At 70.1% G+C, this 50,650-nt stretch carries 61 protein-coding genes; 20 read left to right on the plus strand and 41 right to left on the minus strand.

All coding sequences use genetic code 11. From position 1 onward, the window contains the following. Positions 1-240 precede the first annotated feature (240 nt). The 27 genes from HNQ79_RS29710 to HNQ79_RS29840 form a co-directional block, all read right to left on the minus strand. Positions 241-1,203 carry a hypothetical protein gene (locus tag HNQ79_RS29710; RefSeq protein ID WP_185036085.1) on the minus strand — a complete coding sequence of 321 codons (963 nt, stop codon included), beginning with the start codon at positions 1,201-1,203 and terminating at the stop codon, positions 241-243. Positions 1,204-1,284: 81 nt separating this feature from the next. Further along, complete coding sequence (locus HNQ79_RS29715) at positions 1,285-2,193, minus strand: hypothetical protein (protein ID WP_185036086.1); 909 nt, start codon at positions 2,191-2,193, stop codon at positions 1,285-1,287. 244 nt (positions 2,194-2,437) lie between these two features. Beyond that, entirely contained in the window at positions 2,438-3,196 is a 759-nt protein-coding gene (locus tag HNQ79_RS29720; RefSeq protein WP_185036087.1) for a hypothetical protein, read from the minus strand. A 261-nt stretch (positions 3,197-3,457) separates the two neighbouring features. Then, complete coding sequence (locus HNQ79_RS29725) at positions 3,458-3,895, minus strand: DUF2742 domain-containing protein (RefSeq protein WP_229923716.1); 438 nt, start codon at positions 3,893-3,895, stop codon at positions 3,458-3,460. A gap of 77 nt (positions 3,896-3,972) precedes the next feature. After that, on the minus strand, positions 3,973-4,398 hold the full coding sequence (locus HNQ79_RS29730) for a hypothetical protein (RefSeq protein ID WP_229923717.1): 426 nt from the start codon (positions 4,396-4,398) through the stop codon (positions 3,973-3,975). Between the two features lie 550 nt (positions 4,399-4,948). Further along, positions 4,949-5,386: a hypothetical protein gene (locus HNQ79_RS29735; protein ID WP_229923718.1), complete on the minus strand. Its 438-nt coding sequence runs from the start codon at positions 5,384-5,386 to the stop codon at positions 4,949-4,951. 14 nt (positions 5,387-5,400) lie between these two features. Further along, the gene (locus tag HNQ79_RS29740) at positions 5,401-6,117 is read right to left on the minus strand and encodes a hypothetical protein (RefSeq protein WP_185036089.1); all 717 of its coding nucleotides are present in this window, start codon (positions 6,115-6,117) and stop codon (positions 5,401-5,403) included. After that, on the minus strand, positions 6,114-6,704 hold the full coding sequence (locus HNQ79_RS29745) for a hypothetical protein (RefSeq protein WP_185036090.1): 591 nt from the start codon (positions 6,702-6,704) through the stop codon (positions 6,114-6,116). The genes HNQ79_RS29740 and HNQ79_RS29745 overlap by 4 nt, the downstream gene beginning before the upstream one ends. Positions 6,705-6,850: 146 nt before the next feature. Continuing rightward, positions 6,851-7,015, minus strand: a complete 165-nt coding sequence (locus HNQ79_RS29750; RefSeq protein ID WP_185036091.1) for a pRL2-8 — start codon at positions 7,013-7,015, stop codon at positions 6,851-6,853. A gap of 66 nt (positions 7,016-7,081) precedes the next feature. Next, complete coding sequence (locus tag HNQ79_RS29755; protein ID WP_185036092.1) at positions 7,082-7,867, minus strand: GGDEF domain-containing protein; 786 nt, start codon at positions 7,865-7,867, stop codon at positions 7,082-7,084. A gap of 89 nt (positions 7,868-7,956) precedes the next feature. Beyond that, positions 7,957-8,328 (minus strand): hypothetical protein, encoded by a 372-nt coding sequence (locus tag HNQ79_RS29760; protein WP_185036093.1) that lies wholly within the window; start codon positions 8,326-8,328, stop codon positions 7,957-7,959. An 89-nt stretch (positions 8,329-8,417) separates the two neighbouring features. Then, on the minus strand, positions 8,418-9,017 hold the full coding sequence (locus tag HNQ79_RS29765; protein ID WP_185036094.1) for a hypothetical protein: 600 nt from the start codon (positions 9,015-9,017) through the stop codon (positions 8,418-8,420). An 82-nt stretch (positions 9,018-9,099) separates the two neighbouring features. Beyond that, positions 9,100-9,261 (minus strand): hypothetical protein, encoded by a 162-nt coding sequence (locus tag HNQ79_RS29770; RefSeq protein ID WP_185036095.1) that lies wholly within the window; start codon positions 9,259-9,261, stop codon positions 9,100-9,102. A gap of 128 nt (positions 9,262-9,389) precedes the next feature. Beyond that, complete coding sequence (locus HNQ79_RS29775) at positions 9,390-9,968, minus strand: DUF6919 family putative SAM-binding protein (protein WP_185036096.1); 579 nt, start codon at positions 9,966-9,968, stop codon at positions 9,390-9,392. Positions 9,969-9,991: 23 nt separating this feature from the next. After that, positions 9,992-10,720, minus strand: a complete 729-nt coding sequence (locus tag HNQ79_RS29780; RefSeq protein ID WP_229923719.1) for an NUDIX domain-containing protein — start codon at positions 10,718-10,720, stop codon at positions 9,992-9,994. Positions 10,721-10,793: 73 nt separating this feature from the next. After that, positions 10,794-11,300: a hypothetical protein gene (locus HNQ79_RS29785; RefSeq protein WP_221508295.1), complete on the minus strand. Its 507-nt coding sequence runs from the start codon at positions 11,298-11,300 to the stop codon at positions 10,794-10,796. Between the two features lie 16 nt (positions 11,301-11,316). After that, positions 11,317-11,700, minus strand: coding sequence for a RapZ C-terminal domain-containing protein (locus tag HNQ79_RS29790; RefSeq protein ID WP_185036097.1), 384 nt, complete (start codon positions 11,698-11,700; stop codon positions 11,317-11,319). Between the two features lie 82 nt (positions 11,701-11,782). Beyond that, positions 11,783-11,956: a hypothetical protein gene (locus HNQ79_RS29795; protein WP_185036098.1), complete on the minus strand. Its 174-nt coding sequence runs from the start codon at positions 11,954-11,956 to the stop codon at positions 11,783-11,785. A 102-nt stretch (positions 11,957-12,058) separates the two neighbouring features. Beyond that, complete coding sequence (locus HNQ79_RS29800; RefSeq protein WP_185036099.1) at positions 12,059-12,664, minus strand: hypothetical protein; 606 nt, start codon at positions 12,662-12,664, stop codon at positions 12,059-12,061. Between the two features lie 171 nt (positions 12,665-12,835). Further along, positions 12,836-13,474 (minus strand): hypothetical protein, encoded by a 639-nt coding sequence (locus HNQ79_RS29805; protein WP_185036100.1) that lies wholly within the window; start codon positions 13,472-13,474, stop codon positions 12,836-12,838. Positions 13,475-13,488: 14 nt separating this feature from the next. Further along, positions 13,489-14,007, minus strand: a complete 519-nt coding sequence (locus HNQ79_RS29810) for a hypothetical protein (protein WP_185036101.1) — start codon at positions 14,005-14,007, stop codon at positions 13,489-13,491. Between the two features lie 217 nt (positions 14,008-14,224). Next, a complete protein-coding gene (locus HNQ79_RS29815) occupies positions 14,225-16,504 on the minus strand; it encodes an FtsK/SpoIIIE domain-containing protein (RefSeq protein ID WP_185036102.1) in 2,280 nt (759 codons plus the stop codon). 95 nt (positions 16,505-16,599) lie between these two features. Further along, positions 16,600-16,845, minus strand: coding sequence for a hypothetical protein (locus HNQ79_RS29820; protein WP_185036103.1), 246 nt, complete (start codon positions 16,843-16,845; stop codon positions 16,600-16,602). After that, the gene (locus tag HNQ79_RS29825) at positions 16,842-18,431 is read right to left on the minus strand and encodes a DUF2637 domain-containing protein (RefSeq protein WP_185036104.1); all 1,590 of its coding nucleotides are present in this window, start codon (positions 18,429-18,431) and stop codon (positions 16,842-16,844) included. Before HNQ79_RS29825 ends, HNQ79_RS29820 begins: the two co-directional genes overlap by 4 nt. Continuing rightward, positions 18,428-18,598 carry a hypothetical protein gene (locus HNQ79_RS29830; RefSeq protein ID WP_185036105.1) on the minus strand — a complete coding sequence of 57 codons (171 nt, stop codon included), beginning with the start codon at positions 18,596-18,598 and terminating at the stop codon, positions 18,428-18,430. The genes HNQ79_RS29825 and HNQ79_RS29830 overlap by 4 nt, the downstream gene beginning before the upstream one ends. After that, a complete protein-coding gene (locus tag HNQ79_RS29835; protein WP_221508296.1) occupies positions 18,595-18,855 on the minus strand; it encodes a hypothetical protein in 261 nt (86 codons plus the stop codon). Before HNQ79_RS29835 ends, HNQ79_RS29830 begins: the two co-directional genes overlap by 4 nt. After that, positions 18,852-19,166, minus strand: coding sequence for a hypothetical protein (locus HNQ79_RS29840; protein ID WP_185036107.1), 315 nt, complete (start codon positions 19,164-19,166; stop codon positions 18,852-18,854). The genes HNQ79_RS29835 and HNQ79_RS29840 overlap by 4 nt, the downstream gene beginning before the upstream one ends. A 304-nt stretch (positions 19,167-19,470) precedes the next feature. Here HNQ79_RS29840 and HNQ79_RS29845 point away from each other — a divergent pair, with 304 nt between their 5' ends. The 6 genes from HNQ79_RS29845 to HNQ79_RS29870 all read left to right on the plus strand — a co-directional run bounded on the left by HNQ79_RS29845 (position 19,471) and on the right by HNQ79_RS29870 (position 25,739). Further along, positions 19,471-19,773 carry a hypothetical protein gene (locus tag HNQ79_RS29845; RefSeq protein WP_185036108.1) on the plus strand — a complete coding sequence of 101 codons (303 nt, stop codon included), beginning with the start codon at positions 19,471-19,473 and terminating at the stop codon, positions 19,771-19,773. Positions 19,774-20,167: 394 nt separating this feature from the next. Continuing rightward, the gene (locus HNQ79_RS29850) at positions 20,168-21,835 is read left to right on the plus strand and encodes a hypothetical protein (protein WP_185036109.1); all 1,668 of its coding nucleotides are present in this window, start codon (positions 20,168-20,170) and stop codon (positions 21,833-21,835) included. Positions 21,836-22,928: 1,093 nt separating this feature from the next. Further along, positions 22,929-23,435 carry a transcriptional regulator gene (locus HNQ79_RS29855; protein ID WP_185036110.1) on the plus strand — a complete coding sequence of 169 codons (507 nt, stop codon included), beginning with the start codon at positions 22,929-22,931 and terminating at the stop codon, positions 23,433-23,435. Then, positions 23,435-23,833, plus strand: coding sequence for a hypothetical protein (locus tag HNQ79_RS29860; RefSeq protein ID WP_185036111.1), 399 nt, complete (start codon positions 23,435-23,437; stop codon positions 23,831-23,833). The genes HNQ79_RS29855 and HNQ79_RS29860 overlap by 1 nt, the downstream gene beginning before the upstream one ends. 183 nt (positions 23,834-24,016) lie before the next feature. Continuing rightward, on the plus strand, positions 24,017-24,253 hold the full coding sequence (locus tag HNQ79_RS29865; RefSeq protein WP_185036145.1) for a hypothetical protein: 237 nt from the start codon (positions 24,017-24,019) through the stop codon (positions 24,251-24,253). A 916-nt stretch (positions 24,254-25,169) separates the two neighbouring features. Next, a complete protein-coding gene (locus HNQ79_RS29870; RefSeq protein ID WP_185036112.1) occupies positions 25,170-25,739 on the plus strand; it encodes a hypothetical protein in 570 nt (189 codons plus the stop codon). A gap of 204 nt (positions 25,740-25,943) precedes the next feature. On the opposite strand, the gene HNQ79_RS29875 is transcribed toward HNQ79_RS29870, so the two are convergent. Beyond that, positions 25,944-26,804, minus strand: coding sequence for a hypothetical protein (locus HNQ79_RS29875; RefSeq protein WP_185036113.1), 861 nt, complete (start codon positions 26,802-26,804; stop codon positions 25,944-25,946). A 383-nt stretch (positions 26,805-27,187) separates the two neighbouring features. On the opposite strand from HNQ79_RS29875, the gene HNQ79_RS29880 reads away from it, so the two are divergent. Continuing rightward, positions 27,188-27,670, plus strand: coding sequence for a hypothetical protein (locus HNQ79_RS29880; protein WP_185036114.1), 483 nt, complete (start codon positions 27,188-27,190; stop codon positions 27,668-27,670). Positions 27,671-27,792: 122 nt separating this feature from the next. Here HNQ79_RS29880 and HNQ79_RS29885 read toward each other — a convergent pair whose 3' ends face one another. Then, positions 27,793-28,320, minus strand: coding sequence for a DUF6233 domain-containing protein (locus HNQ79_RS29885; protein ID WP_185036115.1), 528 nt, complete (start codon positions 28,318-28,320; stop codon positions 27,793-27,795). Positions 28,321-28,843: 523 nt separating this feature from the next. On the opposite strand from HNQ79_RS29885, the gene HNQ79_RS29890 reads away from it, so the two are divergent. From HNQ79_RS29890 to HNQ79_RS29900, 3 genes are read left to right on the plus strand one after another with little or no spacing between them, the layout of a single operon-like run. Further along, positions 28,844-30,226, plus strand: a complete 1,383-nt coding sequence (locus HNQ79_RS29890; RefSeq protein WP_185036116.1) for a DUF8842 C-terminal domain-containing protein — start codon at positions 28,844-28,846, stop codon at positions 30,224-30,226. Further along, positions 30,223-31,587 carry a hypothetical protein gene (locus HNQ79_RS29895; protein WP_185036117.1) on the plus strand — a complete coding sequence of 455 codons (1,365 nt, stop codon included), beginning with the start codon at positions 30,223-30,225 and terminating at the stop codon, positions 31,585-31,587. The genes HNQ79_RS29890 and HNQ79_RS29895 overlap by 4 nt, the downstream gene beginning before the upstream one ends. Continuing rightward, entirely contained in the window at positions 31,584-32,207 is a 624-nt protein-coding gene (locus HNQ79_RS29900; RefSeq protein ID WP_229923720.1) for a hypothetical protein, read from the plus strand. The genes HNQ79_RS29895 and HNQ79_RS29900 overlap by 4 nt, the downstream gene beginning before the upstream one ends. 513 nt (positions 32,208-32,720) lie before the next feature. On the opposite strand, the gene HNQ79_RS29905 is transcribed toward HNQ79_RS29900, so the two are convergent. Next, a complete protein-coding gene (locus tag HNQ79_RS29905; RefSeq protein WP_185036118.1) occupies positions 32,721-33,011 on the minus strand; it encodes a hypothetical protein in 291 nt (96 codons plus the stop codon). A 125-nt stretch (positions 33,012-33,136) separates the two neighbouring features. Further along, the gene (locus HNQ79_RS29910) at positions 33,137-34,387 is read right to left on the minus strand and encodes a hypothetical protein (protein ID WP_185036119.1); all 1,251 of its coding nucleotides are present in this window, start codon (positions 34,385-34,387) and stop codon (positions 33,137-33,139) included. A gap of 135 nt (positions 34,388-34,522) precedes the next feature. Between HNQ79_RS29910 and HNQ79_RS29915 the strand changes: the two genes are divergently transcribed. From HNQ79_RS29915 to HNQ79_RS29930, 4 genes are all read left to right on the plus strand, one after another. Next, positions 34,523-34,825 (plus strand): hypothetical protein, encoded by a 303-nt coding sequence (locus HNQ79_RS29915; RefSeq protein WP_185036120.1) that lies wholly within the window; start codon positions 34,523-34,525, stop codon positions 34,823-34,825. 87 nt (positions 34,826-34,912) lie between these two features. Continuing rightward, positions 34,913-35,338, plus strand: coding sequence for a hypothetical protein (locus HNQ79_RS29920; protein ID WP_229923721.1), 426 nt, complete (start codon positions 34,913-34,915; stop codon positions 35,336-35,338). A 105-nt stretch (positions 35,339-35,443) separates the two neighbouring features. Beyond that, a complete protein-coding gene (locus tag HNQ79_RS29925; protein ID WP_185036122.1) occupies positions 35,444-35,773 on the plus strand; it encodes a hypothetical protein in 330 nt (109 codons plus the stop codon). Then, positions 35,773-36,384 (plus strand): hypothetical protein, encoded by a 612-nt coding sequence (locus tag HNQ79_RS29930; RefSeq protein ID WP_229923722.1) that lies wholly within the window; start codon positions 35,773-35,775, stop codon positions 36,382-36,384. The genes HNQ79_RS29925 and HNQ79_RS29930 overlap by 1 nt, the downstream gene beginning before the upstream one ends. 41 nt (positions 36,385-36,425) lie before the next feature. Here HNQ79_RS29930 and HNQ79_RS29935 read toward each other — a convergent pair whose 3' ends face one another. From HNQ79_RS29935 to HNQ79_RS29950, 4 genes are all read right to left on the minus strand, one after another. Further along, on the minus strand, positions 36,426-36,911 hold the full coding sequence (locus HNQ79_RS29935; RefSeq protein ID WP_229923723.1) for a hypothetical protein: 486 nt from the start codon (positions 36,909-36,911) through the stop codon (positions 36,426-36,428). A 169-nt stretch (positions 36,912-37,080) separates the two neighbouring features. Next, positions 37,081-37,407 carry a hypothetical protein gene (locus HNQ79_RS29940; RefSeq protein ID WP_185036124.1) on the minus strand — a complete coding sequence of 109 codons (327 nt, stop codon included), beginning with the start codon at positions 37,405-37,407 and terminating at the stop codon, positions 37,081-37,083. Positions 37,408-37,473: 66 nt separating this feature from the next. Further along, a complete protein-coding gene (locus tag HNQ79_RS29945) occupies positions 37,474-38,571 on the minus strand; it encodes a tyrosine-type recombinase/integrase (protein ID WP_185036125.1) in 1,098 nt (365 codons plus the stop codon). Then, entirely contained in the window at positions 38,571-38,894 is a 324-nt protein-coding gene (locus HNQ79_RS29950; RefSeq protein WP_185036126.1) for a hypothetical protein, read from the minus strand. The genes HNQ79_RS29945 and HNQ79_RS29950 overlap by 1 nt, the downstream gene beginning before the upstream one ends. 182 nt (positions 38,895-39,076) lie before the next feature. On the opposite strand from HNQ79_RS29950, the gene HNQ79_RS29955 reads away from it, so the two are divergent. Next, positions 39,077-40,408, plus strand: a complete 1,332-nt coding sequence (locus HNQ79_RS29955; protein WP_185036127.1) for an MFS transporter — start codon at positions 39,077-39,079, stop codon at positions 40,406-40,408. On the opposite strand, the gene HNQ79_RS29960 is transcribed toward HNQ79_RS29955, so the two are convergent. The 5 genes from HNQ79_RS29960 to HNQ79_RS29980 form a co-directional block, all read right to left on the minus strand. Next, positions 40,327-41,730: a TfuA-like protein gene (locus tag HNQ79_RS29960; protein ID WP_185036128.1), complete on the minus strand. Its 1,404-nt coding sequence runs from the start codon at positions 41,728-41,730 to the stop codon at positions 40,327-40,329. The two genes, HNQ79_RS29955 and HNQ79_RS29960, sit on opposite strands and share 82 nt — an antisense overlap. After that, a complete protein-coding gene (locus HNQ79_RS29965) occupies positions 41,727-42,899 on the minus strand; it encodes a YcaO-like family protein (RefSeq protein WP_185036129.1) in 1,173 nt (390 codons plus the stop codon). The genes HNQ79_RS29960 and HNQ79_RS29965 overlap by 4 nt, the downstream gene beginning before the upstream one ends. A 102-nt stretch (positions 42,900-43,001) precedes the next feature. Continuing rightward, on the minus strand, positions 43,002-43,166 hold the full coding sequence (locus HNQ79_RS29970) for a hypothetical protein (RefSeq protein ID WP_185036130.1): 165 nt from the start codon (positions 43,164-43,166) through the stop codon (positions 43,002-43,004). Positions 43,167-43,199: 33 nt separating this feature from the next. Beyond that, complete coding sequence (locus HNQ79_RS29975) at positions 43,200-43,814, minus strand: hypothetical protein (protein ID WP_229923724.1); 615 nt, start codon at positions 43,812-43,814, stop codon at positions 43,200-43,202. A gap of 5 nt (positions 43,815-43,819) precedes the next feature. Then, positions 43,820-44,458, minus strand: a complete 639-nt coding sequence (locus tag HNQ79_RS29980) for a hypothetical protein (RefSeq protein ID WP_185036132.1) — start codon at positions 44,456-44,458, stop codon at positions 43,820-43,822. 230 nt (positions 44,459-44,688) lie between these two features. On the opposite strand from HNQ79_RS29980, the gene HNQ79_RS29985 reads away from it, so the two are divergent. From HNQ79_RS29985 to HNQ79_RS30000, 4 genes are all read left to right on the plus strand, one after another. Beyond that, complete coding sequence (locus tag HNQ79_RS29985) at positions 44,689-45,939, plus strand: NsdA family TPR-like regulatory protein (RefSeq protein ID WP_229923725.1); 1,251 nt, start codon at positions 44,689-44,691, stop codon at positions 45,937-45,939. A 305-nt stretch (positions 45,940-46,244) separates the two neighbouring features. Next, entirely contained in the window at positions 46,245-47,411 is a 1,167-nt protein-coding gene (locus HNQ79_RS29990; protein ID WP_185036133.1) for a hypothetical protein, read from the plus strand. A 53-nt stretch (positions 47,412-47,464) separates the two neighbouring features. Further along, positions 47,465-47,638, plus strand: a complete 174-nt coding sequence (locus tag HNQ79_RS29995) for a hypothetical protein (protein ID WP_185036134.1) — start codon at positions 47,465-47,467, stop codon at positions 47,636-47,638. Positions 47,639-47,952: 314 nt separating this feature from the next. Beyond that, complete coding sequence (locus HNQ79_RS30000) at positions 47,953-48,459, plus strand: hypothetical protein (RefSeq protein WP_185036135.1); 507 nt, start codon at positions 47,953-47,955, stop codon at positions 48,457-48,459. A gap of 129 nt (positions 48,460-48,588) precedes the next feature. Here HNQ79_RS30000 and HNQ79_RS30005 read toward each other — a convergent pair whose 3' ends face one another. Further along, positions 48,589-50,115: a fused MFS/spermidine synthase gene (locus tag HNQ79_RS30005; protein WP_229923726.1), complete on the minus strand. Its 1,527-nt coding sequence runs from the start codon at positions 50,113-50,115 to the stop codon at positions 48,589-48,591. Between the two features lie 138 nt (positions 50,116-50,253). Here HNQ79_RS30005 and HNQ79_RS30010 point away from each other — a divergent pair, with 138 nt between their 5' ends. Continuing rightward, positions 50,254-50,586, plus strand: coding sequence for a hypothetical protein (locus HNQ79_RS30010; RefSeq protein ID WP_185036137.1), 333 nt, complete (start codon positions 50,254-50,256; stop codon positions 50,584-50,586). Positions 50,587-50,650 lie beyond the last annotated feature (64 nt).

Consider the following 50,650-nt stretch of genomic DNA (forward strand, 5'->3'; position numbering starts at 1 on the left):
CGCGCCCCTGGCGCTGGCGGGGGTCCGCGGGGCAGAGCCCCCGGCTACCGGGCCAAAGGCCCGGTGCACCCACCACGAAGCCGCGCACCAGCCAGGCCCCCGACATCGCGGCCGGCGCCCACACAGGGCACACACTGCCTGCGTGCGCAGCTCACCGCGCCTCGTCGGCTTGTCGGCACCGCTCCGCGTCCGGACAGGGCGGAGGGGCGGAAGCTGGTTGCTTCCGCCCCTCCATGTGACTCAGTACCAAATGGCCCGGCTCCAGCCGACGAACCAGTACTGGGTGCGGCCCTTCCGAAGGTTGACGGCAAGTCCGCCGCGACGACGGCGAGCTCCCCGGTAGCGGCCGTGTACCTCGTCGGCGGGGACGGCAAGGGCGGCTGCGGCGGTGAGATGGACCCGGAACAGGTGGTCGGCGGCGGTCGTGCGTGTGCTGTTCCACCGGTCACCGGGGGTGAGCGCCAGATGGGCGCGGTCCAGGATGGTGCGCGCGGCGGCCAGAGTGACGGCGCGTACAGCGGCCAGAGTGGCGGCCCTGTTCAGGGTGGCGCGGGCGAGCTGGTTGGAAGCGAGGCACGCGGCAGAGGTGCAGCCCCGGCATTCGAGGTCGGCTCGTACGGCGGACTCGTCGGGTGCGGGGGGCAGCGCTGCCAGGATGCTGCGCGAGTGGTCGAGCAGGGCCGCGACGCCTTCGGGGCCGCCCGCAGCGTGGTTGACCGGTTCGACGGAGCTTTCGTGCAGCGCGTCAAGGAGCGCGTTGCGCGCGGCCGCCGTCTTCTGGTCCAGGTTGGCGGCCGCGACGGCGCGGAGTTCAGCGCGCGGGCAGACTTCGGCGGAGGTGCAGGAGCACCGTGCAGGATCGGCGGGCTCTGGCTGGGGCTCCGGGGCCGGAAAGATGATTGCGGACTCCCTTGCCGGTCGGCCCGGGTAGTGGATCGTGGGAGTGCAAGTGACTTGGTGTCCGGCGTCGCGAATTACGTTTGCGCACTCCTCAAGCGCGCTTTTCCTGCGGCGGATGTGTCCGCACGTCAGGTGTTCATGGGCGTTCCGCGGCTCGCACCAGTAGGTGAGGACCAGGGCGGCGGTGTCGGCGGTCGGCCGGAGGGTGAAACCGTCGCGGCCGGTGGCGACGGGGTGGTGTCCGGCGGCGGCCAGCAGGGTGGTGATGCTCGCGACGGAGGGGGTTGCCACGGCTGTGTTCATGGTCCTCTTTCGGGTCGGTGTCGGGTTTCGAGGGGCCGGGGGCGGCGCGGCCATGCGCCGCCCCCGGCCGGAGCGGTGGTGCTATTCGACGGGGGTGAGTCCGGCGGGCTGCCAGAGCACGGGATAGCGGTCGCCGAAGTCGACGGCCACCCTGCGTGTGCGCTCGACGATGAACGTCTCCGTCTCGATCACGCGGCCGGTTTCGGGTTCCGTGTTCTCGTCGGGGATCTCGCCCTTGCGCCGTACGGTGTCGCCCACCGACCACCACATCTCACCTTCGTCGGCGACTGCGGTGGTGCCCGGCAGATCGGTCACGGAGATACCGAGGTCGGCCGCCGTGCAGCTGGCGCACCCGAGCCGGGTTCCGGCCTGGTAGAGCGCTCCGTCCTGCTCGCACCCCATGCATTCACCAGCAGGGGCGACGTAGCGCGGCTCCCGCTCGCGCACCAGGGCGCCGAGCTTCACGTGTGCGGGGTCCATCAGCAGGACGTACGGGGGCCGGTCGCCGGGTTCGGTGCCGGACACGAGGACACATCCGTTGTGCAGGGTCGTGACCCGGGTCAGGGTTACGGGCTGGTCGGCGAAGGCGTCGGGGTAGCGCTCCCCCTCGTCTCCGTGGATGTGCGGGGCGCGGTGCACGGGGCGGACCTGGCGGTATCCCTCGCGCTCGATCTCGGTCCAGTCGACGAACCGCCACCCGGCCGGGGCCTGCGTGCGGTAGTGGCGACGGTCCGTAAAGATGCGGTCGAAGATGCGGTCGAGCTGTGCGTGGATGTCGACCGATCTCACCAGCCGTTCGGCGGCCTCGTGCTTGGTGGCGTGGTGGCTCCCGGCCCCTCCGCTCCCGGTTCCCTCGGACCACCAGGGGAGGGTGCCTCGGCCCAGGTTCCTTACGTGTCCGGCCGGTTCCGCCGCGCCGTCGACGTAGACCGGCGTGCACCCCCTGTCGTCCGGCTTGCCGTAGCGGTATCGGGTCGTGGTGTCGGTCATGCTGCCCTCGTTCTTCGGTTTCGAGTGATGATGCCGGTGAGGTGCCAACCCTCTCCAACGAGTTCAATACTACCAGTTTTGCACCTGACCGGGAAGTGTGAAAGTGCCTCTGAGCAGGCTTTCCCTGGACTTACACGGCCTCCAGGGCCGAGCCACTTTGGGCCCGGCCCAGCGTGCGGCGCTGCACCCATACCGAACGCCGCGCCCCGCCGGATGGGAAGCGGAGGCGCGGCGTGCGGGCGGATCAGGCGCGGCGGCTCTCCTGCTCGCGCTCGTACCTGGCATGCCGGGCGAGCGTTTCGGGGTCGTCGAACTCGACGAAGACGAAGAACGCTTGCGCGAAACAGTCCGTCATGAGGTTGGAGCCGTGATCGGCGTTGTATGCCTCCCCGATCGACTTCAGTTCTGCCTCAAGATCCTTCAGGGCCTGCGTGCGGTGCCACCGGGTGAATGTCCCGCCTCGGTAGTCGTCCACCTCTTCGGCGATCCATCCCCACTCCTGCGGGATGTTGTCGACACCGATGCGGATGGAGCCGTAGCCCGCGCCGATGCGGACTCGGAACTTGATCTGTGCGGGCGCCTCCCCGATGGGGTCGAACCGGTAGGTCTCCACCGCCTGAGACACCAGCCCCGATTCTTCCTGCACGAGGGGGGTTGTGCCGACCTTGCGCGCCATCTTGATGTCCGCGCGGATACCTGCGGCCCGTTCCTTCATCGACTGCCCAGAGCGGTACTTGGCACCCGTGCGGAAGGTGTTGCCGTAGTCGTCGTAGCCGCGCTCGTAGATTGCGGCCCACATCCGCGCGCGCTCCTCGCGCTCGTCCCCGGCCGCGCCCTTCAGCTTCTCCAGCAGGCGGCCGAGCATGTGACGGGCGGCGTCCTTCTCGCCTTCGTGGCGGCACACGCCCGACTCCTGGCAGGTCGGCGCGGTGCACTCCTTGTCGATCACTGCCCGCAGGGCGTCAATGCGGGTACGGGTCTTCGATGCCTTGGACTTGGCCATAGGGGCGCACTCCTTCTCTCGGTCTCGGGTTTCGAGGGGGTTCGCTGTCCGGGGTGCCACCCCCTTCCAACAAGCTCAATACTACCAGAATTGGACCGGATCGCCTAGTGGAAAGGGGCCTCTGATCAGGCTTTTCAGGGGATCAGCGGGGCGGCTCGCACATCCCCTCCGGGCCGGGCCGCCGCCCTCCTTGCCAGCCGCTTTTCCGTCCCTCACCACGACTCCGCCGCACCCTCTGAACGTTGCGCGGCCGCGAACTGGTCAGGCGGCCGCTGCGTACGCAGTGGGATAGAGGTACCGGCCGGGCTGGCCGGGGATCGCGACGGGCGGCCACCCGGGGGTGGCTCGTAGCTGGTGGGGTGGCCGGTGAGTCCGTACGGCCTCCAGCTCGGCAAGGGTGCGCATCCGTGCAAGGCGGCCGGCCAGGCGACGGGCTTCGTCGTTCGCTCCGGCGATCACCTCGGCATACCAGGCTGCGGGGTCGTCGTCGGCGAGCTGCTCCAGGCGCTCCTCCTCTGCGGCCTGACGGCGGCCGTGTTCGGCGGCCTCGACAACTGCGGCGAACCGGCGGGGGTCGTCGGGTGGAAGCTGGCTCCAGGCCAGCGATCCGTACGTCGGGACGGTCCAGTCCTGCGCACCGTCGGCGAGCATGGTGACCTGGTGCTCAGCCCACAGTTCTGTGGCATCGGCGGTGTTCACGGGTTTCTCCTCCGGCGTCGGGTTTCGAGGGGGAGCCGGGGCGGCGGTGCCATCCGCCGCCCCGGCGGGGTGAGTGGTTACGCGATCTCGTGCTTGTAGACCTCCTCCGCACCGTCGAACAGCTCGTCCTCGCACAGTCCGTACGCGTCCGCGAGACACCGCAGGTTGCCGACGTAGCAGGCGAGGGCCGCGGCGCGGTCGGTGGTTTTCTCAGGGAAGGGGCGGCCCGACAGGCGGACGATGTGCAGCTGCTCCAGGTCCTGGGGGCTGAGTGCGTAGGTGCGCCCGAGGTGGAACGCGTCGGCGAGCGCATCGCGGACAGCGATGGCCACCAGTTCCCGCGCGCTCGTGACGCCTTCGCGGGCGCGGGCCGCGCGGGAGAGGGCATCCAGGGGACGCAGAGCCGCGCGGGCGGCCTTCGCGGACGGGACGGGCCCGCGGGTGGCTTCGGGGTGGTCGAGCATCGCGGCAATGGCGGTTCGGGCACGGCGAGCAGGGGTCAAGGGGTCCTCCAAGGGGGTTTCGAGTAGTGGCGCCGTTCGGGGTGCCAACCCCGACCAACATGTAAAACACTACCACCTTTGAACCTGATCCGGAAGCCTGAAAAGGGCATCTGACCTGGCATTTCCTTGAGGCCGGCAACACGACGAACTAGCCGCCGGCCCGTGAGCGAGTCGGGGCCAGGGGGCAAGCGAAAGACCCCGGCTGCGCCGGGGCCCGGTGTCCAGAAAGGTTCAGCTCCAACCGGCAGGCTCCCGCTGCCTGGCGGCCGGGGGGAGCAGAAGGTCGCGGCATGGCCGTGAGCCACCATGTGGGAACACCCCCGCAGCGGCGGGGGAAGGAGCATTCGACCGGCCGGAACAGCGAGTTCATCAATCGGTCCATCCCCGCGTGAGCGGGGGGCAACGGGGCCACCATATCGACCCGTTCCACCGTGCACAGCTGGTCCTGGAAGGCAGCCGAACGCCCGTGGCCACGCACAGCGCTGCGGCCCGCACCGTCGTGTGTGCGGGCCGCAGCGAGCGGGTCAACCAGGGAGGTGCTCCAGCAGGATCACGTCACCCTTCCGCCTCCGGCCGGCACGGGCCTGGTGCTGCGCTCGTCGAGCCAGCGGGCGTCCAGGACGCGCTTCGCCGTTGCCGTGCCGAAGCTGTGGAGGTAGGCATTCAGGTGGACGGGGCGGCCCTTGGCGTAGCTGAGCGCGAGGTGCAGCAGCTTGTCGGTGGACCCGCTCAGGGGCATCGACGTGTCGTCGCGCAGGGCGTCCCAGTCGACTTCCGCGATTAGGACGCGGCCGGCGTCCGGGTCGTCCTCCCACATCAGGGCGGTGTGGCGGGCGAAGTCGGCCCGGCCGGGCAGGCCGGTGAAGGTGAGCAGGTGGGTGGCGGCGCGCTTCAGCTCGCTCCGGCTGAGCTGGGCGGTGGCTTCGAGGGCAGCGGTCATCTCTTCCTCGGTGAGCGATGCCGGGCTCGGGGTGACGTCGTGTTGCATGGGTGGTCCTCTTCTCAGTCGTTGGCGAAGCGGTGCAGGGCGTACTCGTGGCGGTCGCCCCCGGCGACCGCGGACGAGACCCGGGTCATGTAGCGCTGGTAGGCGTCCTCCTGGGGCGGGCTGAGGACGATCGGGTCGGTGGCGCGCTCGTCCGGGCCTACGGCGGCGAGAGCGTTCAGCAGCAGCTCGACGTCGGGCTGCCGTTCCAGCTGGAGCACGGCCAGGGCGCGGGCGAAGTCGCCGACGAGCCGCTTGGCGTCGGGTTCACGGCCGGGCTCGGCCCAGTCACCGGCGAGCGACTCCAGGAATTCGCCGAGCTGGCTACCGCCCTTGCCCTCCAGGGCCCGGCGCAGGTGCCCCAGGAGCGCGACCAGCGCGGCGACGTCGTTCTGGTCGATGTTGACCGGATACAGCGGGGTGTGCTCGTACCGGCCGTCGGGGGCGTAGAGGGTGTACTGCCCGGCGGGCCGGGTCTCGGCAGGGACGTAGCGGCCGCTGTTGCGGGCGCCCTCGCGCAGCGGCTCGGGCAGGGCCTGGATGATCCGGCCCCATGCGTCGTGGGCGGCGACGGTGTCCAGGTCTGCGGGCACCTCCCACACGTCCTCGTCCCCGGCGCGGGCGTCGCGCGTGTTGAGGGACAGCTGCAACAGCAGCGGTTCCTCCATGCCCATGAGCAGGCCCAGCCAGTCCTCGTCATCGGGCAGCAGGAGGCGGTGCGAGGAGTCGGTCATGCGCTGGCTCCCTTCGGGAGCGGTGCGGCGAACGGGTCGGTGGCCTCGCCCCGCAGGATCTTGTGGACGAGGCCGGCGACCTCGCGCGCCCCCTCCTCGGTGGTCGGGGCGGCGATCGGGAGCGGCCGGCTGGCGGTCTCGTCGACGGCGATGTCCCAGCCCGCGCGGGTGAGGCCGAGGGAAAGCCCGCTCTGTCCCCTGCTCCCCCACGCCGGGCCGCCGGGCAGCGGAGCGACGGCGATGCGCTGGCCCGGCTGTACGGTCACCTGCATGGCGCTGAGCGCACTGGTCAGGGCGTCCCTGGCGGCGTGCAGTGCGATGCTGGTGAGCGTGACGCCAGAGCAGTACCGGGCGACCAGTACGTCCAGGACGCCCAGCGGCAGGCTCGTAGCGGCGGCCCAGTCCTCGCGCTCGATGTGGTGTTCCTGGCCTGCGGCGTAGAGCTTGCCGAGCAGTTCGGCGGCTTCCTCCAGGACGCTGGGGACGTACAGGACGCTGGGGCCGTAGCCGGCGCGGGCGCCCGGTTCTTGCTGGGTCCATCGGCGGATGTCGATCTTCGCGGCATCCAGAGCAGTGGTATCGCTCATCGGCAGCTTTCTCTCCTAGGTTGTACGGAGGGGGTCCGGGGCCGATATCCGCGGCCCCGGACCCCTACTGTGTCGCGCTGCTCGGACGCTCCGGGCGGGAACAGACGATGACAGCCCGCAGGGTGACGGGGTGTGCGGGACCTGGATCAGGTCACGATCATGTCGCCGTGCCCGTTGAGCATGTGGTCCACGCACGCCGGGCAGTCCTCGCGCGGCCCCAGGCTCCTGTGCTGCTCGTCGCTGTCATAGGCGTGCAGCCAGCACTGTCGGCATTCGTTTTTCGGCGGATTCAGGGCTATGTGACTCGGCATCAGGTCTCTCCTTGTTCGGCGGTGGGGCGTGCAGGTGACTTGTGCGTCAAGTCGCAGGTACGGAGTTCAGATGCGGATTTGCGAGAGTGCCTCGGCGGCTCCGGACAAGCCGTTGCGGAGCGATGGGCCCACGGTCGTGGCTGCGAGGTAGAGGGCGCCGATGTTGCAGATGGCCGCGTGCCGGAACTCCCGCCCGCTGGGGGTTCGCAGGGAGGTGATCCGGGCGAGGCGGCGGCCGCGGCGGCCGCGGCCCTTGGCCCGGTACATCTCGGCGTCGGCCCGCTTGAGCGCGGCGGACAGGTCGGGGGCGGCGAGGTTGGCGGTGCGGGCGGTGCCGATGGACGCGCCGACACTCAGGTTCAGGTCGCGGTAGGCGACGGGGGCGGTGAGCAGGGTGTGCAGCCGTGCGACGCGCGCGGCCAGGCCGGGGGCGTCATGAAGAGCCACGGCAAACTCGTCGCCGCCGAGCCGGCCAGCCGCCGCCCCCTCGACGGCGGCCCACTCCGCCAGCCGGACGCCGACGGCGGCAAGCACCGCATCGCCCGCCGCATGGCCGAAGCGGTCGTTGACCGGCTTGAACCCGTCGAGGTCACAGAGCAGGACCGCCGCGGGGCCCGCCGCCAGAACGTCCTGGGCCCGCGCGGTCCATGCGGACCGGGTCGGCAAGCCGGTGACCGGGCACGTGCGGGCCTGGGCGAGCTGGCCCTGGAGGTCGGCGACCTGGGCCAGGAGTTCCTCGGCTGCGGGCACGACCTCGGCGAGGGCACACCTCAGCTGCTGAGGGCTGGCATCGGAACGGCGGAGATCGGAACGGACACGATTGAGCAGGGCGTCGGTCTGCGTGGCGGGCATGGCGGGAAGAGTTCCTTACGTTGTCGGTGTGGGTTTCGAGCGGTACCGGGGCGGCGGTGCCAACCGCCGCCCCGGCCGGGCGGAATGAGTCAGCGCAGGGCCGCGCGGATCGCGTCGGACTGCTGGGGGCTGCGGGCGTGCGGCAGGGCGGACGTGCCGACCAGGTGGGTCGCGGGGCGGCCCCGGAAGCTGTCCCCCTCGGCAGCACAGTCGGCAAGCAGCCGCTCGCGCAGGTCCTCCGGGATCGCGGCGTACGCGTTCACGCGCTCCAGCACGGTGTCGACGTCGCTGATGGCGTACGGCGCGCCTCCCTCGCGGACCAGGTCGTTGTTCTCGGCGTCCTCGCCGTCGGACTCGTCCCAGACGTTGGCGAAGAAAGAGGCGAGCGGGGCGTCCCATCCGACGCGGACGGTACGGCCGGCGGGAGCTCCGCCGAGCGGGGTGAGGGTGTAGCTGGACAAGGTGTCTCCGGTCTGTGAGGTAGCGGTCCGGTCGGTCCGGCTCCGCCCGCACTGCCCGGACCCGTCGGGGCCGGGCAGCACGGGCTAAGTCAGCTGTGCCGGGAAGCACGGTCACACTCGGAGGAACGGCTGCCGGGTCCGTACTGACGGACGTTCAGCAGGTCCTCGCGGATCGCGACCGGGGTCCACACCCGGCCCCGGCGGCACTCGGCGCGGCGCGGGCAGTCGCTCGCCGCCTCGAACGTGCCCTCGCTGTACCGGATCGCGAGCACGGAGCCCCGAAAGGCGATCTCCCCGTACAGGTGCGTCTGGTCGATCTCGGTGGTCACCTGGGCCAGGTGGTGGGCGATGTCGCGGCCGAAGCGCAGCGCCGCCGCCTCCCACGCCCGGAACCAGGGGCTGAGGGTGTACCGCTTGCCGAGCAGGTTCAGGATCGGATCGGCCGGGGGGAGCCACTGGTTCGCGTGGGTGTCGAAGGTGCCGCAGTGGTGACAGATGCGGCGGACCGGCCGCCCCGTGCAGCCGGTCGCGAACTGCTCGCCGCAGCACGGGCAGTGGTGGTTGCGGCGTTCTTCCTGGCTGCCCGCGGGGGCGGCGCAGCCCTTGCACACGAGGTTGCTGGCCTGGGTGTTGTGCGGCCTCTGGGGCGGCGGCGGGGCGGTGCTCTGGTGGGTGGGACAGGTCGTCATCTCTACGGCTCCGTACGGGGGAAGGGCCCGGGGCGGCCGCCGGTCTCGGCGGTCCGCCCCGGGGCGGGGCGGGCAGGGTGGGTCAGCCGCGCGAGCCGCGCGGCATACCGGCCGCCGCGTTGCCGTTGGTCCGCGCCTGGCCGCTCGCGGTGCGGGCGGCCGCCGCCGTCTGCGGGCTGTTGTGCTTCTTGAAGGCTGCGGCGGCCTCGGCCTGGAGCTGCTTGACGGTTTCGGACGTGGGCATGAAGTGCCTCCGGGGGGTGTGGGTTTCGAGTGCTGCCGGTCGGGGTGCCAACCCCTCCCAACAAGAAGAACATTACCAGGTTTGAACCGGACGCGCAAGAGGTTCGGTCCGCCTCGGCCCGGAGAAGGTCAGCGGCCCAGGTGGGTGAGCTGCCCCGTCAGCCGGGGCCACAGCAGGGAGTCCCGGCCCCACTGGGGGTCAACGAGGGTGACCTGGTGGGCGTCGACGACGGCGCGCAGAGCGTCACGGTGGCACCCCTGGTAGCTCCGGCGGATGTCGCGCCGGCGGATTCGGCTGCCGAACGCGGTATGCGCCTGTCCGCCCCATGTGGTGACCACGATGTACGGGACGGGACCGGAGCGGCGGACCTGGTGGACGGAGTGCAGGAGTTCCGCATCCCGGGCGGTGCGCAGGAGTCGCTGGGCCCCGGCCGCGTCGGTGAGGCAGTCGACAGCGGCACGCTGGCACCACTGCCTCCCGTCGAACGCCGGGCCCTGGAGTCCGGGCTGAGAGCCGAGGGTCACGATCCCCGCCCGGTTCAAGGCGGCGAGCACGGGCACCAGAAGGCCGGTCTCCTCGTCGGGCCCTCCTCGGTAGGCGTCACCGGGGAGGGCTGCCAGGCCCCCCTCCAGCCACTGGGCGGTGAGTTCACCGAGGTCGTCCAGGGTCCGGGCGGCGGACCAGGCACGGGCGGCGGAGCGGGGCATGGTGCAGTCCTCTCTTCGGTGGGTCAGTGCTGGTCGAGGTGGTCCAGGGCTCGGCGGAGCAGCGGACGGTGTGCGGCGTAGAGGGTGCGTCCGGCGGCGGTGATCGCTGCGTCGAGGTGGGTGAGGGAGGTGAACGGCCACCAGTTCGCATCGATGGCGTCATCTGCGGCGAGAGCGGTGACCTGCTCGGGGAGCTGATACAGAGCGCTGGTGCTGGCGACCCAGGCGTGGTCACTGTTGCGCCAGTCGTCGACGATCTCGCGGCTCAGGATGACGGGCTGGTGGCCCGCCAGGTCGATCCCGGTCTCCTCCTGGAGCTCGCGGACAAGGGCCTTCGGCGCGGTTTCGCCGTCGTCGACCATGCCGCCCGGGATGGCCTCCACCTCGATGTCCTCTCGGGTGATCAGCAGGAGGTGCCGGTGCCGGCCGTGGCCTGCGACCACGATGGGGTCGGCGGCGGCGTTCTCGGCCCAGCGGCCGAGGTTGCGGCCGGTGCGGCCGGTGCGGCCGTGGGGGTGGAGCGGCCACCCCCGCTCGTCCAGGGCGTAGGGAACGAGCGCGTTGTCCTGCCGCTGGCGCCAGTTGGCTACGTCGGTCGGGCTGGCGGCGCCTTCGGCCCAGTCGGGCACTTCGCGGGCCAGGGAGTCCGGCCGCAGCGCGGGCGGCGTGATGTCCACCGGCGCGTACTCCGACCAGTTCACAGACCAGGCGCGCAGCGCGTCGGGGACGGTCTCGGTCTTAGGGAATGCCACGGGAATTCCTTTCCGGCCGCTGGAGGGCCGGGGTGGGAGGGCGGCCGCCGTACGGCGGCCGCCGAAGGATCGGTCAGTGGGCGGGGAGCTCAGGGACGTCGACGCTGACCGGCGCCGGGGCGTCCGGGTCGAACATCGGGGTGCCGCCCATGTGGATCACGGCACGCTGCTGGCCGAGCAGGGCGTTGCAGCGGTTGAGGAGCTGGCGGGCGTCGCGGGCCGTCTGGAGGTTGCCCCGGTACATCTCGATGTCGCGGATCGAGTACTCCAGCCACATGAAGTCAGCCTTCTGGATCGGGATGCGGACCAGGTCGGGGTCGGGCTGCATGACGGAGGCGGCGCCGGCGCTCTGGTAGAGGCGACCGATCAGCTCGGTGGTGTAGCTGCTGTGTCCGATGTCGGGGCGGGCGCGGCGGGTGCACTCGTCGGCGTGCAGCAGGATGCGCTCGAACGCCTCCATCTCGGCGAGGGTGAGGCCGACGTACTCGACGCGCGGGCGCTCGGGTTGCTGCGGGAAGGTGCCGTAGACGGTGCCGTGCGGGGTGTGGGTCACGGGGGGCTTGTTCCGGCGGAACAACATGCGGATGTCTCCTTGGTCAGTGGGCGGAGGCGGGAAGCAGCGGCTTGTCGACGTCGCGGTGCACGATGGCCGTCTCGCGGCCGGTGAGCCGGACGATCTCCTGGGTGCGGCGGGCAAGGCCGACTGAGCGGTGCCTGCCTCCGATACAGCCGTAGGCGATGGTGATGTCGCCGCCGCGGGCGGTGTCGTGGAGGTTGACCGCGAGGTAGGCGGCGACCTGGGCGAGGGGCTCGACGCCGCGCGTCGCCAGGACGTGCTCGTACACGGCCTCATCCAGGCCGGTGAGGTGCTTCAGCTCGGGGTTGTGGAACGGGTTGTAGAACAGCTCGCGAAGGTCGTAGGTGGCCACAGCGTCGGGGGCTGGGGCGTGGCCGTAGCCGAAGGAGATGATGCGGATCACGGGGTGCCTCTCGCGGTGCGGTCGGGGTTCGAGCGGGCCGGGGGCGGCGGTGCCAACCGCCGCCCCCGGGGCGGGTGTTCAGTCAGTCCAGGGGTCGGACCGTGACGTCCAGGTCGCGCGGGTCGGCGGCGGCCGCCGCCTTGAACTCGCGCAGCTCCTTGTCGCTGTGGATGGCCTTCTCATCGCTCGGAGCGCCAGTGATGGCGTTGACCTTCTGGCCAGAGCGGGAAGTGGCGGTGACGACGTACTTCGCCATGGGGCGGTGACTCCTTGATCGGTGGACACGGAGGCGGGCGGGACTGCCCGGCTCCCCTTGGCCCCGGCACCACAAGGTGTGCGCCGGGACCGCGGGCAGCCGTCAGTGCCAGGTGCACGCCGTGTCCGCGTCCATCTCGTCGGCCGCCGCCGTCAGCGCCTGCTCCAGCCGCTCCTGCCCGTCGGCATCCTGGACGTCCCCGGCCTCCTGCGCCGCTTCCTTCTCGTACATCGCGTAGGCCCCGAGGGCCCGCAGGATGCCGATGACCGGGGCGATGCCGCCGTGGCGGCTGAGCTCACCGACCGCGCGCACCAGGCTTCCGCTGCCCGCCAGCTTCTTCTCCGTCTCGCGCAGGTCCTCGGCAACCTCCTGCCAGGTGGGGCCGGGGGCGATCCACTCGGCGACGCCCTCTAGGAGGAGCGTGAGGAACTGGCCTGCGCCGTAGGCCGCCAGGGCGGGCACCAGGTCGTAGAGGTCCAGCTCGGTGCCCCGTCGTACGAAGGCGGCGACCGCGAGAAGGGGGAGGGCCCAGCGCCCGGCCGCCCCGACCACGTCGGCCACCCGGCGCACGACGGTGGCGGCACGGGCCTGGGGGCCAGAGACGCCGCGCATCGGCATCACGCAGACCATGCAGGTCAGACGGAGCGGGTTGTTATAGGTGCCGCACTGCTGGCACTGACGGTTCTTCAGGATGGGTCGGATACGCACGGGTGCCTCCGAAGCAGGGTTTCGAGTGGTGGCGTCGGCCGAGGTGCCAACCTCTCCCAACACCGACAACATTACCAGAATTGAAGCGGCCGGGCAAGGGGGGGGTGCCCGAGCCGGACGGATCTCGGTACGCGCCGCGCGTGGGGCTCCCGGTCGGAGCCCCACGGTGGGTCACTCGCCGTCGCCGTCGGAGCTGCGGTTGTCGCGGGCGAAGCGCCGGGCACTGGCGTTGTCGGCGGCCTTGATGGCGGCATGCCCGGCCTTCATCCCCTCGCGTCCCACCTCGCGCCCCATATCGAAGCCCTTGCCGACGGCCCCGGCCGTGGCGCCCACGGCGTTGACGGCCGCGGTGGCGGTGCCGGCCACCGCCGTGACGGTGTTGAGGGCGGCGACCAGTCCCCCGCCTCCGCCGCGCCGGGCCGCGGGCTGCTTTCCGCCCCGCGCTGCGGCCTTCTTGGCGGCGAACGCAGAGGAGGCGGTACCGGCAGGCGCGGCCTTGGCGGCCGGGCCGCGCCTGCCCTCCAGCACCTTTCCCCCGGGCAGGGTCACCCGGAAGCGTTTGTTGGGGTCGAACTTCTCGGTGATGGTCTTCACCATGGCGGGGGTGATCACCTCGACGGCGAAGAAGCATTTCACCTTCCTGCCGCCGTCCCTTCCCGGGTGCTTTTCTCCGCAGGACGCCATGACGGCCGTCCCGGACACCAGCAGATTCAGGCGGCGCGGAGCCGGGGCGTTCTCCCGCCCGGGACAGCGGACGGCGACTCCGCCGAGAGTCAGGGCTCCGCGGAGATTCAGTGAGGCAGTAGTCATGTGGACGGTTCTCCTTACTTGTTGGTGGCGATGGCGGTTGCGGTGGCGGTGACCTTGCCTCCGAGGACCGTGCGGCCGGTCGCGGTCGCGGTGGCCTCGGCGGTGGTGCTCCCGCCGCCCCCGCGACGGCGGGAGCCGGACGAGAGACCGCGGACGACGAACGCGACGACCGTGACGGCCACGGCGAAGGCCATGAGCGTGTAGGCCAGCGCCTTGAGCCAGGGGCCGGCCAGCGACAGCCCGTACCCGGCGAGGGCGGCGCTGCCGGAGGCGGACCAGATCAGCAGGGCCGCGGTCTTGGCCCAGGCCGGTATCGGCTGCCGGGCCGGGGCAAGGGGCACCAGATCGGCCCGGGGGCGGACGTAAGCCCACTGCTGCTCACCGCCGGGAAGCGTGACCAGCTCGGCCCCCGGAAGGGGCATCTCCGCCGCGGCCGGGCGGGGCTGGGCGTACGGGGCGACCGGTGCGGCACCCCGGGGGGCCTGGGTGATCGTGTAGACGGTCTCCGGGTCGTTGCGGGCGGGGTGGGTCATGATCGGGGGCACTCCTCGGGGAAGATCATTTGTGATGGTTTGGGGGGTGGCCACAACCTGGGACACGCGACGTCCTCGCAGGTCAGGGGGGTGGCCACCCCTGGGACGCCGGACCGGCGGTCCTGGGACGCGTCCCAGGACCGGGGCCGGGTGTCCTACGGCCGGGCCAGGCCCTGACCTGCACGGATACCGGGCGGCCTAGGGCCTGGCCTAGGGGTTATTTGTGGATCTTCCGGGCGGCCTCGTGGGCGGCCTCGACGTGCTTCAGGAGGTAGCCACGAACCCGTACCTGCCCTTCGCCGACCCGCCAGCGCTTGGGCTCCAGCTCGACGCCCGTGCCGTCGAGCTGCTCGTCGAGCCGCGCACCGAGGTCCTTGCCGAACCGGCCCTCGTACGTGGCGTCGTCCTCGTCGTCCTTCTGGGCCCACTGGTCGGCGCTCCAGGCCGCGAAAGCGGCGCGCACGTCCGCGAGCGGCACCCGGTCGGCGCCCTCCTCGAAGGCCCCGAGCAGCACGTCCAGCACCGTCGCGTCCGCAGCCGCCTGCCCGGGGCGCCCCGGCTTGCCGCGCCCGCCGGGGCCGCCGGCCGCAGAGGACAGCCCGGTCATCTGCACCAGGTACGCCTCGATCGGGTCGTCCCACTGGCCCGGCAGCCGTCCGGCCGCGCGCCGCAGCTCCCAGCCGACGGCGATGATCTCGGACGCCTCCCCCGCGTCCTCCTCGTCGATGAGGAAGGAGCGGGCGAGCTCCTCGGCGATGCCGTCCATGTCGAGCCAGCCCAGGCCCCGCTTGTCCCGGGGGATGTCATGGGCCCGCATCCCCCGGCCGGTGGCGCCCTTGCCCAGGATCGCGTTCGTGCCGTCCGCGTCGGCGGTCCGCTGTGCCCACCTGCCGGTCATGTTGCCGCGCAGGCCCGCGGGGATGACCTCGACCTCCGGGTGCTGGGTGGCCACCACCAGGAGGACGCCCAGACCGGCGCCGACGCTGGAAAGGAATTCCAGCCGCGAGAGGCGCGCTGCCGCGCCCGGCACGCTCTTGCGGGTATACGTCGCCAATTCGTCAATGATGAGAATTTCGATGCTGAGCTTCTTGAGCAGCTTCGCCGTCATCTTCGACTCGCCGAGCGAGGCCAGCAGGTCCTCGCGCCGCTCGATCTCCGCCTCGTAGGCGTCCAGCAGGAAATCCAGCCGGTTGCGGTCGCGGCCGAACATGGTCGCGGCGATCGGCGCATAGACGAGGTGCTCGCCGGTCGGCTTTCCGTCAACAATCCGGACGTTGATCCGGGGGTCCAGTGCCAGCGCGCAGATCAGGTTCCGCAGCGCCATGCCCTTACCGGTCCGGGTCGCCCCGCCGATCAGCAGCATGATGTCGCGGATCGTCAGCCGCCGGGTCTCCCCGCGCTTGTTGTAGGCGATCGGCGCGCCGTCGTTCCACAGGTCCAGGGGGGTGCTCTGGCCCAGCAGCGGGGAACGGCGCACCGTCTCGAACGGGTCAGAGGTCGCGATCCAGAAGCTGCACCGGGTCGGATGGCCGTCCTGCTGGATGTCGAGCCAGTTCTCATCAACCTGAAGCGCACCGGCAATGCCCTCGCGCTGCTCGATGAGCTTGGAGACGGTCACGTGCGCGGGCAGCTTGAACACGCACTGCGAGGCGTTGATGTCGGCCCGCTGGATGAGGCCGACCAGCTGGATCTCGTCGTCCTCCTTGAACGACGGGACTGCGATCCGCAGCGCCTGGTTGATCTGCGCATCGGTCAACGGAGCGTCCTCTTCGAGCGCGGCCGGCTCGAAGACCACGAAGTCGTTGCCACGGCGGCGCAGTTCACGCGCACCGCACGCGTACATGACGCCGATGACCGGGATCAGGGCGGGGAAGGCCATGGCCACGCCCCACACCTCCGCGATGCCGACAACGGCGGCGATGTAGGACGTGAAGCCGGTGGCGGACAGGACCGTCAGGTTCTCGCGGCGGCGGGCCCTGGCGACCTGCCTGCGCTCGCCGCGGAGCTGGGCGACGTCGCTGTTGTCGGCGAAGCCCTTCTTCTTCTTCGCCTCGCGCTTGGCCTCGTCGATGTCGGCGCCGTACTCGGTGGCGAGCAGGTACCCCCACGCCGCGCCGAGCTCGGCCCACACCCCGATGGACGACAGCTTGACGATCCGCCAGACGTACACCGGGCTGTGCGCGACGTGGAACCCGGCGGCGTGCGCGAGGACCTCGCCCCGGTGGGCCCACACGTCGGGGTTGGTGAGGGAGGCGGGGACCAGGGCGCGCAGCCCCCGGCGGCGCTCGTCGTCCAGCTGCTCGATGACGACGTCCTGGCCGTCGACCTCGGCGGACAGCCGGACAGTTCCGGTACGGGCGTCGGCGACCCCGGCGGAGCTGCTGAGGGCCTCGGCGCGGGCGGCCTTCTTCAGGTTGGCGAGGCTCTCCGGCGGCAGCCGCTTCGTCATGTCAATGACCTGTCCGCTCGGTGCGGAGTGGTCGGTGGCCTGGGTCATGATGGGTGGTGCTCCTCTCTGTTGGGGGGCGGGGGCCCGGCCGGGTCGCGTCAACTTCTCCGGCCGGGCCCCGTGGTGTTTCGCGGGTGGTGGGACTACTTGCTGTCGGTCTTCTTCTTGCCGAGCTTCTTCGTCGCCCTGGCGGCCCTCTTGGCCCCGCCCGCGAGCCAGCCCGGCAGCCGCGCCAGGCACATGACCACGAGGAAGACGACGACGGCGGCGATGGCGGCCCGCTCCAGCGGCCAGCCGTAGTTCTTGGGCAGCACCCACACGGCGGTGATGCCGGCGGGGGCGGCGATGATCAGCAGGGGCGAGACGTTGCGTGCCGGGGTTCCGCTCATGCGCTGGCCTCCAGTTCCTCGTTGGTGTCGGTGGTCTTCTCCGCGTCTGCGCGGGCCTTCTCGATCGCCTCGGCCATCGCCTCGGCGAAGCCGGGTTCCGCCTCCACCAGGGCCAACAGGTCGGGCCCGGCCTGGCGCCGGATACCGACCCGATCCGCGAGCGTGTAGGGGGAGAAGTAGCCGTTCCCGGTCTTGCGTCGCGGGTCGGTCGCGGCGTCGTACGCCAGTTCCCGGGCGATCTCGAAGGCGCGTTCCACGTGCGGCCGCAGCTTGCGTTCCGCGCGTGCCGAACCGTTCCCGCCGGCCGACTTGCGGCTGTTCCCGGTCTCGTCGGAGGCGTTCCGCTCAGCGGGTTCCGTGCCGTTCCCGGACGGGGTGCCAGGGGCCGACTCCCCAGGCGGGAACTGAATTTCTGCCTCCTCGGAACGGTCGGCCGCATCCTCGGAACCGGCCCCCGGGCGGGGTACGGGAACCCACTCGCCACCCACCCAGGGCAGGCCCTGGTACATCTGGGAACTGAGCCGCGCAGCGGCCTTCTGTTCCTCCTCGATCGCCCGGTACCGGAACTCATCGGCCCATGCGCGGGCCTCCTCGGCACGCCACTGCGCGGCTTCGGCGGAACGCTCCGCGATGGCCGACTCGGCTGCGGTTGCCTGCCGGGCCCGTTCCAGCGACTTGAGCTTGCGCCGGGTCGTCCAGGTACGGGCCCGGCCCAGCCGTGCCTCGGCCCGACGCTGGCGGCGCACCCGTGCGGCGGTCGTTCCCGGCTCGCCGCCGTGGTGGGACTGCCATGCCTGGTCCCATGCCTGCTGCACGCTGATCGACTTGCGGTACGGGGCCCGGATGCGCCAGGCGGTGAGCGAGACCATGGGGTGGGCGATCCACCGGGCGAACTGCTCGCGCACCTCGGCGGCCGTGCGGCCGCTCTGCGTGTGCTGGAGCAGGCCGACGATCATCTCGAAGGCGACGACACCGGCGAGCGAGGCGAGCGCGTTGACCTGCCCGGCCGACGCGCTCGGGGAGTGGACCAGGTTGAGGCTCGCCGCGATCAGTGCGGAGACGGCGGTCATCAGCCGGTAGCGGCCTGCCGGTGCCCCGCGGCGGACAGCGAGGATCGTCAAGGAGGCGGAGGTCCAGGTCAGACCCTCGACCACACCGGGCACGACCCAGGACCGGTCACCCAGGTCCGCGCGCATGGCCTCCGCCTGGGCCGGCCACGCGATCCAGACGGATGCCACGATCAGCGCCGCGACGGCCAACACCGCCACGATCACGGGAAGCGCGTGGACCAAGCCCTTGCCGCGCCCCTTCCACTTCTGCACGTTCTCCTTGCGGATACGTGCCTTCTCCGCCCGCCGGGCCTGGCGGCGCTGCTGCTCGGCCTTCTCCCGCTTCTGCTCGACGGTCAGGCTGCGTTCCTTGACGTCGAGCCCGGCGAGCTTCTCCGTCTTGTTGGCCTCGGCCTCGGCCTGCTTGGCGCGGGCCCCGGCCTGCTTGGCGGCGGCCTTCCCGACCGTGCGGCGGTCGGTGCGGGTCATCAGGGGGGTGTCGTTCTCGGTCTCGGTGCGGGGTTCGGTGAGGGTCATCGGGCAGTGATCTCCTGAGCGCGGGGGGTGGCGGCTCGTACGGGGGCGGGGTTCTGGGAGGCGTAGACCCGGGTGCACCGGCCCAGCTCGTGGGCCTCGTCGCGGTCGGCCAGGTGGTGGTCGTCCAGGGCCGCGCGGGTCAGCGGGAGCGTGCAAATGGTCCTCATGTCGTCACCGCCCGGTCGGAGCTGCGGGCGGCTGCGGCGTTGATCGCGCGACGGGCCATGAGGATCACGCCGATCGCTGCGGCGACGACCGTGACGGCGGCCGCGACGGCGAGGAGCGCGACGGCTGCGGCGCCGACCACGATCAGAAACAGCGGGACGACCAGGAGGAACAGGCCGGTGTTGAGCTGATCCAGCTGGCCGAGGAAGAACCGGGAAAAGTCGTTGACGGCGTCGATGGTGCGGGCGTTGAAGTTCACGCGGCCCACCCCCCGGCGAACTCGTCGTCGCTCAGCAGGGGGGCGGTGGGGATCTGCTCGGCGTGCTCCAGCTCGTCGACGACGGCGAGCAGCGCCGGGCTCGGGGCCGCGGTACGGCGGCGGGCGGTAAGGGCGTCCGGGTCGTCCAGGTCCAGCAGCAGCATGGTGACGAACTCGATGTGCGCCCCGCGCTTGCGGGAGGAGTCGGCCGGGCGGCCGAGGAAGAAGTGTTCCGGCTGTCCGGTCAGCGCGGACAGCGCGTGCAGCGCGGCCCCGTACGGGGGCCTAGAGACAGGGGTATGCATGGACATGCGAATGCCTTTCGGTGTGCGGGTTCGAGAAGGTCGAAAAGGAGTGCCACCTCCGAGACGACCCACGGACAAGAACAGGAACGGGCGCTGCGCGCTGCGGTTCTGCTCTCTCCGACGTCACAAACACTACCCCGTGAACCCTTGAAGTTCAAGGGTTCACGGGGTAGTTTTCGAGTTGTCCCCAGCCAAGAGAAAGGACCGACTTTTGAAAGAAGCACTCCGTGAGCGGCGGTCCGGTACGGCCCAGCCGGCAGGAACCTCTAGTCTCTTGAGGTCATCAAGTTCAAGGTTTAAGAGGAGAGCGATGCCGCCGTCAGCCAAGGGCGCAGCCGAGCCCGACGGGCTCAGGCCGAAATGGGTCCCGCTGCGCAAGGACCACTACACCGACTTGGCGGACCTGGCCCGGGACCTACAAGACGCACGCAACAGCAAGGTGGAGCGGATCACGGAGAACACCCTGATCCGGGTGGCAATCGACCTCATTACTGCTCACCCTGAGCTCTTGGCCGGTGACACCGAAGAGGACATCCGCACAGGGGCCCTAAAACGGCTCCATGCCTGGTCCAATGCCGCAGCCGAGAAGGCAGCGGGCGGGCTGCACGAATGACCTCTCGGCAGTGCGGTCACCGCGAGTGGCTTCCATCCCTGCCCAGGGAGACCAGGCGCAGCACCTCCGCCGTCCACCCGGGCGGACCAGCAAACAGCAGCTGAAACGCCTGGTGGCCGCCCCGACGTACGGAACGGCCACCAATCCGACTCTGGCCGAGTCATCGCCCCCAAGGGGGCAAGACCCACACCCACCAAGGTGGGGCCTCGCTCGCGTGTACCACCACGCCAGCAGCGCCAGGATAAGCGCGGCCGTGCTGCAACACCACGTTGATCACGCCAGTCGCCCTCTTCCGGCCACGAGGCTCCCCGAGCACCCATAAGGGGAAGCCCTTCATGCCGTTCGAGCACCACCTGTCTCTCCGTCCGCACCCGCGCGGCTTTGGAGCGACCGCATGACCGATGAGCCCTCTTTCGACGACGAGATCGAAGTCATGAGCTCTGACGCACCGCTTCCATGGTCCATGGTCCCGGAGTGGATCACTTACTCCGATCTGAAGCCTGCGCAGCGCGATTTCTACACAGTTCTCGCCTCCTGCGTGAACCACAGCGAATCGCACAACCGAGTCTGGCCCGCAGGGCCCGAACTCGCCGACGCCATGAAGATCAAGAACCCAGACCAGCTAAAGCCCTACCGCGAGGCCCTCCAGTCCATCGGCGCCGTAGTCATCACGGAGAAGCGCTACGCGAACAAGATGCGACGCCGGTACGTCTACGACGTCCGGTACCACCCGCCGGAGGGCTACACCGGACCCAGGTCCCGCCAGGAGTGGCTGTCTCGAAGGAAGCAACGTCTTGCTGCGGCAGCTGCGGCCGAGACCGCCGACACGGCAGCCTTCGAGGCAGCCAATTCGAGAGAAACCGCAGGTCAGAGCCGTACCTCTAAAAATAGAGGGGCCGTCGTGGCCGGTACCCCTAAAAATGGGGGGGCCCCTGCCGTTGGAAATGGTGGGACCGGTACCGCTGAAAACAGGGGTGCAAAACCAGACCAACAGAAACCAGACCAACAGAAACCAGATTCGGCGCTTGCAGCGCGTAGCGCTGGTGACGGCCGGAGGCCCTCTACAGGTAGTAGCGCGCGCGGGACGTCGAGCGGCTCCGCCGCGGCTGACGGCGCAGGAGCGCCGAACCGGAAGTCGGCTCGATCTGGCAGGGAGGTGCTGGTCACGCCCGAGGTCCAGTGCGTCCTCGAAGGCTTTCCGGACGCACTTCGGGAAGCGCTGGTTCGCAAAGTCCGCTCCGACCGGCCGAAGACCGTGGTCCGGGCCATCGAGGAGCAGTTGGCCGGGGGTGGCCTCGGCCGGGCCAAGATGCTCGGCAACCGGGTCGCCCGTCGCTGGGTGACGCACGGCTACACCAAGCACAACGCCGCAGGAACACTGAACAGCCCGGTCGGTGCGACCGTCGCCATGCTCCAGCCGGGGCCGTGCCCCGAACCCCGCTGCGAGGACGGCGAACTCGACGATGGCAACCCCTGCCGCAGCTGCATCGAGCGGGAGAAGGACCGCCGCGCCGACAAGGAGCGGGAGCGGAAGCTGCGGGCTCAGGCGAAGGAAACCGAGTCCCGGCGCCGGGCCTGCCCGTACTGCAAAGAGGACCGTGGCAGCAACGGCCAGCCGTGCACCGAGTGCCTCAAAGCCATCGACTCCTGGACCCGAGACACCGGCCGCTTCGTCCAGCAGGCACTGGACGACCACCGGCGGACCGGCGGGACCGACCAAACCGTGACCGAGTTCCGAGCTCACATGACCGCAGAAATCGAGCAGGCCGCTCAAAAAACAGCCGGAGGAGGAGCTTCCCCGTTCGCACAGGCGTTGGTGGCCCGGCAGGTCGCCAGCAACTTCGCCGCGATCGAACACCGCGCCGCTCTTGCTGCACGTGCCGACCGCCCTGACCACCCACCGGTGGTAGCTGTCCCGGCGCAAGCCACCTGGGACGGCGAGCGCTGCCCGGGGCCCGACAACACTGGTTGCCCCCACGACAAGCCCGCCCTGGGCACCGACGGCCTGTGTGGACGATGCCGCATCGAAGTGGTGAAGAAGGAATCCGCGCAGGTCAGTTGAGACCATGAGTGGCCCCCGGCGGACTTCGCCGGGGGCCACTCATGTCCGCGGGCAAGCAGGCGCCTTACGGCGCGTTTCCCGATCGCTAGGCCAGTCGGACCCACTCCCCGTCGTACGGGCCAGGGGCCGGCAGGCGGCTCCGCCGCGATCAACGGCGCGAGCGCCTCAAGAAGTTCCCTCGTCGAATCAGGACCGCAAACAACTGACCAAGATCCGAAAGCGAGGCTCCAGGCCCAGCCACCCCCTTCAGTAGCCAGCCGCTTTTACGTTCAGCTGACCCGCAGGTGCGGCCGGCCTGTCACGAAACCCGCTTGGGATCGCAGCGTGGAGAACCTGCGGTCCAGTCCCGGGGGCCAGCCCCACGGACCCCCGCCAGCGCCAAGGGCGCGCTGGACCGCCCACCCCTGGGGGGCGCCTCCCCCCAGACCCCCCACCAGCGCCTTTCGGCTGCGCTGGACCAGCCACTGCCGCCTGCCCTGCGCGACACTCCGCTGCGCTCCGTGTCACGCACCACTCGGGCCCCAGGGGGCCCTCCCTGGACAGTTGCCCCGGAGTCAGTGGCTGAACTGAGTGGTGGGCCGGGGGGATTCCTTCGCCGCGTCGTTACCCGCCTGCACCGTCGTAGTGACCGCGAGGGGCTGAGGTCGAGGAGGGCCAGGAGCGGCCGGAGCAGGTGGGAAGAATTTCGGGCTGACTCAGGTCGGTGAGGGAAAGACGGCTGGTAAGGAGGAATCGGGGGATGCTGTTGTCGCGCGGCGGAGCCGCCTCCCCCGCCCTGGCGATCAACCACGGGAGGGTGACCGTCGACCGGTGCAGGTGAACGCGCCACGGGCGCCTCCTCCGCCGCACGTCGCCACCGGCCTCTACTACGTAGTTAGAGGCAAAGATCGTTTCCGCAGGTCAGAGCGTTTCTGTCTGTACGTTCCGCGACAGACGAATGTAAGAATCTGCATCACGCTTCCCGATTTCGGGAAACGGTCCCTGCTGGTCTCGACACACCGAGGTTCTTCAATGGCGTTTCCCGATTCCGGGAAGGGTGTGTAGGGTGGCGCCCATCGATTCCCGTACATGGGAAAGTCCGAGGTGGGAGGCTATGGGAAGGCGCAACGGAGTCGTTCGCGATTCTGGCGAACTCGTTCAGATCGACATGCTCCCCGGCTTCGAGGACGAGCAGCCCGCGAAGAAGCCCGTCCGGTACAGCTGGCGCGGCCGCCACGTGAACGTCTCCAAGGAGATGGGTGCGGCGGTGTGGTGCAAGGACTCGGGCTACGACCGCAACGACCGTGATGTGCTCGGCTTCTACCTCTTCAACACGGGCGAGAAGGCGGCCCGCCTGGAGATGACCTTCGACCAGATCGGGCAGAAGCTCGGAATGAACCCCCGGGCGGTCTCGAAGTCGGTCAAGAAGCTCCACACCGGCGGTTTCCTCCTGGAAGCTGGCACGATGGCCAAGGTCAAGCTGTACCGCCTGAATGGGCGCTTCGGATACGACGGACCTGCCGAAGAGCAGGTGAAGGCCGTGGCGGACATGAGGCATCCTGTAGTGAAGGCACCCGAGCCGGAGTCCGCCAAGTCGCGGCCCCCCAAGGAGGTCCAGTGATGAGCTCCCCGGCTGAGCAGTTCGAAGCCGAATACTGGCTCACCCGCGAGCAGCTGCACGAGCTGCTGTGCAAGTCGGGGGACCTGCCCGCCGCCGCGTCCAAGATCCTGATGTACGTCGCGACCGCGGTCCCCCTCGGTGAGCGTGTCGACGAGTCCGCTTCTGCCGTCGGCGCACAGGTCGGCATGAGCACCTCGGCCACCTCCCGGGCAGTGAACGCCCTTCTCGCGGACACGTGGCTGGAGCCCGCCGGCCGCGTCGTCGGAGTGCAGACCTACCGGCTCGGTGCGGCGGTGTACCTCGCTCTCGGGATCTCTGCGACGGGAGCCCCGGACGACCAGGCGCACCGCCCCCTTGCGACCGTCCGGCATCTTCCGGTGCCCACGCCGACTTCCTGACCGACGTACTTCCGAAGGGCCCCGCCTCAACTCCGAGGCGGGGCCCTTCGCACACCGCTCTGATCGGGGTCCGTTGGCTGCAACCAACGGACCCCGATGGGTCGGCCGAGCGTGTTGGCTGAAGCCAACAACGTCGTACCGGCCGCGCCCTACCCTGTAGAAGCCCCGACCGAAGGGAACCCCGTGGAGCACCTGCCCGCTTTGCCGAAGCCGGTCGTCGAAATCCATGACGAGATGGAGGATGTGCTGGCGGCCGTCGACCGCGAGCTCCAGGCCGTGAGAGCCGCAGCGGCACCCCGCGAGCTGACCGGGAGTGAGCTGCTGAGGGAGCTCGCCCGCCGTGGCCGGAGCAAGGCGACTTCGCCGTACGAGCGGTGGATGGCGTCCGGGGATGCGCACCGCATGAGCGACTTCGACTAGCCCCGCCCGCGGCCGCCGCTCTCGCTGCGGCATGCTCTCCAAGGCCCGTCTCCCACCCCTCCGGGAGGCGGGCCTTCGGCGTACCCCTTCACCGAGCTCCCGGAACCCCGCATAGCCGGACTGGGGATAATTAACCTCCGCGCCCGATACTCCTCCCTCGGGTCCGTGGGCCCTACTGGGCCCACTCCCCCTCGGGACACCCAGGCCGACGTGCCGCGAGGAGCCCCCGCGACGTAGTAGCGGCGTCTCCGGCCTGGGTTGGGTCGGGCAGTGCCGATGGGCACCGGGCCCCGGCCCATCGACCACGGCGCTGCACTTTTTGAGCGGAGCGGTCCACCGCTCAGCTCTGTAAAGCGCCCGAGGTTAATTATCCCCCTGTCTTGAGAGTGCGCGCCCAAGGGCGCGCGAAAGAGGGGCGGATGGGTGGGGCGGGGCCGTGGCCGGTGCCGGAGGGCCTGCGCGCGCCGTACGGGGCCGAGCAGGCCCCGCCCCACCCATCCGCGCTGCTTCTCGTCCGTGCTCCCCTGACCCGCCGTTGCAGACTGCGGACCGTGGGGCGAGGGGTACAGACCCAAAGGACGCGCTCCGCGCGGCGACAGAAGAAGCAAGGCGCCGTATCGGTGCAGGTCCTGATGCATCCTCGGGTCCCAAACCCCCTACAGGAGAGCCTGATGTGGCCTCTGACGCGCGCGCAGCGCCTTCGTGGCCCCATTCCGCGCCGCAGGACCTGCCGGGCGCTCTGAGGGGCGTGTGCGGCCTCGGTGGCGAATGGGGTTCCCCGAGGGGCGGGCCGTGGTCGACCGGCCCCCAACCACCCGGGGTCAGCGTCAACGAAACAGTGACAAGGCCCCACTCGTACGCGCGACTGTTGCGTGTCCGGCGACGGCGGCGGCCGCGGAACCGGCACGGTGATCACATGACTCCCCGTCTGCACCGGACGCTGCTGGCCGCGGCCCTGCTCCTCGTCGGCACCACCATGACCGGCTGCGTCTCGGTGCCCTCCGCGCCCGCCCGCGCTGCAACGGCCGCCCCGGCGCCACGCCCTCAGCAGGTCCGGGCCGTGCCCGCCTGGCCCACCCCCGTGGAGCCGAGCACGCACTCCACCCTTGAAGCCACCGGCCCCCGCGCACCCGCGAAGGCCCCCTCAACTCGAACTCCCCCGGCCCCGGCGGCAGGGGCGAACCGTCCTGCGGCAGAGCGGAACGGCGACCGGCCCCGCACTCCCCCGCGCCGCAAGACTTCTCCTCGCAGGACCTCGCACGAACGCCCCTCTGGGCCTCGCCGGGGTTCCGCCTCGACCCGGCGCCCCGCCCCCAAGGCTGCCCGGCCACCCTCCAAAGCGGTCCGGCCCGCCGCCCCGCAGACTTCCCAGCCCCGTCGGCGGCCGCGCACCACGTACAACCCCGGCATCATCTGCTCGTGGGGCGCCGGGGCCGGGCTCGACCCGGCCACGGTCGCCGCCTGCCGGAAGCAGCACGGCGGCTGACGCGCTGCCACACAGGTCAACCCGCCCGCCCTTGGCCCCGGGCCTGCGGTACGGCCCGGGGTGCAGGAGCTGGGTCGCAAGAAGCACCACCGAAGGGCTCGTGTTCAACCGCAATGCGCGAATGCTCGCGGTCCGTTCCTTCATCGGCTGCCCTGAGCGGTACTTGGCGCCCCTACGGGCACCCGGCGGCTCCCACAGGGGGTATCAGGCTGGAGCTGGGCCGTTGTAGACACTGACAAGGGTCCCGTCTGCTCGCAGCAGACCGATCGCCCTCAACTTTTTCAGTGCCTCGTCGACCTGGTCAGACTCAAGATGAAGCTGGGTGGCGATCTCGTCCAGTGGCTGCTGCTCCTGGGCGGTCGGCTGGCACAGGAGCCAGAAGATGACGTCTCGCTCGGCACTGCCGATGCCGGCGCTCAGGAGCTTGCCGTACAGCGTGGTGTCCCACGTCACGTGCTTGCAGCCGGGCAGATCGGCCAGAGTGGGCAACGTGGTACACACCCTGGCTTCCAGTTCTTCGAGAAAGGTGAGGCACGGGGCGAACTCAGCGGAGTCCTCTGTCAGATCACGGGCCATCATCTCGGCACACAGCCCGTTGAGAGCAGTTCGCAGGCTCACCAGGACGGTCCTCACTGCCTGCGGCTGTCTTGCGGTGGCCAGGCCGGGGTACTTTTTCGTCGGCTCGTACGCCTCACCCACGCGCCGCACAGCGACCTGGACGAACGAAGCGGTCTCGTAGAGCTTCTCGTCAGGGTTGCCGGAAGTGAGGAGAGGGCTGTAGTCGGCGCCGTCGGCGTCTTTCGACATCTGATTGCCGATGCCGAGGGCTCGCATTCCGTAGCTCTGGGTCAGCAGCTCCATCGCGTGGACCAGAGTGCGGCTGGCGTTCACAAGGGACTGAGTCATGCGACGTACGGTGCCCTGACGCTCTTTGGCTGTGGCCCCATTCCCTTCGGCTGTCAGGGCCTGGTGTTCGGGCCCAAGGTTCTCGAAGGCGGTCAGCAAAGCCGCGGCGGCGGTACGGAGACCGTCGTCTTCTGCGGGGTACTCGGTCAGCTCGGCCATCGTCATCCGATCCGTTCAGGCGACGCACGCTCGCGTCGCCGCATGCGACGGCGCGCCCATCGGTCGCGCCGTCGCGTACAACTACGGCCGGGCCCGGATGGGCACGGGCGCAGTCAGGCAGGAATCACCCGTCCGGGACTGTCTGTTGCCGCCTGCTCGGTGCCCGACGGTGGGGGCGACCGAGGTGAGCCCAGACGTCGCCAGTACTTGATCTTGGACGCTTCGGACATGCGACGCGATCACGAGACGATGGCACCCGGCGCCTGTCCACCCGCGCCCCCGCGCTGAGGCGGTCTGGACGAACCGTGCGGGTAAATCGTCTATCTACCCGCACCATCCGAACACCCGGCGGCGGCCGGTACGGCCCCGCTACGCTGCCCGGCATGACGCAGAACACCACCAGCGGCCCGACCTCCGTCGAGAGCATCGAGACGGCGCTGAATGCGCTCGGCCTGCGCCTTGAGGGCGGGGCGTGGGACAGTCCAGCCATCGCGGCCGGGCAGCTCTTGGCCGTCGCCGAACTCATCGCCCAGACACACGGCCACGAAGCGGGCCAGAAGGCCCTAAGCGAGCAGATGGCCGATCCGGACAACATCACGCCGCTCGGCGCGCTGGAGGCCATCTCCCTCGCCGGGCGCACCGGCCGCGACGAGGTCCTGCACGGCTACTACGGCACGATCGTCGCCCTCGGCAGCGCCATGGACATCGGCACCTCGGACCTGCGCGGCGGACTCCTCGAAACCCGCCTAGCCCGCACCCTGGGACAGGTCGAGAACTCCATGCATGACGTCAGCACGCTCACCGCCGCGCTGACAACGGCGCTGGAAGAAGTCGGCCGGCTGCGCAGGCTGGACAACGCCTTGTGAACGCCTGACGAGAACCGCGTCAACGCGCTCCCGGTTGCAGCCTGCGCTGAACGGACCGAGCGCCACACCCACCAGGATCGAGTACTGACGGCTTTTGGGCTTACCTCGGCGCTACCCCACGGTCACCCCGACGGGGACGCCGTGGTGCCCGCTCCGTCGAAACGGGTCAGCGCACGGCACACGTCGCACGGTGACGCTTCCGGGTCCACCCGCAGCAGCTTCGCGGCCAGCTCCGTGTCCATGACGACCCCGGTCCGCCCGTGGATCGCCCAGCACCCCGGCTCATGGACCCGCAGCCCCCGGCCGATCGGCATCACCTCCGCGACCCACCGGCCCTCGCCGGTGTCGGCGGGCGCCGTTTCCGCGGCAGGCCCGGCCCGTGGCGCCTGCGGGGCCAGCTGTGCCGCCCCGTCGTCCCGGCGCACGAAGCGAAGCCGCGGGACCGCTTCGTACGTTGCCCCCCGAACGCGACGCACACGGCCGCTCGGGGCGTCCATCTCCAGGACCTGGACCTCGATGCCGTCGTGGCCGGTGCGGGACGTACTCCCCCAGACCTCGATGCCGACCCGGGCCACCCACTGGCCCTGATCGGTCTGCCGCCACCGGATCAGCCGCCCTTGCACCACCCCCGTGCCATTGGGGAGCAACACCTCCACCGGAGGCAGCGCGGGCCCCGGCGACGTCGCGAGCGCGACGCCGTTCCGCTCCCTGCGCCCTGGAGGCACCCGCCGATCCGACACACTCCAAGAATCGGGCATGCGTTCGATTAGGGCAAACAAGCACCCCTTGCGGACACTTTCGGCGATACCTCGCCACCCGGATGTGTAATACGCATTGCCCCGAGAACCTGCGCCTCCAGATGATGCGCGCCTGGAATGCAGCGTTCTGACTGGCACCCCAACACGGCGGGGATTCGCCCTGTACGGGCGTCGCCGGTTCGGTACGCTTGCTGCGGGCATCGCGTAGGCCCAAGCCCGCTTTTCCGGCCCATGACCGGAGGAGCACCGCGGCAAAGGTGCCAGGGTCCTCGGGACCTGGTCAGCTCTCCGGTCTCCGGTCAGCGCGCCAGCGCACGAATGTTCTTCACCGTCGTCTTCGACGACCACCTCCGCCGTGCGCTGCTCACCGTGCGCGCCGGGTCATGGGTCCGCGCCGCGCCGAAACGAGTCAGCTGTGCCGAAGAACGTGAAGAACCGCCGTAAGAGCCACGCCGAGCGTGAGCGCATCAAGCAGAAGAAGGCCGCCAGCGGCGCCTCGTACACCTCCGCCCAGTCGGGCACCGCACATCGCCACCTGGGCCCGGAGATCGGCCCCGTCGACAGTTCCGGGTTCGGTGCCGACCGGCGGGCCGACATGAGCACCGCCTCCGCGCTGATCGGCGCATGTATCGAGCAGTGCAAGCCGTGCCAGGCCAGCCTCGCGGACAAGGTCCTGAGCGGGGACCGGCTCGTCATCGCCAGCCTGGCCGGCAGCGTCTACTCCCTGCTGCCCTCCCCTGGCTTCGCGGCCTCCCCCACCACCCAGCGCTTCCACTCCGTGGCCAGGGGAAGCGGTCGCAGCGGTGATGGCAGTGAGGTCCTCGCGATGGTCGAGGCCCTGACGGCGGAGGACCTGGAGTCCTTGCTGGAGGACACCCTGGACGTGTGGGCGGCCGCCGCGCCGCCGCGTCCGGAGCCCGCGGCCGCCACCCCGGCCGGAGGTGCGGAACCGGACGCGGAGGAACTGCGCCGCTACACCGGGGCGGGCGCCACCGCTTACCTGATGAGTGCGGGCGCCGACCAGCTGCTGAGCGCGCAGGAGATGGCGGAGCTGCCCCTGCACGCGGAGAAGTCCGAGGCCGCGGGCGATCCGGTGGTCTGCTTCCTGTGTGACGCGGCGATCGACGTGACCGCCGAACCCGAGGTCCACATCGGCCTCACCACTCGCACCCTGTCCATCGACGGCCGATCGCTCGACACGGTGCAGCCGGTATGGACGCACCCGGCATGCGGGCGGGCGCGGATCTGGGCGTGGTCGGAGCTGATGGCCGCACGGCAGAGCCGGGGCCTCTACGTCAGTCCAGAGGACCGGCAGCCGGAGCCGGCGAGGGGACTGAAGGGACCGAAGAACGCGGACTACACGCACTTCAGTCTCGCCCGCAATCCGGGCGGCGGCGGGATGGTGCCGGTGGTGCTCGTGGAGCCGGGCGAGCCCGACGAACACGGGATCGAGGGCTATCTGGCGGCCCGGCTGTCCGAGGGGTTCAAGCCGGTCGACCTGACCGGGGGCGAGCCCTTTCCGGTGCTCACCGGATGGCATCTGCGGTGCGAGCGGGGCCGGATGGTGTCGGTGATGCGGGCAGGCGCCGGGGCCTGGTACCGGCAGGAAGGCGGGTACGCGACGCCCGGCAAGTGGCGGCAGGCCGCCCGTACCCAGGGCCAGGCGCTACTCCTGGTCGTGCCCGCCGGCAGTGTGGGCGAACGGCAGGGCGACGACTGGCTGGCGGCGATGAACCGTACCGCCGGGGCCGGTCACCTCCTCGGCGGTCTCGTCGCGGTCCGCGGGACGCTGTCGTGAGCCGCCGCCAGACCCTGCCCGGGGTCGCCCGCGTCCGGATCACCGGCGACGAGAGCGCAACGGAGGCTCTGCTCGACGTGCTCGCGGAGCACTTCACCGTGACGGACCCGGCCCCCTACAGCGGTGGCCGCAACTACCTGGAAGTCGATACCCGCGGCCACACTCCGCGCGACGGTGACGCCGCGCCCGAGGGACCCGTGAAGGCGCGGGCCTCGGAGCACCGGCCCGCCGAAGTCCCCACCACCGTGGCGGTGATGATGGCACGCCAGATCCACGCGGCGCACCTGAACTTGAGCGCCTTCCGGAACCTGGTGCAGGAGTACGGCGAGGGCCTGGTCCCCGAATGGCCAAAGCCCGGTCAGGCCCCGGACAACCCCGTGGCCCGGACTCTCGGTGAGGCGTCGCGGCTGCTGTACGAGCTGCGGGAGTGGAGCAGCCACAGCGCCCACGTCTCGGGAGCGGTCTCCGTACTGCCGGAGGTCATCGCGGCGTCCGAGGAACAGCGCCGGGCCGAAGCGGTGCTCTACCCGCCGGGCGGGTGGTGCCCGCTGCCCGGCGGGACAATGCCGCGCCCCGGTGAGGAGCGGCCGGAGGAACCCCTGGAGCACCCGGTCACGACGCAGCTGCTCGGGCCGGTGCCCGAGAAGCGCTACAGCGCACGGGCCTCGGGGAAATCGGTGCAGCGGGCGCTTCCCGCGGTCAAGGACACCCCGGCCGCCGCCGTGTGGGAGGCGGAGCGGTCCTTGTCCGCCTTCGTCTGCCAGCACTGGGAGGCGCCCGGCGACACACCGGCCGATCTCGCGGCCGCCGTCGACGGCCTGGACGAGCTCGCGGACACCTTCACCAGCGCGTGCACCTCCACCCTCGGCGAGATCAAGCGGCGCCTTGACGAGGGGCTACTGGTCGGCGTCGACGAACCCGCCTTCAACGACGCGGCGGCCGCCGTGCGCGCGCAGCTGGGCATCGAGCCGGACCGGGTGCCCCGGCTCGCGTACGCCCTGTCGCGCGTACGCGGGGCGATGGCCGGGGCGCGGGCCGCGATGCCCACAGCGCTGGACGACGATCACGCTTTCGACGCCCTTGCCCGGACCAGGGTGCTCGGGGCGCTCGACGGGAAGTCGCTCACGGTGGTCCGCCGCGAGTTGGGGAGTGAGCGGCACTGGCAGCGGCAACGCTCGAAGACGCGCGTTCCGGACTACACCGCGGCGGACTGGCTCAACAGGGCCATGCACTGGATGCACGCCGCCGGTGCGGGTGCGTACAACCATGGGGCCCACCTGGCCGCCGAACGGCACCCGAGAAGTTCGGGCCTGCCGATGGGGACGCCGACCGCCGCCGGGGAAGACGGAGGCCACCAGTGACTACAGACAGCACACGGGCGGCCGCCGGTACCGAGTTGATGGCTCTCGGTCTCATCCGGGCTCTACTCGGCGGGGTGCTGGCAAAGCAGGGCCTGGAGCAGACGGTCGACCAGGCCCGCGGGTCCCTCCGCGAGGCGCTGGCCTACCAGAGCCGGTGGGCAGGGCAGGCGGACCTGCGCACGGAGGTGGCGCCCGTCGCGTGCGCGCTGGCGCGTACGGCTGTCGCCGCGTTGGTCATCACCCAGGACGGTGACCCGACGGCGGTGGAGAACTGGCTTGCCATCCAGGCCCGTACGGTGCGAGAGCACCAGGCAGACCTGGCTGTCGAGCACCCGGCGGACTCCGTCGTCATCGCCGCCGCCAAGGTGTTCGCTGATGAGCTGCGGGAGCCGAAAGGCGCCGGCCAGGCTGCGGCCGCCGAGAGGCGGGAGCGGCGCGCCACCGCCCTGATGCTGAAGTGGGCCCGCCCGGGGGCAAGCGCCACGGACCACGTCGAGCTGCTGCTGGCCGGGGGCTGGTTCGCGTCGAAGATGCTCGCGTACGCCTTCGCGTTCGAGGAGGACAGGATCATCAGCTACATCGACGACCATGCGCGTGCGCTGTTCGCTGCGGGGCGCTGAGTGAGGGAACCCGCCTGACCGCCTCCTCTCGGGGCGTGCGGTCAGGCTGCCGGGATGAGTTCCAGTGCCTGGATCAGGGTGCCGATCCGGGCGCGCGGGTGGCGGACATCCTGGCGTACTCGGGCCTGGCCCCGGGTGTCGGTTCGCCGGTTGTCAGAGGCGTGTGGCAGGGTGGAACACAGCTCGACCGCAGCACCACTACGGATCGCAGAACAGCCTCCTCGGACGCTGAAGCTGTCGTTCTTCTCCGTGCCCTTCGGGGCGCGGCTCTGCGAAACCTCTGCGGATTGAGTCACTCTACGGAGTGTTGAAGGGCCGCCCCCGTTCGCAGGGGCGGCCCTTCGTCGTGACCGGTCACCCCTGCGGAGCTGATCCTGTCGTTGTCGCTGATCCCCGCGCATCGGCGAGAGTCAGTATGGCCAAACGTTGTACGGGGAGGGATGAGTACGCGTACCCATCCCTCCCCGTACAACGGCGCGGCCTGGCCCGGCTTCGCGGGCGGTGCCGTCCGTCCTACTGCGGGCTGCCCTCGCTGTGCGCCCAGGCCTCCTGCTGGAACTTCCGGTACCACCGCGGGGAGTAGATGCCCTCTCCGCGGGCCCGCGCCATCACCAGCAGGAACGTGCCCACGGACAGGGCCACCAAGGCCACCACGATGAGGCCGAAGACCAGCAGTACATGGCCCTTGAGGATCGTCGCGACCTGGGCGGCCCCGTAGGCGGTAACGGTGAGGACCCCGCACACCACCAGTCGCTGCCACAGCGGCGATCCGCTCGCCCACCAGCGCCGCAGTTGTGCGTACATCGCTTCTCCCCAAGGTCGTCCGTGACTGTCGTTCTGAACCACGATCCTCTTGTTCCTGCCCGGTTGCGTGGTCATCGAGCCGCTCTGCGGTGGAGGATCGGCGCCGGAGGCACCGTGCCGCCGGTTCACGCCCGTTCCAGGGCGTCCAGCAGCAGCTCGTTGTACCCCGCCGCCGGAAGGTCGTCATTGGCGAGCTTGGCCTGGTGGAGGAGTTTGAGGACGGTGGTGTGGTCGGTCCGTGCCCACGCCGCCCGCGTCGTGTCCCGAAGGGTGCGCCGGGCCCGCAGAACCGTGGGGTCTGTCTCGTCGCCGGCAGACGCGCGCGCGGCGTGGAAGGCGTCGACGGCCTTGACCGTCTTCGCCATCGCGGCCGCCGTCTTCTTCTTCTCCCCCTCCTCCGGCAGCAGGGGGTTGAGCACCACGGCCGGACCCCAGCGCGGGGTTTTCGCCCCGGCCGCCTGCTCGGCGGCGTAGGCGCTGCGGTGCTCCTGCACCCCGAGCCGCAGTTGCTCCAGGCCCTCCGGCAGCTCCCAGCCCTTCCCGCCGACGCCGGTCACCGCACGCTTGAGCTCCTCGACCTGGGCGACGTAGCTCTCGATGAGCCCCTTCCTGCCCAGCGGGGTACCGCGCCGGTAGGCACCGTGGCCGTGGGACACGAGCAGCGAACGGGCGCCTCCTTGAAGGCCCGTGAGCAACTGCGCCCTGATCGGCAGCCAGTTCTCCACGGCTGCCTGGGTGATGGGCGAGACCGGCCACACTTCGGTGAGGTGCAGGTCCGAGGCGACGGCCTGCGGGTTGCGGACGATCTTCACCCACGACAGATCGGGAGCGAGGTCGGCAATGCCGCAGGCGCAGAGCTCACCCGTGCGCGGGGCGGCGTCCAGGACCATGCCAATGACGACGAGGAGCCGGGCACGGCCGGGGTCGGAGGGCTGCTTTTCCACCTGCGTCTTCAGTTCGTTGTGCAGCTGACTGCGGGCCCAGGCGGGCATCGTCGCCTTCCGGGGCGGCTTGGGGTAGGAAATGGCGCCGCTGGGGACACCCGCCTCGCGGGCCAGCCGGCGCAGGACGCTCGACCTGCGCCGCTGCGAGGTGGTCACCCCCTTGGGGTTGTTCTTGTATCCCCGCAGGCGCAGCTCCCCGTTGTCGGTCATCTCGCACAGGGCGGTGGCCCCGGGGCCGAGCAGCTTCCGCATTGACGTGCCGTACTGCGCCTTGTAGTCCTCCAGCTTCAGCGCCTCCCGGATTGTGCCGTGGACCCAGCGCACATGCTTCTTCACGCCTTCGGTGGTCTCCGGGTCGTCCAGCACCCCCTGGATCAGCGCGGGCAGCTCCTCGACCGCCGGGAAGCGATCTTCGTCGGTGCTCGTGGACACCCTGACTCCCTCCGAGATCACAGATGCAGGTTAATTATCCCCCTGCCGACTTGGTAGCATTCTGCACCATCAAGACGGCATCCGATCCGTGTAGGTTCGTCGGATTCCCCCGCAGTACTGAGGAGAAGAGAACCGATGGCGAAGAAGGCACCCCCCACGAAGCAGGTGACCGCCGACATCCCCGGCCACTGGGAGATCGCCGCCGCTATTGGCCGGGGCTTGGTCGCTTCGGTCGCTGATCTGTCGTATGAAATGCGTAACGGCCGGTGGGAGCAGGCGGGGACCGTCACCGTGCAGGGTCCCGGCCTCGACCGCACCCGCACCAGGACCGGCGAAGACGCCGAGCGGACATTCGCGCCTGGGGAGCCCGGTCACCACATCCCCGACTGGCTGACCGACCTCATCGACGAGCACCGCCCGCGCCCGGACACCGACTGATCTCAGCCGCTTCTGGGCATCTTCACCGACGGCAGGCCGAGCGGCATACGCTCGTACGGACCGAACGTGCACCAGAGGGGGCTTTCCGTGACGACACAGTTGCCGGACATCTTCGAGACCCGCCAGGCGAAGGCTTTCCGCGATGCCCTCATGGCCGGTGACGTGGAGCAGGCCAAGAAGATCGAGGACCACCTGCTGGCCGAGGCAGCCACCAGCCCCGAGGACCGCGAACTCCTTGCCGACCAGCTGCGCGCGGCGATGCTGTTTCGCGCGTACGTCGATGCCTCCGCCGCAGGTGACGAGGCCGCGGCCCTGACGTTTCAGGGGCTCCTGACGACAATGTGTTCGCCAGAGACGGTTAAGACGACCCTCATGAGCGGCCTTCTCTACTCGGGTCTTGAGCTGGGCTCGCTGCCGGCGAAAGACCACGACCACCTCACGGAGTGGATGAACGGGGCCGACGTGGGCGAGGAGATGAAGGCCCGCCTGGCAAGCATCACGCGCACGCCGTAGCACCATCTCGCGCTCGACCTCTCGTCTACCTCAAGCCGGGACTGAAGGTCCACGGCATGTGGGTACCGTCACCGACAGCAGGTGGCAGCAGGGGAGGAAGACACAGTGACCAACATTGTCAGTAAGTTCTTCGCACGCCGCAGAGTTGGCCGCATCGCCGTCGCGGCGCTGCTGGCGAACGAACTCGAAAACGGTGATCTCCAGGAACGGATCGCGGCGTGCCTGGAAGACCGCGGCGCCGACCCGGTACTGCGGGAGGCGGTGGCCAAGCAGCTCGCAGAATTCCGGCGTACGACCGATCGAGGCATGAAGCTCGCTCAGCTGACCGAGCTTGCCGCCTCCGAGGAACACGGCGTGACCACGTTCTTCGTGAACATCGAGGCGGCGGACCGGTGCGCCGAACGCCTTCTTCCCGTCAGTCGGAGCGTCGCGTGATGGAAACCGCACCCACCGCAGCAACACCCGACCGTCCCGGCGGCCTTCCCCGGGACGACAGCAGCCTCCCGTTCCTCGCGGCGACCTGCGCCGTCGGATGCATGGCATCGGCCATCACGGTCACCTCCCACGCCCGCCTTCCCTTCGATCACCTGTGGCTGTCCGGAGCCGTGTGGGCCGGGGCGGCCGGCATCGGCTTCGCCGCCGGGTGGGGCCTGTTCCGCCTCTTCGGGTTTCAGCGGCGCACGCTGACCCCGAGGCTCGCAGTGATCTCGCTGGCCCTGGCCTTCGCCGCGGTGTGGGGCGTGAACAGCATCTCGTCGCACATCTTCATGAGCTCCTGGGCCCGGTACGAAGCAGAACTAGGCGGTCCGGGCCAGTGCCTGGCCGCAACGCCGTACGGCAAGGACAACGCAAGTGTCGTCACGTGGGCGGCCACGGGCGATGACCGCATGGAAATCTGGCCGGGCGGGTCCATCCCGCAGGGCACTCCGAAGGGGTACAAGTACCCGGTGCTCAAGCTGACGCACGCCGTCAACGGAGGTACGCGTCCACTGGCTCCGGCTGACGATGCGTCCCGGGAGCTGCTCCAGTCCTACGGCTGCCGCTGAGCGCCACAGCAGACAACATTCGCCTCGGTCTTTGATGGTCGTCAGGGCGTGTCGACGAGCAGCGACAGTTGCACGCCGAGCTGATGCTCCGGCTCGGCGTGCGGGACACCGTCCGCGCCCAGGAACAGATAGAAGTACCGCGTCGTAAACGGCCTCGACGTGGAGGACCCGCCCTTGGTGAGGCCGCTCAGCGCACCCGCAGAGTAGAGATGCGGCAGCCAGCTGGGACCCACGATCTCCCCCACCCAGGCCCGCGCCTCCGCCGGGTCGACTGCCTGGCGAGTGCCGAGCTGCTTGTGCTGCGCGGCAACCGACAGCGTCAACACGCTCCCTGCCCGACCCTGCCGCTCCAGGAGTACGGCCTGGTCGCTGATGTCCCCGACGATGGTGAGGACGGCATGCCGGTCGGTCACCGAGCGCACCGGTCCGAAGCGGCTTACGGGGGCCAGGCCGCCGCTACCGGCCGGGTCCGTGGAGAACAGGGCCGATCGAAAGCGCCGCAGGTCTTCCTGGTGCTTACGCAGCACAGTACGAATATCCACACACATGCCGCCGACGCTAACAAGCCGCCCTTGTGGTGCATCGGATCACCCCTACTCCTCGACCCGCACCCGACCAGGCCCCACTCAAGGAGCGGGACAGTGTCGGCGAGGACTGAACCCTCGGCTCGGCCGGGGTGAGGTGAAGGCATGTTCGTCAAGCTGGGGCGGGTTCGGGGACTCCACCCGAAAGGGTGACGGCCGCCGCCCGGTTCGCCGCAGTGGCTAGCCGGGCGTAGTCGAGGACGGTCGCCCACAGCCAGCGCGCGCTGTGGTTGTCCTGCGCGGTCATGGCACAGGTGGCGTTACCCACTGCATGGCCCCACAGATCGCGTTGGTGGCCGCTGTGCTCGGCTTCGGCGGTCCGCAGCGCTGCCACGATCGCGGCAGCGGGCGGAGGCTCATCGACATCCGTGCTCAGCCAGGGACGCACGGCCTCGGCGACGGCCACAGCGGTTGCGCGGGAGAAGGCGCTCTCACTCATGGCAACACCATGCCCGAGAACTCCTGCGCTGCGGCTCCTGGAGCGGACGGCCGCGGGGTTGACGCATCATGCGCCCGGCGGGAGCCAGCGCCCCAACTGGGCGCTGAACTTGTCGACACCGGCGGCCGCGTGCCGGGCACGGCGTTCCTGGTCACCACGGCGCCGGATGTAGGAAAGAGTCGTCGCCGGGTCGTCGTGTCCGGCGAACTCCTGGATGTCCTCCAGCGGTGTGCCGTCGTCCCACATGTGGGTCAGGCGGCTGACTCGCAATACGTGCGGGGTCAGGTCGCGGCCGGTAAGGACTCCCGCCCGCTTCCCGAGACGGGTCAGGATGCGGTCGACGTCGTGTCGGTCTAGGCGTCGGCCCTCGGAGTCCAGAAGCAGCGGCCCCTCGGTCCGTCCGTCGATGAGGAGGACCAGGAGCTCGGCGAGCATGTGCGGGACGTCCCACTGCCTGCCCTTGTTGCCCTTGCGGGTCAGGTCGATCACGGGTTTGCGGCCGTCGTGGAAGTCGGTGACGTCGGCCTGGCACCACTCGCTGACACGGCCGGCGAAGACGTAGACCAGGGAGGTCACCACGACGTCGCGCAGGCAGGCCGCCCAGTCGAACAGGGCGCCGAACTCCTCGACCTCCAGCATCGGGGTGGCGGTGGTCTCGTCGTGCTGGTCGATCCGGGGGCGGTTGTGGCGGGTGACCGGGTTGGGGACGAAGGTCTGCGATTCCTCGGCGGCGAAGGCCGTGAGGGAGGACAGGGCCGACAGGCGGCGCGCGATGCTGCGGTCCGCCCGCTCTCGCTTCTCCTCGCTGAGCCTCCAGGTGGTGACGTCCCCACGGGTGATGCACCCGATGTAGAAGCGCTCGTGCCCGAGTTCCTGGGCGAATCCATGCCAGAACCGCAGGTCGTCGGCATAATTCCGCTTGGTGTTGATGCTGGGGATCGTGGAGGACGCGAGCCAGCTCATGACGGTGGTGAACGTCTCGGCCGTGCAGATGTCGCGCAGGATGTCCATGCGGTAGCGGCGCGGGCCCAGCTTGCGGTCCTTCGGGTCGCGGGGTGCCACCTGCCCGAGGTCCTCGCGGATCTTGGCAAAGGCGTCCTCCGCTCGGGTCGGTGCCCGAACGACGTCGCCGGCGGGACGCTGGGCGACTTCCGGGCGGGGCATCACGGTCGGAAGTCCTGCCGGAAGTCCGGGTGCTCGGAGAACGCGGCGAAGGCAGTGCAGCGCAGCGACCAGCCGAGGGCCTGCATCTGTCCGGCGAAGAAGCTGTGCCGGTCGTCGCCGCGGTGCGGGTGCTCGAACTTCTCCTCGAACTCCAGCAGGCTTCGGTTCACCCCGGCCAGCAGACGCTCCTCTTCCTCCTCCGCCGCCTTCGCCCGCTCGGCGATCCGGGCCTTGAGGAAGGCGACCAGAGCGCGGTCACGGTCCAGGGCGGCCTCGTCCTGGATGATCAGTTGGAACTTCAGGGCGGTTTCCCCGTCGGCCATGTGCCCCTCCTTGCTCTCGATCCCCAAAGCTACCTGCGGGGACGGACAGCGACGGGGTGCCCCTGCCGGGTGCCTGTTGGTGCGTCTGCGACACACGATCTTCGGGTTGCTCTAGAGTCGGGAGGACCTTCCCGGTGGCATCTCGCTGCCGGGATTTCGTGTTCTCTGGGTGGAGTTGGATCTTGCGTAAGGCGCGGCGGCTGCACGACCGGAGTCCAGCGGGGCCCGTTCCACGTATCAGCTGGACGGGCCGGGTCCGGGAAGCAGGCGCTCCGCTGGCCATCAGGCCGTACCGGCTGCACTTCACCGCCCGCCTGCTCTCCTGGACCGGCTCAGCCGTCGCACCGATCGGTCTGGCCTTCGCAGTCCTCCAGATCGGCGGTGGCCCCGGTGCGCTGGGAGCTGTCCTCGCGGCGAGCGTCGTGCCTCAGATCCTGCTGCTGCTCGTGGGCGGGGTCGTCGCGGACCGGCTTTCCCGGGCTCGGGTCATGGTGTGGTCCAACATCGTCTGTGCGGTCGCGGAGGCGGCGGCGGTGCTGCTGCTGGTCTCGGGTACGGCCCAGGTCTGGCACCTGGTGGCGATGTCGGCTGTCTGCGGGGCTGCGGGGGCTTTCTTCACCCCGGCTGCCGGGGGCATCGTCGTGGAGGTGGTCCCGGCGGAGCTCCGGCACGCGGCCAACGCTCTGCTGAAGATCGGCCAGAACACCGTGAAGGTCGCGGGGCCCGCCCTGGGTGGCGTCCTGGTCGCCGTGGTCGGTCCTGGCTGGGCTCTCGGGTGGGATGCGTTGACGTTCGCCGCCTCGGCCCTCCTCTTCTCCCGCATCAGCCTCAAGGCCAAGACCGTGAAGGTCCGTACCGGATTCACCTCCGATCTGCGTGAGGGCTGGGATGACTTCCGCTCCCGCCGCTGGCTGTGGGTGATGGTCTGCCAGGCCGCTGTGATCGTTCCCGTGTGGCTGGTTGGTTACCAGCTGCTCGGTCCGGTGTACGGACAGCAGGTGCTCGGCGGCGCCGCCCCGTGGGGCGTGGTGGTCTCCGGTTTCACCGCCGGACTGGTGGCCGGGGCGGCACTCGCCTTGATGTGGAAGCCGCGCCAGGTCGGGCTCGTCGTCTGCGCGGGCACCGGCTCCATGGCGGTGCCGCTGGCGGCGATGGCGGCGGCCGTACCGCTTCCCGTGCTCGTGATCGCCACGGCGGTGGCGGGCACGGGGCTGGCGGTCAGCATGACCGTGTGGGCCTCGCTGGTGCAGGAGAGGATTCCGGCGGACCGGCTGGGCCGAACCCTGTCCTACTCGACGCTCGGGCAGATCCTGCCCGTGCCCTTCGGCTATCTCCTCGCCGGTCCTGCCTCCCACCTGTTTGGGCTCCGCACGACCCTGGCATCGGGCGCTCTGATCATCACGGCCGCCGCCCTCGTGCCGCTGGCCATCGCTCAGGTCCGGGGGCTCTGCCTCGCACCGGAAGCGACCAAGGACGCCGACGGGGTCGCGGCCGCGGCGCGGGCGGAGAGGTAGAACGCTCGGGCCACCTCGACGGCGCCGGCGAAGTCACGGAACGCCCGGTCCCGGGCCGCCGCATCAAGTCCAGCCCGGCCGTACTCCTCGGGAAGTCCCCAGCGCTGGGTGAGATGAGCGGCGATGCGCTCGATGCTGAGGTGGGCTGTGGTGTGGTGCGGGTCGGCCGCCTCGACCTCGGTGTTGACGGCGAACGCGGCGGCCACGGCCTCGGCCGCCGGGGGGACGGAGCCGAGCAGGTCGCCCGCCTCGGCCACCGCGGCGGGCCACACCGTCCAAGCCCCGTCCAGACGAGCGGAGCGGACGATGACCCGCACCAGCGCTTCCTCGGGCGCGAGCTGGCCCACCTCTTCCTCGGTGAGCCAGTGGGCGAGCTGGTCACCGGACATGCTGGCCACCTCCACGCCTGCGGCCGCAGCAGACCGCAGGGCGGACCGCTCCACCGCCGGGGATCGCACCGGCCGACACGCGTCGTCGTCTGCCTCATGCGCAAGGGCGGCCAGGACCCGCCTTCGCCACCGATCCGGGAACCCTGGGTCGTACAGCTGTTGATGGTGCAGGAGGGCGAGGAAGCTCACGGGTTGCCCGCACGCCACCGCGCCCGTCCGGAAGGCCGCTTGCCAGTACCGGACGAAACTGGTCTGCCACGGCTCGCCTGCCCACGCCCCGGCGCCGGGTACCGCGGGCAGTCCGGCGGCCACCAGAGCGAGGGCCTGTTCAGCGTCCTCCCGCTTGGCGTTGCAGGGATGCGTACGGCGCCATGCGTCGGCCCGGCTGAACGCGGCCCCCAGCCCCTCCCCCGCCGCGAAACGTCCCAGCGCGGTCCACGACCGCGACGTATAGGGAAGGGAACGGGCCAGGTCTACGAGCCGCTGAGCTTCGGCATCGTCCAGCTGTCCGTCAGCGGCAGCCCGGGTCAGGGCGGCTCGCAGGTTCACGAGAGCTTCGGACAACGGGAGGCCGTCGTCGGTGTGCAGCACGGCGACTTCGTCGTCCGCGTCCAGGGCGCCGCTGCGGAAGTCCTCGAAGATGCGCCCGATGCCGACCATGCCATACGGGGCGAGCTCGGCGGCCCGCAAGGCCCCCATACTGGCGGCCCCGGCCACGGTGGCCCCGTCGGCCAGCAGCGCCAGGATCTCCTTGTGCCGCACCGGCGCGCTCTGGTGCCAGAGTCCATCGATGATCAGCACCGTGTCGCCGGGGCCGGCGCCGAGTCGCATCAGGTCGCCGTGCCGGACCGGAGGGTGCGTCACAGCGTCGGGGAGGACCTCGTGGACCCGTGCGGCGGGCACGGTGGGGCCGGAGAAGACGTGAACGGTCATGCTGCCGTCTCCTGGTTCGGTCGGGGAATGATGTGCCGGGCGTCGTACCGCAGGGCGGGGGCCAGCACCTTGACGACGGCGAACTCGCTGCGTTGGTGGGGTCCGTGGGTGAGGTCCACCACGAGCGGGTGGTGGCCGGTGACGGCCGCGAGGCGGGCGGCCAGGTGCTCGGCCTCGCCGTCGTCCGTGGCGAACCCGGTGGTGTGCTGGGCGGCCACTTCAGCCCAGCTGAGGCCGGGGCCCGGGGCGGGTTGAGGGCTGCGGTGTACGGCGGGCCGGTACGCGGCCGGGTGGATGTCCTCCCGGCTGCCCGTGATCTGGGTGAGCCGGGACTGAGCTGCCTCCGTGATCGCCCGGGAGAGCGCCACGTGGGGGTCCAGGTGGGCGCCGGAGCCGGAGACCAGCAGGGCCGGCTGGTCCTCGCGCCACAGGTAACAGCTCATGACGGGCACTTCGAACCGGTTGGGGAGGTGCCACAGCTCCAGCCAGGCCCCGGCCTCCCGCGCCCGGTTGATCAGCGCCGCACAGTGCTCGTCGTCGATGCTGTCCGGGTCGATGAGCTGGCCGCCGTCCCGCTGGTCGGCGAGAACGCTGATCGTGTCGCGCTCGACCAGTTCGGCCAGAGCGTGGACGACGGCCTCGGCGCGGGTGTTGCCGGAGGCGAGACCGTTCGTGGATGCACTGGGCAGGTGAAGCCGCCACCGGTCGTGGACTTCGCGACCCAGCTGCACGCACGCCGCCGGGACGAGCACGGGTTCACCGTTCAGCGCCGAACGCGCGGTGATCCAGTCCAGGACTGTCCGGCTGGTGACCAGAGATCCGGGGTGGCTCTCCAGGGCGGTCACGGGATAGGGCAGATCCAGCCCGAGGCCGTCGGCCGGGGCCCGGACATCGGCGATCGGGACGGCTCGCTCGCCGTGCCACGCCTCGATCGCTTCCATCGCGCCCGAGACCCGGGCGGCGGCCAGCGTCGCACCTTTTCCCTGGGCGACGGACAGAGTGCGGGCCAGGGGGCGCACGGCCATGGTCACCGGAATACCGAGGTCGTCCAGTCCGGTCACGTCAGCGACACGGGTGATGCCGTACGTCATCAGCAGCGGCCGGATGGCCTCCCAGGTCTGATCGGGATGGCGGGTTCGGTGAGTGCCGTCGAAATACGCCTTACGCATGGGCTCTTCCCTTCGCAGATGCCGAAGCCCGGCCGCCGGGCACCCAAAGGTCATGGAGGGTGACCGACGGCCGGGCGGGTTCAGCTACCGCCTACGGCGCCGTCAGGCGGACGGCAGCGGGTAGGTGTGGGTGTCGGGGAAGGCGGAGTCCGGCACGGCCGGGTCGCCGCCGGAGTTCTGCGGCATGTTGCCCTCGGAATGCAGCTCGGCCACGAAGTCGGCCGGGTCCACGGCCTGCGTGGTGGCTGACGGGATCTGCTGGGACATGGTCGTTCCTCCTGGGTCTGGGGAAGGGCGCCGCTACACCGAGAGGTCGGTGAAGCAGATGGTGATCAGCACCTCGCGCGACTGGGAGTCGAGCGGGGTACGCCAGTGGGGGATTCGGCTTCCGTCGAATCCGGTGAGGACGCGGTGCCGGACCGGGAAGGTCTCGCCGCCGTCCGGGTATGGGGTCTCTCCGAGACGGTCGGCCACCTGCTGAGTGGTCAGCCACCGCAGGCGGGGCAGCCATCCCATCGAGACGAGGCCGGGGGTCAGGCCGCACGAGAAGGTGATCTCACACTTCCCGTCGTCCCGGTGGACGTGCATGTAGTCGCCGGGCTCGTAGAACTTCAAGCCGAAGCGGATCGGGGTCATGCGGGCGCGGCCGGTCGCTTCGGCCGCCACCTCCGCGAGGCCCTTGGACATGGCCAGCTGGCTGAGCGCGTCTCCGCCGGTGTGGACTCGGCACCGCTGGGGCGAAGTGATCGATCCGTCCCGCATCACCAGCAGTCCGGGCCGCTGATTGTGGCGGACGACCGCACGGGGTTCGCACCGGGCGGCCTCCTCGGCGATCTCCTCCCAGAGCCCGGCGTCGACCACGTCCTCGGGAACCACCGCCCTGCCTTCCGTCAGCCAGAGCTGACGCGTGGTCATGCCCATCACAGGTCCATGAACGACATCGTCACCAGCATCCCCATGGGCAGCGTGAGCGCCCGGCGCCAGTGCGGCACGTGGTACCCGGCGAACGCTCGGACGCTGCCGTCGCCGTACGGGTGGCTCAGGCTGGTGTAGCCCTCCCCCTCGGGGAAGATGCCGTGTTCGGTGACGACCTCACCCAGGCGGTCGGGGAAGGCGCCCATCAGTTCCGGGGCCCACCCCATCGGGGGCAGATCCTCCGTCAGCGCGAAGGCGACGGTCACGGTGGACTTCACCGAGTCCGTGTGCAGGCCCTGGAAGTCGCCTTCCTTGTAGAGGACCACGGCGCCCCCGCGCGGGATCAGTCGCGGGATGCCGGTGGCCTCGCGCAGGGTCATCAGGAGGGTCTTGTCGTAGGCCAGGGCCTCCAGCACCGGGCCCGGGGGGATGAAGCCGCAGTGGACCGGCGAGGCGAAGCTGCCGTCACGGTGTGCGGCCGTGTGCTCGTGGACGTGAGGCGTGACCAGGTCGAGCCTGCCGTGCGCCTCCTCGACCAGGGCCTTGAAGCGGTCCGGCTCAAGGACACCGGGAACAACAACCGTTCCCGTCTCCTCCCACGCCGCGCGAGCCGGCAGCCGTTCCACGGGTGCTTCGGTGTCCATGATCCCCTCCAGGTGGTCTGTCTGTCCGGGTGGCGCCGCGCGGCCGGTGGAACCTCGGCCCGCCTCCGCTGTCGTGCCGGGGGCGAGCCGAGGGGTCAGCGGCGTTCGCCCATTGAACTGGCGGGGAACACAGGGAATGAGGGGCCAGGAAGGGGTTCATTTCCCGGCGGGGGGCCGCTCCAGGGGGCCAGGATGAGGGCCTCACCCGACGGCGACGGAGGGAAAGTGTCATGGTGGCCCCAGACGGCATTGGCGTCTTACTGCGAGCAATCCGAGAAGGCGCTGGTCGCGCCCGTGACGAACAGGCCAAGGTCGTCCAACAGGCCCAGGGCGGCCGGTGGTTCGACTGGGAAAACATCAAGCGGTGGGAACTGGAGAAGCGGTTACCGGTCCCGGACTGGCACGAGACGATCGCCCTCGCGTATGGGCTGAGCGTCGCGGACGTGCAGCGGGCAGTCGCCGCATCACGGCAGCACCGACGCAGCCAGCGCAGGGAGAAAGAGGACGTGAAGCGACGCAGGTTCTTCGGGGTGGCGGCCGCCGCTGTGAGCGCGACCGCGTTGCCCGGCATCGCACAGGCCCGTGAAGGCATCGACGGGGCGCTCGCAGGCACGGGGGCCGGTGACCTCGCCTACCTGGAGTCGGCATTCGAACGGCATCGGGGCGGCTACCACGGCAGGGCACCCGACGACGTGCTGAGCGACATGCAGGCGGACCTCGTCCTCCTCGGCCAGGTCCTCAATCAGCCTCATCCGGCCAGTGCCCGCGCCGATCTCGCCCGCACCGCCGCGGGAATCGCTGGCCTGGTCGCCATCGTGCAGCACGACCGGGGCGACAAGGGAGACGCATTCCGCTGGTTCGCGACAGCGGAGAAAGCGGCCCGGGAGTCCGGTGACCGCAGGATGACGGCCTGGGTGCTGGCCCGGCACGCGATGGTGCCGCTGAACTACGGCGCACCCGAAGTGGCCGTGCGTCTCGCGGCCCGAGCCCGCAGAGCGGCCGGCCGAACGCCCACCGGAGCCGGGGCTTTGGCGGCGGCCGTCACCGCGCGCTCCCTCGCCGCCATCGGCGACCAGCGGGGCGCCCGGATGGCAGTCACGGACGCGCAGGGCCTGGTGGAGCGCCTCGACGGGCACGAAGCGGCCGACACGTGGTTCGGCTATCCGGCGCAGAAGCATTTCGTTCACCTCTCCCAGGCATACACCCTCCTCGGGGACACCGAGGCTGCCTACGCGGCCCAGGACGACGCCCTCGACCTCACCGATTCCCCCTCGGTGATGACCCGGGCCCTGATCGCGATGGACACCGCCGCCTGCCTGCGCCTCGACGGCGACCCCTCAGCGGCGGCCGAGATGGCAGCGGGCGTCTTCGACCGCCTCCCCGCTCCCTACCGTGACGGCCTGATCCGATCCAGGACCGAAGTCCTTCACCAGGCCCTCGGCGGTCGTCCGCGAGACCTGCTCGGCCAGGTACTCGCCTGACGTTAGACCCGATCGCAATTCGCGGGCGGGCCCCTTATTGGGCGCGGCCCGGTTGTCGGGGGTGTTTCGCCGCGAAACACCCCACCGGTGTAGCCGATGGAGTGTTCAGTCCAGCAACCCTGGCGGGTAGAGCAGCGGCTCGCGGGACTTGTCCGTAGGCGGCTCGACGGTGACCCACCCTCGGGACGTCATACCGGGCCCGACGAGTCAGCACAGGGCCAGGGTGCGACGGAAGCTCTTGGAAACCCTCTCCGCGTTCATTGGATACCTTGCTTTCCACTCATCGGTACAATACCTTTCCGGTCATGGATAAGGGAGAGCTGAATCGCCGCATGACCAGCGTCCGGATGAGTCATCGTCAGGTACAAACGCTCAAGCGGGACTTGCAGTCTGCCGAGCGGCAGCGTGACCGCGCCGTGGCCGCGCTCGACGAGTTCGCCCAGGCCAACGAGGAAGCCAAGGCGGAGGCCAGTCGGCGAACGCTCGCCCGGGAGCTGGGCGTCACTCACCCGGTGATCAGAACCATGATCGAGCGGGCGGCGAAGGACACATACCCCGTGGACTCGACGCCACTGGTCCCGGTCCTCTCCGCCTACCAGGCGACGCAGTACGTCAAGAGCGGCGCCTTCGGACACGTCACTGGCGCGACCGTGGCCATGACCGAGACGGACATCCTGCTGGAGTCCGGGCGCCACCCGAAAGCATTCGCCGACGGCACGCGGGTCTCCGCGCCGAACATGCTGTTGCGCAACGCGGAGGGCGAGCTGTTGGGGGTGGAGGAGTGCCTGGCCGGCTACGGCGGCACGGGGCCGAGCAACAGCGTCCGGCTGCTCAAAGAACTCGGCTGGGACGGGGGGATCGCCCGTGAGGTCATGCACTACCGGTTCATCGAGTTCGACATCGAGCGAGGTGTCGTCCGAGCAAGCGAGGAGAGCCTGCACCACTGCGGGGGGAATCTGGAGTACACCGGCGGGCACCTGGTCGCACGCTTGCGCCGGGGTCGCCCCTGGGCCCCTGTCGGCCAGACCCCCACTGTCGGCGACCCGCTCGGGCTTCGCACATGGGTCGGCGAGATCCTGAGCCACCCGGAGACCTACCCCTGGGTGGAGGGCCCCCGTGTCGCCCGGGTCTACCTCAACCGTGACACCGCCACCGGGTTGCAGGACCGCATCCGCTACCGCGCCGGCGTACGCAACAGCCCCTACAGCGTGGTGATCGAGCAGGGTGAGCTTCAGCTGTGGTGCAGCGCCATCTACCCGTCGGACTGGGCCGAACTCCTGTCGAAGGAGCAGCTGGACGTCCTGGCGTCCGTGGACATGTACCCGGCTGACGCCGAGCCGCGCGGCTGGCTCGACAGGTTCCTCCCCCGTCGCCGGGAGCGGCCGGACTACATCGACATCTCCGCCGACGGCACGAGCACGCTTCAGCGCGAACCGGACGGCTCAGAGCTCGACGGCGAGACCTTCGTGTGAACGCCCCCCGGTCGGGTCAGCTCAACGAATGGTGAACATGAAGGGATTCCCAGATGAGCCGCTACGACAACCTCAGCACTCAGCAGCTTGAGACATCTCTGAAGGCCATGGGGAAAATCGCCGAGCAGTACGGCGAAACCTCCTGGAAGACAGGTCAGTCCCAGATGCACAACGAGATCAATCAGGTACTGGACGAACTCGAAGCACGCCAGGCCGACACACGCTGAAGGCTCGGAGTTGAGCGAGGCTCGCACCGATCAGTCGGTGCGAGCCTCTGACCAGGACGGATACCCGCAGACGACACCGGCCGTAACTACACGAGAACCGGGCCTGCTACGCCCCCCTCCTGGGTGTAGCAGCAAGTGCTCCCGCATCGGCGGGCCCGTCATTAAGTGTGCGGTTGCCCGGAGTAGCCGATGAGGAGGTCACGGCCGCTCTGGCATGACGTGAAGGCACCGCGCCTGTCAGTGCGGTGCGGAAGAGTGGGCGGAGTGGAACCGGTGATAGCGGCTCCGCCCCGCGCCAGTATCGAGGAGAACCTGTGAGTGACCGCGCGTACCCCCCCGAGTCCACACATGAGCTGTGGTTGCCGACCTTGGACTTCGTCCGGTCCAGCGCGGCTGTGACGTGGGCGTACATGATGGCCCAGGGGGTCCGGTTCGTGATGCCGCCGCGCGTGGCGGCCCTGCCCCGGATCGAGGACCGCGCCGCGGCCCTGGCCGACGCCGAGCGGGAGCGCCTGACGACGGCGGACCTGTACCACTTCACCACGCAGGCCAGCGAGGCGGCCGACGCGGTCGAGCTCCGGCACCAGGCCCTGGAGCAGCTCCTGCCGTCCGCGTCCGGGTTCCTGGTGTGGGAGCGGCCCCCGATGCACCTGCGCAACGGGATTCCGATCCGCGCGGCTTCCTGGGGCGTGGCGTACGACGGTGGGACGTGGGTGTCGTGGTGGAGCGATACGCAGGTCGCGGTAGACCTGGGCCTGTGCAGTTACGACGGGAGGTCAGAACCCCGTGGCCGTACCCAGCGCCGACTGATCCACTGCTGATCGCAGGTCAACAACAGGGCCCGTACCGGAAGTGATCCGGTACGGGCCCTGTTCTCTGCCCCGGCACGGGCACCCTCGCGTGGTGTGGTTTTTTACACCGGCGAGGCTCGCCGCTCTCTGCGCAGCTGCTTACCGGCTACGCCGCGGGCTGGGCTGGAGGAGCTGGTCGACGGGCGCAAAGTCGTCGGTGAGCAGCTGGGCGTCGCCGACCCAGGAAGCGAGGGAAGCGCCGGTAATGATCTCCCAGCCGACTTGCCGGGCGTCCAACGCTTTCTGAGTCGCACGGAGATCAATCGGCCGATTGGAGGCGAGGACCACGAAGTTGCCTCCCTCGGGGGTGCCGTTTGGGTCGATGCCGAGGTCGGCGGGCCTACCGGCGAGGGAGACGTACTTGAAGGTCGCGCTGAGGGTGGCCACTTCGGCACGGGCGAAGGCCAGACCGCCGTGGTCGATGAGGTTGGCGATGTAGAGCCCGTCCTTGGTGAGCACGCGCCGCACATCGGCCATCGCTTCCGTGGTGGTGAGGTGCCAGGGCACGCTCATGCCTCCGAAGGCGTCGCCGATGATGAGGTCACGGCTCCCTTCGCCCAGGCGCCGCAGGCCGAGCCTGCCGTCCTCGACGCGTACCTCGGTACGAGGGTCTGGCCGCCCGAGTTGATCGCGGTCGACGCGCACAACTCCGCTGTCGATCTCGGACACCACGCTGCGTGTCCCGGGCCGCGTGGCTGCGAGGTATCGGGGAATGGTGAGCCCGCCGCCGCCCAGGTGGTGGGCAACGAGGGGTTCACGTCCGGGAAAGGCCGAATCGACCGCCCCCGCGATGGCCCGCACATAGGTGAATTTGAGGTACGTCGGATCGGTGGTGTCGACGTAGGAGTGCCGCACCCCGTCAAGGACGAGTGTGCGGCCGCCGTCGCGGACGGGGTCCGCGACGACCTGTACGCAGTGATACCTGGTCTCCGTGTCGCAGTCACCGGGTACGACCGTCGTGGCGAGACCGCCAGCAATGACCATCAAGGCCAGGGCGGGGGTGCCGCTCCACCCTCGTGTTCGCCACCCGGTCAGTACCGAGCCGACCAGCAGCAGTGTTCCAAGGCCGACGAGAATCCCACTGACGGGCCACCGGGACACAAGCACGAAGCCCGTGAGGACGGTGCCGACGATGGAGCCGGCGGTGCCAACGCCGGACAGACGGCCGACCACTGTTCCGGTCTCGGTAAGGCTGGTGAGGCGCAGCTTGGTCACGAGCGGCGTCACTGCGGCGAGCAGCGCGCCCGGCACAAGGATGGTCAGCGCCGCGACCAAGAAGAGCACCACCGGCGCCCACTCCGCAGTGGCGCGCAGGGCAGCGGGAGTGAGCGCCACGACCGCACCCGACACCCCGAGCGCGGGAGCTATGATCCGTCGTGGTTCGACCCGGTCGGCAATGAGCCCGCCCAGCCAGGAACCGAGGGCGATGGCGGTGAGGGCGATGCCGATCACCATCGTGCTGGTCTCAAGGGTGAGGCCGAGATACGGAGCCAGTAGCCGCAGGGCGACGATCTCGACCACCAGCACCGCAGCCGAGGAGCCGAACACAAGCGCGACAGCCACGCGGGGCCCCAGACCGTAGGTGCGAGGCGCGCCCTCGGCGGGCGAGGAGGGCGATCTAGTCACGGGTGACGTCCTTATTTCCGTTGGCTTGTCAGCGAGTTGGATACGGCGAAGGTGGCCCCTGCGTCCACCCCGGTTGTCGATTCCCAGCATCCCAGCGAGTGGACCGGGCAGCTGTACCTGCCTCATAGGATTGAGGCCATGACGTACCTCTGGGCCAGCGCGTCCCTGGACATCGAGGAGCGGACGCCAGGCTCCGCGGCTCTACGCATGGTCTGCGAGGAGGCAGCCTTTCACCTGCAACGTTGCGAGCGATTCACGCTCTACCTTGACCGGACCACCGGGCATTACGAGCTCTTCGCGGCCCAGACCGAAGCCTGCCTCGTCGCCATGCTGCGCGGGCGCCACCCTTCAGTCGCCTTCCGCAACATCCGCGTGGCGGGCCGGCATGGCTGTGCGCTGCGGTTCGTACCGGAGCGCGAGTGGAATCCCCCTGCTCCCCCTGAGGTTCCCCCGTTGTTCGGGAGGTGCTGATCAGCTGGTCAGGGCGGGTTGACGGGTGTTCAGATTCGCTTGTTCGGTCGTCGCCTGGTCGGCG

Origin of the sequence: Streptomyces candidus (genome assembly GCF_014207445.1) — a bacterium.
Lineage (GTDB): Bacteria > Actinomycetota > Actinomycetes > Streptomycetales > Streptomycetaceae > Streptomyces > Streptomyces candidus.

Coding starts and splice junctions, on each gene's coding strand:
- HNQ79_RS29785 (WP_221508295.1), bottom strand. CDS start 11,300: ATGTTGTTCCGCCGGAACAAGCCCCCCGTGACCCACACCCCGCACGGC.
- HNQ79_RS29970 (WP_185036130.1), bottom strand. CDS start 43,166: ATGTCCCAGCAGATCCCGTCAGCCACCACGCAGGCCGTGGACCCGGCC.
- HNQ79_RS29960 (WP_185036128.1), bottom strand. CDS start 41,730: ATGACCGTTCACGTCTTCTCCGGCCCCACCGTGCCCGCCGCACGGGTC.
- HNQ79_RS29850 (WP_185036109.1), top strand. CDS start 20,168: ATGACCGATGAGCCCTCTTTCGACGACGAGATCGAAGTCATGAGCTCT.
- HNQ79_RS29710 (WP_185036085.1), bottom strand. CDS start 1,203: ATGAACACAGCCGTGGCAACCCCCTCCGTCGCGAGCATCACCACCCTG.
- HNQ79_RS29840 (WP_185036107.1), bottom strand. CDS start 19,166: ATGTCCATGCATACCCCTGTCTCTAGGCCCCCGTACGGGGCCGCGCTG.
- HNQ79_RS29775 (WP_185036096.1), bottom strand. CDS start 9,968: ATGCCCCGCTCCGCCGCCCGTGCCTGGTCCGCCGCCCGGACCCTGGAC.
- HNQ79_RS29830 (WP_185036105.1), bottom strand. CDS start 18,598: ATGAGGACCATTTGCACGCTCCCGCTGACCCGCGCGGCCCTGGACGAC.
- HNQ79_RS29985 (WP_229923725.1), top strand. CDS start 44,689: ATGGTGGCCCCAGACGGCATTGGCGTCTTACTGCGAGCAATCCGAGAA.
- HNQ79_RS29980 (WP_185036132.1), bottom strand. CDS start 44,458: ATGGACACCGAAGCACCCGTGGAACGGCTGCCGGCTCGCGCGGCGTGG.
- HNQ79_RS29815 (WP_185036102.1), bottom strand. CDS start 16,504: ATGACCCAGGCCACCGACCACTCCGCACCGAGCGGACAGGTCATTGAC.
- HNQ79_RS29915 (WP_185036120.1), top strand. CDS start 34,523: ATGGCGAAGAAGGCACCCCCCACGAAGCAGGTGACCGCCGACATCCCC.
- HNQ79_RS29755 (WP_185036092.1), bottom strand. CDS start 7,867: ATGCCCGCCACGCAGACCGACGCCCTGCTCAATCGTGTCCGTTCCGAT.
- HNQ79_RS29870 (WP_185036112.1), top strand. CDS start 25,170: ATGACTCCCCGTCTGCACCGGACGCTGCTGGCCGCGGCCCTGCTCCTC.
- HNQ79_RS29735 (WP_229923718.1), bottom strand. CDS start 5,386: ATGCAACACGACGTCACCCCGAGCCCGGCATCGCTCACCGAGGAAGAG.
- HNQ79_RS29940 (WP_185036124.1), bottom strand. CDS start 37,407: ATGAGTGAGAGCGCCTTCTCCCGCGCAACCGCTGTGGCCGTCGCCGAG.
- HNQ79_RS29990 (WP_185036133.1), top strand. CDS start 46,245: ATGGATAAGGGAGAGCTGAATCGCCGCATGACCAGCGTCCGGATGAGT.
- HNQ79_RS29930 (WP_229923722.1), top strand. CDS start 35,773: ATGGAAACCGCACCCACCGCAGCAACACCCGACCGTCCCGGCGGCCTT.
- HNQ79_RS29740 (WP_185036089.1), bottom strand. CDS start 6,117: ATGACCGACTCCTCGCACCGCCTCCTGCTGCCCGATGACGAGGACTGG.
- HNQ79_RS29820 (WP_185036103.1), bottom strand. CDS start 16,845: ATGAGCGGAACCCCGGCACGCAACGTCTCGCCCCTGCTGATCATCGCC.
- HNQ79_RS29995 (WP_185036134.1), top strand. CDS start 47,465: ATGAGCCGCTACGACAACCTCAGCACTCAGCAGCTTGAGACATCTCTG.
- HNQ79_RS29825 (WP_185036104.1), bottom strand. CDS start 18,431: ATGACCCTCACCGAACCCCGCACCGAGACCGAGAACGACACCCCCCTG.
- HNQ79_RS29945 (WP_185036125.1), bottom strand. CDS start 38,571: ATGCCCCGCCCGGAAGTCGCCCAGCGTCCCGCCGGCGACGTCGTTCGG.
- HNQ79_RS29770 (WP_185036095.1), bottom strand. CDS start 9,261: ATGCCCACGTCCGAAACCGTCAAGCAGCTCCAGGCCGAGGCCGCCGCA.
- HNQ79_RS29745 (WP_185036090.1), bottom strand. CDS start 6,704: ATGAGCGATACCACTGCTCTGGATGCCGCGAAGATCGACATCCGCCGA.
- HNQ79_RS29795 (WP_185036098.1), bottom strand. CDS start 11,956: ATGGCGAAGTACGTCGTCACCGCCACTTCCCGCTCTGGCCAGAAGGTC.
- HNQ79_RS30010 (WP_185036137.1), top strand. CDS start 50,254: ATGACGTACCTCTGGGCCAGCGCGTCCCTGGACATCGAGGAGCGGACG.
- HNQ79_RS29765 (WP_185036094.1), bottom strand. CDS start 9,017: ATGACGACCTGTCCCACCCACCAGAGCACCGCCCCGCCGCCGCCCCAG.
- HNQ79_RS29810 (WP_185036101.1), bottom strand. CDS start 14,007: ATGACCCACCCCGCCCGCAACGACCCGGAGACCGTCTACACGATCACC.
- HNQ79_RS29905 (WP_185036118.1), bottom strand. CDS start 33,011: ATGTACGCACAACTGCGGCGCTGGTGGGCGAGCGGATCGCCGCTGTGG.
- HNQ79_RS29975 (WP_229923724.1), bottom strand. CDS start 43,814: ATGACCACGCGTCAGCTCTGGCTGACGGAAGGCAGGGCGGTGGTTCCC.
- HNQ79_RS29750 (WP_185036091.1), bottom strand. CDS start 7,015: ATGCCGAGTCACATAGCCCTGAATCCGCCGAAAAACGAATGCCGACAG.
- HNQ79_RS29715 (WP_185036086.1), bottom strand. CDS start 2,193: ATGACCGACACCACGACCCGATACCGCTACGGCAAGCCGGACGACAGG.
- HNQ79_RS29950 (WP_185036126.1), bottom strand. CDS start 38,894: ATGGCCGACGGGGAAACCGCCCTGAAGTTCCAACTGATCATCCAGGAC.
- HNQ79_RS29855 (WP_185036110.1), top strand. CDS start 22,929: ATGGGAAGGCGCAACGGAGTCGTTCGCGATTCTGGCGAACTCGTTCAG.
- HNQ79_RS29965 (WP_185036129.1), bottom strand. CDS start 42,899: ATGCGTAAGGCGTATTTCGACGGCACTCACCGAACCCGCCATCCCGAT.
- HNQ79_RS29720 (WP_185036087.1), bottom strand. CDS start 3,196: ATGGCCAAGTCCAAGGCATCGAAGACCCGTACCCGCATTGACGCCCTG.
- HNQ79_RS29805 (WP_185036100.1), bottom strand. CDS start 13,474: ATGACTACTGCCTCACTGAATCTCCGCGGAGCCCTGACTCTCGGCGGA.
- HNQ79_RS29880 (WP_185036114.1), top strand. CDS start 27,188: ATGACGCAGAACACCACCAGCGGCCCGACCTCCGTCGAGAGCATCGAG.
- HNQ79_RS29875 (WP_185036113.1), bottom strand. CDS start 26,804: ATGGCCGAGCTGACCGAGTACCCCGCAGAAGACGACGGTCTCCGTACC.
- HNQ79_RS29845 (WP_185036108.1), top strand. CDS start 19,471: ATGCCGCCGTCAGCCAAGGGCGCAGCCGAGCCCGACGGGCTCAGGCCG.
- HNQ79_RS29860 (WP_185036111.1), top strand. CDS start 23,435: ATGAGCTCCCCGGCTGAGCAGTTCGAAGCCGAATACTGGCTCACCCGC.